This is a genomic window from Streptomyces virginiae (assembly GCF_000720455.1).
Taxonomy (GTDB): domain Bacteria; phylum Actinomycetota; class Actinomycetes; order Streptomycetales; family Streptomycetaceae; genus Streptomyces; species Streptomyces virginiae.
Map to the genome: position 1 here is coordinate 1 of NZ_JOAK01000035.1, position 57,671 is coordinate 57,671.

The window sequence follows — 57,671 nt, forward strand, 5'->3', positions numbered from 1 at the left end:
GGGTGGGGGTACAGGCGAGGAGCGGAAGGGCGGGTCGGGAGATGGACGACGGCAAGGGCGGGCGTGGCGGTGCCGGGGCGGTGCTGTGGGCCCCGGTGGCGGGGCGGACCTGGCGGGAGTTCGCGTACCTGTTGGTCGGGCTGCCGCTGAGCACGCTGTACTTCTCGCTCGCCATCACGGGCGTGAGCCTCGGCGCCGGGCTGCTCGTCACCTTCCTCGGCGTGCCGGTCCTGGCGGGCGTCCTCGCGATGTGCCGTGGGTTCGGGCGGCTGGAGCGGGCCCGGGTGCGCGCGCTGCTGGGGGCGGACATCGCCGAGCCCGCGCCGATCCGGGCGAAGAAGAGCGGGCCGCTGGCCGCCATGGGCGCGGTGCTCAAGAGCGGGAGCGCCTGGCGGCACCTGCTGTACTCGGTGATCCATTTCCCGTGGGCGGTGTTCGGTTTCTGCCTGGCACTGACGTTCTGGGCGGCCGGCTGGGCGTACCTGCTGTACCCGCTGTGGTTCTGGGTCTTCCCGACCTACACCGACCAGCCCGGGCTCCAGCTCTTCCAGAACGACGACTACTCCTTCTACCTCGACTCCCCCGCCGAGATCGCCCTCACGAGCCTGGTGGGGCTGGCCTTCACCCTCGCCACCCCGTGGGTGATCCGGGCGCTGACCACCGTCGAGCGGGTCATGGTCGGCGGGCTGCTCGGGGCGTCCCGGCTGGACAGCAGGGTCACCGAGCTGGAGTCCGACCGGGGGGTCGTCGTGGACACCGCCGCCGCCGACCTGCGGCGCATCGAACGGGATCTGCACGACGGGGCACAGGCCCGGCTGGTCTCGCTGGCCATGGACCTGGGGATGGCCCGGGAGAAGCTGGCCGGGGACCCGCAGGCGGCCGCCCGCCTGGTGGACGAGGCGCACGGCGAGGTGAAGGTGGCCCTCCAGGAGCTGCGGGACCTGGCCCGCGGGATCCACCCCGCGGTGCTGACCGACCGCGGACTGGACGCGGCGCTGTCGGCGGTGGCCTCGCGGTGCGCCGTGCCGGTACGGGTGGCCGTGGATCTCCCGGCCCGGCCGGCCGCTGCGATCGAGGGGATCGCCTACTTCGCGGTCTCTGAGCTGCTGCAGAACATCAGCAAGCACGCCGGGGCCCGGTCCGCCTCGGTGGACGTGTGGAAGTCCGGGGCGCGGCTGCTGCTGCAGGTCGCCGACGACGGCCGGGGCGGTGCGGCCGTGTCCGGCGGGAGCGGGCTGGCCGGCCTGGCCGAGCGGCTGGACGCCGTGGACGGCGTGCTGGTCGTCGACTCCCCCGAGGGCGCAGGGACGACGGTGACCGCCGAGCTGCCGTGGCGGGCGTAGGCCCGCGGCGGCCCGGGTCGCCGGGACCCCCGTCCGGGTGGGCGGGGGTCCCGTCGTTGCGTCCGGTGCGGCGCCGCTTGCCCGGGGCGCCGCTCCCGGGGACTCCGGGCCGAGGGTGTCGGCGGGGCCGGAATCGCCGGCGCCGGCCGCGGAAAATCCGGACTCTGGGCTTCCATCCGCTCGGCATGTGAAAACTCCCCCCGTACGCCCACGTGTTGTCCCGGCTCTGCCTTCACCGGGACTTAAGGCTGGGATGCTTGGCTGGTCGGGCAGTACGGGAACGAGTGACGCGGGAGCTGCTGAGTCGTGGAAGACAGGGTGCGGGTGGTCATCGCCGAGGATTCAGTGCTGCTGCGCGAGGGCCTGACCCGGTTGCTGACCGACCGGGGGCATGACGTCGTGGCGGGCGTCGGGGACGCGGAAGCCCTGATCAAGACGGTGGCGGAGCTGGCCGCGGAGGATGCGCTGCCGGACGTGGTGGTGGCGGACGTGCGGATGCCGCCGACGCACACCGACGAGGGCGTCCGGGCGGCCGTGCGGCTGCGGCGCGATCACCCCGGGATAGGCGTGCTCGTGCTGTCGCAGTACGTGGAGGAGCAGTACGCCACCGAGCTGCTGGCCGGTTCCAGTACCGGCGTGGGGTATCTGCTGAAGGACCGGGTGGCCGAGGTGCGGGAGTTCCTGGACGCGGTGGTCCGGGTGGCCCGGGGCGGTACCGCCCTGGACCCCGAGGTCGTCGCCCAGCTGCTCGGGCGCAGCCGGAAGCAGGACGTGCTGGCGGGTCTGACGCCGCGCGAGCGCGAGGTGCTCGGGCTGATGGCCGAGGGCCGTACGAACTCCGCCGTGGCCAAGCAGCTGGTCGTGAGCGACGGAGCGGTGGAGAAGCACGTCAGCAACATCTTCATGAAACTGGGCCTCTCGCCGAGTGACGGGGATCACCGGCGGGTTCTGGCCGTTCTCACCTACCTGAAGTCTTGATCGACTGACACTCTGTCAGATACGGCATACCGGTCGGGCCGTCTCAAGGGGCGGTCCTACGGTCCAGAATGTGGTCGCTCCTGGGGACCTGATCCCTACCGTCGTAGGGTGGGTTATGGGGGTGCTCACGCCTCGAAGGAGGTCCAGTTCAGTGACCAGCCAGGTCAGCAGCCCAGCCGAGCAGGCCGATGGGGCCGGGGGTGCGGTTGTCGGTGGACAGCGCACTCCGGGCAGTCCGGACGGCAAGGAAGTACGGCGTCTCGATCGGGTGATCATCCGGTTCGCGGGTGACTCCGGTGACGGTATGCAGCTCACCGGTGACCGGTTCACCTCGGAGACGGCGTCGTTCGGGAACGACCTGTCGACGCTGCCGAACTTCCCGGCCGAGATCCGCGCCCCCGCCGGCACCCTGCCGGGCGTTTCCTCCTTCCAGCTCCACTTCGCCGACCACGACATCCTGACCCCCGGCGACGCGCCGAACGTGCTGGTGGCGATGAACCCGGCCGCCCTGAAGGCGAACATCGCCGACGTGCCGCGCGGCGCGGAGATCATCGTCAACACGGACGAGTTCACCAAGCGCCCCATGGCCAAGGTCGGGTACGAGACCTCGCCGCTGGAGGACGGCTCGCTGGCCGCCTACAACCTGCACCCGGTGCCGCTGACCACGCTGACGGTGGAGGCGCTGAAGGACTTCGGACTCTCCCGCAAGGAGGCCGAGCGCAGCAAGAACATGTTCGCGCTGGGCCTGCTGTCGTGGATGTACCACCGGCCCACCGAGGCCACGGAGAGCTTCCTGCGGCAGAAGTTCGCGAAGAAGCCCGAGATCGCCGAGGCGAACATCGTTGCCTTCCGGGCCGGTTGGAACTTCGGGGAGACGACGGAGGACTTCGCGGTCTCCTACGAGGTGGCGCCCGCGACCAAGGCCTTCCCCACCGGCACCTACCGCAACATCTCCGGGAACCTGGCCCTCTCCTACGGCCTCATCGCCGCGAGCCAGCAGGCCGATCTGCCCCTCTACCTGGGCTCCTACCCCATCACCCCGGCTTCGGACATCCTGCACGAGCTGTCGAAGCACAAGAACTTCGGCGTGCGGACCTTCCAGGCCGAGGACGAGATCGCCGGCATCGGGGCGGCGCTCGGCGCGGCCTTCGGCGGGGCGCTCGGGGTCACCACCACCTCCGGGCCCGGCGTGGCGCTCAAGTCGGAGACGATCGGTCTCGCGGTGTCGCTGGAACTCCCGCTGCTGATCGTGGACATCCAGCGCGGCGGCCCCTCCACCGGCCTGCCGACGAAGACCGAGCAGGCGGACCTCCTCCAGGCCATGTACGGCCGCAACGGCGAGGCGCCCGTCCCGATCGTGGCGCCGCGGACGCCGGCGGACTGCTTCGACGCCGCCCTCGACGCGGCCCGGATCGCGCTGACCTACCGGACGCCGGTCTTCCTGCTCTCCGACGGCTACCTCGCCAACGGCTCCGAGCCGTGGCGGATCCCGGAGGTCGCGGACCTGCCGGACCTGAAGGTCAAGTTCGCCGCCGCCACGAACCACACGCTCGCCGACGGCACCGAGGTCTTCTGGCCCTACAAGCGGGATCCGGAAACCCTGGCCCGGCCCTGGGCGGTCCCGGGCACGCCCGGCCTGGAACACCGCATCGGCGGCATCGAGAAGCAGGACGGCACGGGCAACATCTCCTACGACCCGGCCAACCACGACTTCATGGTCCGCACCCGCCAGGCCAAGATCGACGGCATCGAGGTGCCCGAACTCGACGTCGACGACCCGGACGGCGCCACCACCCTGGTCCTCGGCTGGGGTTCCACCTACGGTCCCATCACCGCCGCGGTCCGCCGGGTCCGGGGCGCCGGACTCCCCGTCGCGCAGGCCCACCTGCGCCACCTCAACCCCTTCCCCAGGAATCTCGGCGAGGTCCTGGAGCGTTACGAGAAGGTAGTGGTGCCGGAGATGAACCTCGGGCAGCTCGCCACCCTGATCCGGGCGAAATACCTGGTCGACGCCCAGTCGTACAACCAGGTCAACGGAATGCCGTTCAAGGCCGAGCAGCTCGCCAAGGTTCTCAAGGAGGCCATCGATGACTGAGGTGACGGAGGCGACCGACGGGGCGCGGACCCTGCTCTCGCTGGTACCGAAGGCCGAGAGCAAGCAGTCGATGAAGGACTTCAAGTCGGACCAGGAGGTCCGCTGGTGCCCGGGTTGCGGCGACTACGCCGTGCTCGCCGCGGTCCAGGGCTTCATGCCCGAGCTGGGGCTGGCGAAGGAGAACATCGTCTTCGTCTCCGGCATCGGATGCTCCTCCCGCTTCCCGTACTACATGAACACCTACGGGATGCACTCGATCCACGGCCGGGCCCCCGCCATCGCGACGGGCCTCGCGACCTCCCGCCGCGACCTGTCGGTGTGGGTGGTCACGGGTGACGGCGACGCGCTCTCCATCGGCGGCAACCACCTCATCCACGCCCTGCGCCGCAACGTCAACCTGAAGATCCTGCTCTTCAACAACCGGATCTACGGGCTGACCAAGGGCCAGTACTCCCCCACCTCCGAGGTCGGCAAGATCACGAAGTCGACGCCGATGGGCTCGCTCGACGCGCCCTTCAACCCGGTGTCACTGGCGATCGGCGCCGAGGCCTCCTTCGTCGCCCGCACCGTCGACTCCGACCGCAAGCACCTCACCGAGGTGCTGCGCCAGGCGGCGGACCACCAGGGCACGGCGCTCGTCGAGATCTACCAGAACTGCAACATCTTCAACGACGGCGCCTTCGAGGTCCTCAAGGACAAGGACCAGGCGCGCGAGGCGGTGATCAGGCTGGAGCAGGGCCGGCCGATCCGGTTCGGCGCCGACGACGAGAAGGGCGTCGTGCGCAATCAGGCCACCGGTGACCTGGAGGTCGTCGACGTGACCCCCGCCAACGAAGACCAGGTGCTGGTCCACGACGCGCGGACCGCCAGCCCCACCACGGCGTTCGCGCTCTCCCGCCTCGCCGACCCGGACACCCTGCACCGGACCCCGATCGGGGTCTTCCGCAGCGTCGAACGGCCCGTCTACGACACGCTCATGGCCGACCAGCTCGACGCGGCCATCGACCGCAGCGGCAAGGGCGACCTCGGCGCACTGCTGAACGGCAACGACACCTGGACCGTCGTCGGCTGACCCGCCCCCGCGACACGGCAGCCGGAAGCCCGGACCCCCTGGGGGCCCGGGCTTCGGCATGCGTGGCCCGACGTCTCCACCACCCCCCTCCACGCAGCGCTTTCTAAAAGTTAGCGCTTCCCGTAGGCTGGCACTGTCGCCCAACGAGGAGAACAGTCATGAGCATCGTCGTCACCGCCGCCACCGGGGCCCTCGGCCGTCTCGTCGTCGAGGAACTGCTGGAGCGGGTTCCCGCCGACAGCGTCGCCGTCGTCGTCCGCAACGAGGAGAAGGCCGCCGACCTGGCCGCCCGCGGGATCGAGGTGCGCGTCGCCGACTACGACGACCCGGCGGCCCTGGCCCGCGCCTTCGAGCCCGGTGACCGGGTGCTGCTGATCTCCGGCAACGAGATCGGGCGGCGCGTCGCCCAGCACACCGCCGTGATCGACGCCGCCAGGGCGGCGGGCGTGGCACAGCTGGCCTACACCGGCGTCCTCGGCGGCCCCGAGGCCGACTTCGAGCTGGCCGCCGAGCACACCGCCACCGAGCGGGCCGTCCTCGGCTCCGGGCTCCCGTACACCTTCCTGCGCAATGGCTGGTACCACGAGAACTACACCCGCGAGCTGCCCGCCGTCCTCGGGCACGGAGCGGTCGTGGGCAGTTCGGGCGAGGGCCGGGTCGCCTCTGCGGCACGCGCCGACTACGCGGCCGCCGCAGCCGTGGTGCTCACCGGCGAGGGGCACCTGAACCGGATCTACGAGCTCTCCGGCGACACCGCGTGGAGCCTGGGGGAGTACGCGGCCGAGGTGTCGGCGCTCAGCGGCAAGGAGATCGCCCACGCCGAGGTCCCGGCGGACGAGCACCTGCGGATCCTGACGGGCGCCGGGGTGCCCGAGGACTTCGCGGCGATCATCGTCGACGTGGACGCGGCGATCGCGCGCGGCCGGCTGGCGGGCACCAGCGGGGACCTGGCCCGGCTGATCGGGCGCCCGACGACCCCCGTCACCGAGGCGATCGGCGCCGCGCTGGCCTGATCCGGGCGGGTGCCCGGCGACTCCCGGCGACTCAAGGCGGCCTCCCGAGCGGCCCTCCGCATCCGCAGGGGCACCCGAGCCCCGAAAGATGTCATGAGTATCTCGCAATTACGGGCATGACATCTGGGCCGTGCGGCGATACCGTCGTGAAGTTGGCTGGAAGTCGCACAGGAGGCCCCCGTGAAGGCAGAGAACGAGCAGCGCGCGGGTTTGCTCTACGGATTCGGCGCTTACGGGATGTGGGGGCTGGTGCCCCTCTTCTGGCCGCTCCTGATGCCCGCCGGGGCCGTCGAGATCCTCGCCCACCGCATGACCTGGTCCCTGGCCGTGGTCGGGCTGGCACTGCTCGCGGTGCGCCGCTGGGGCTGGATACGGGAGCTGATGCGCCAGCCGCGCAAGCTCGGCCTGACCGCGCTGGCCGCGTCGGTGATCAGCGTGAACTGGGGCCTGTACATCTGGTCGGTCAACAACGGCCACGTCGTCGAGTCGAGCCTCGGCTACTTCATCAACCCGCTGGTCAGCATCGCCATGGGCGTGCTGGTGCTGGGCGAGCGGCTGCGCCGCGCGCAGTGGGTGGCCGTCGGCATCAGCTTCGTCGCCGTGCTCGTGCTCGCCATCGGCTACGGGCGGCCGCCGTGGATCTCGCTGGTCCTGGCGTGCTCCTTCGCCACGTACGGGCTGATCAAGAAGAAGCTCAACATGGGCGGGCTGGAGTCGCTGGCCGCCGAGACGGCCATGCTGTTCCTCCCGGCCCTGGGTTACCTGCTGTGGCTGGGCGCGCAGGGCCGGTCCACCTTCGCCTCGCAGGGCGTCGGCCACGCGCTGCTGCTGGCCGCGACCGGCCTGGTCACGGCGGTCCCCCTGGTGTTCTTCGGGGCCGCCGCCATCCGGGTCCCGCTGTCCACCCTGGGGCTGCTGCAGTACATGGCCCCGGTGTTCCAGTTCGGGCTCGGCGTCCTGTACTTCCACGAGGCCATGCCGCCCGAGCGCTGGGCCGGCTTCTCCCTGGTGTGGGCCGCGCTGGCCCTCCTGACCTGGGACGCACTGCGGACGGCGCGGCGCTCCCGCGCCCGGCTGGAGGCGGTCCCCGTGGTCGTCCCGGCCCCGGCCCGCGAACCCGCGTAGGACCGCCCGGCAGGGCGCACACCGGCAAACGCCACCGGCCCCACGATCCCCGGTACGGAACCCCCGTACCGGGGATCGTCCGTTTTCCGAACTGCCCTGACCGAATTGTGGTCTTGACGGACAGTCATACTCTCGCTGACCATCAGGCTCGCACTGACGCACTAACGCTCACCAGCTCTATCTCGCTCGTTCCGTCATATCCCCAGCGGAATCCCGGAGCCCCCACATGAGCCTGTCCGTCTCCCGGCGCCTCGCTGCCGTGACCGCCCTCGCGGTCGCCGGCCTGTTCGCCTCCGCCGCACCCGCCGCCCTCGCCGCCCCCACGGCGGTCGCCGCGGCGCCGACCCCGCCCGACATACCGCTGGCCAACGTCAAGGCCCACCTGTCGCAGCTCTCGACCATCGCCGCCAACAACGGCGGCAACCGCGCCCACGGCCGGGCCGGCTACAAGGCCTCGGTCGACTACGTGAAGGCCAAGCTCGACGCCGCGGGCTTCACCACGACGCTGCAGACCTTCACCTCCAGCGGCGCCACCGGCTACAACCTGATCGCCGACTGGCCGGGCGGCGACCCGAACTCGGTCCTGATGGCCGGTTCGCACCTGGACTCGGTGACCTCGGGTGCGGGCATCAACGACAACGGCTCCGGCAGCGCGGCCGTCCTGGAAACGGCCCTCGCCGTCTCCCGGGCCGGCCTGCAGCCCACCAAGCACCTGCGCTTCGGCTGGTGGGGCGCGGAGGAGCTGGGCCTGATCGGCTCGAAGTACTACGTCAACAACCTGCCGGCGGCCGAGAAGGCGAAGATCTCCGGCTACCTGAACTTCGACATGATCGGCTCGCCGAACCCGGGCTACTTCGTCTACGACGACGACCCGACGATCGAGCAGACCTTCAAGAACTACTACGCCGGCCTCGGCATCCCGACCGAGATCGAGACCGAGGGCGACGGCCGCTCCGACCACGCCCCCTTCAAGAGCGCGGGCATCCCCGTCGGCGGCCTGTTCTCCGGCGCCGACTACACCAAGACGGCCGCGCAGGCGCAGAAGTGGGGCGGCACCTCCGGCCAGTCCTTCGACCGCTGCTACCACTCCTCCTGCGACAACACCGCGAACATCAACGACACCGCCCTGGACCGCAACGCGGACGCCGTCGCCTACGCGATCTGGAACCTGGGCGCGGCCACCCCGGTCCCGCCGGGCCCGTCCTTCGAGAACACGACGGACGTGACCATCCCGGACTCCCCCGCCGCGGCGGTCACCTCGCCGATCACGGTCTCGGGCGTCACGGGCAACGCGCCGGCCACCACCAAGGTGGACGTGAACATCGTCCACACCTACCGCGGTGACCTGGTGGTCGACCTGCTCGCCCCGGACGGCACGGTCTACAACCTGCACAACCGCTCCGGCGGCAGCGCCGACAACCTCGTGCAGTCCTACACCGTCAACGCCTCCAGCGAGGTCGCGAACGGCGTCTGGAAGCTGCGGGTCAAGGACTCGGCCGCGCAGGACGTCGGCTACATCAACAGCTGGAAGATCACCTTCTAGCCGCCGCGGGGCCCCGGCCCCCGGCCTTTCCCCAGGGCTCCGGCGCGGTCCTCCCGGATCGTGCCGGAGCTCAGGCGTCCTCGGTGCCGACGGCCCGGGACGAGGCCTCCAGCGGCTCCCTGATCCGGGCCCGCAGCTCCTCGGCCACGGCCGCGATGTCCGCGCGGCCCAGCTTCGCCGCCTCGACCAGGTCGCCGAGCTCCTCCGGCGAGGGCAGCTTCGCGGCCCCGGCCACGCGCAGGTACGAGCGGGTCGCCGCGGCCGCGTAGAACTCGTTCATCGGTGATTCCAGCGCCGGGCAGACCGCGAGGGTGTGCAAAAACGCGGCGGCCCGCCACGCGGTGTCCGGGGCGGGCTGTTCGGGCACCAGGACCAGGTCGTTCTGGTGCCGGGCGACCGCGGCGGCCACCCCGGAGGGATCCCACACCGCGGGATCTGACGGGAGATGGTGGGCCAGAGCGGTCCAGGCCCACTCCATGGTGATCTTCAATTGCCGAACCGCTCCTGGAAGTAGCCCCAGTGATCGGCGAACTCCTCTATGCCGGAGAGGAAGTTCTTCCGGTCCTCGTCGAGTTCGCGCTCCGTGACCTCTGTGATCAGAGCGGTGACCGTCGTCCCCAGTGCCGCCGCGCGCGCCTTGAGGCGCTCGTGGAACTCTTCGTCCAGGCGGATGGTGACGTGTCTCGACATGCCCAACACCGTACAGCGGACGCGCTGTACGGGCAGCGGTAACGACGCAAGGGTGGGCAGGGACACAGTCCCCGCCCACCCTCGGCGCTCACCGCACGCGGCGGCTACTTGTTGGCGTCGGCCGCCTTCACCAGCGAGTCCTTGGTGACCGCACCGGCGTAGACCTTGCCGTCGTCGGTGACCAGGACGTTGAACAGGCGGGTCGACAGGACCCGGCCCTCACCGAACGTGCCGTTGACCTTGTCCCCGAGGGAGTCGAGGAACTGCTTGGCCTCCTTGGGCGCGTTCTTGTCGTTCTCCAGGTCCTTGAGGCTCTTGCCCGCGCCGGAGTCGATGCGCGCGATGGTCGCCCAGCCCTCGCCGAGCACCTTCACGTCGCCCTTGCCGCCCGGACCGCCGGCCAGGCCTTCCAGGCCGGGGAAGGACTCCAGCGCCTTGAACGCGCCGTCCTTGTCGCCCTTGCCGTGCCCGTCCGCGCCCTCGGTCACCTTGGCGCCCTTGGGCGGGGTGAAGGTGAAGGTGTCGGCGGCCGGCTTGGCGAAGTCCACCTTGGTGAAGCCCGCGTCCACGATCGGCTTGCCGCCCTGCGCCGAGAGCAGCTGCACGCGCAGCGGCACGCCGTTCTTGGCGTCCACCGCGATCTGCACCGATCCGACCGTCGAACCGGCCTGCTTGGGCTTGAGCACCAGCTGGTAGGCGTCCCGGCCGGCCACCTGCGCGGTCTCGCCCACGCTGACGTCCGTGGTGGGACCGGCGGCCGCGAGGATCTCCTCGGCGAGCTTCTGGGGGGAGGCGGTCAGCCGGTCACCGGTCTTGTGCTCCTTGCCCGCGCCCTTGCCGGCCTTGTCCGACGGGGACGCCTTCTCGTGGAAGACCTCGTTCGACTTGGAGTCGTAGCCCCACACGTCGTCGCCGTTGTGGATGAGGCTGTACTCGTCCTTGCCGTCCAGGAAGGTGAGCCGCTGGCGGTCCTCGCCGTCGGCCGCCACGCGGAAGGTGTGGGTGCCGTTCGCCAGCTGCGCGACCTTGTCCTCCGGGTTCGCCGAGCCGCCCGCGACGCCACCGCCGCCGAGCAGGCCGGAGGCGATCTTCGGCAGGCCCAGGTCGGTGCTGATCTTCGCCGTCCCCGACAGCTGCTCCACGTCCGAGGCGGCGACCTTCTCGATCAGCTGCTGCGCCGTCACCTTGGGCAGGTCGGGCCCGCCGGCGTTGGCGAAGGCCGGGACCATCGCCACGGTCGCCGCGGCGACACCCGCCACCGCTACCGGTACGGCGTACCGGGCGGCCTTGCGAGAAGTCTTCGTGTTCGCTGCCATGTCAGTGCCCTGCCCTCTGTGTCGACTGCGGCGATCCGCGTGTCGCCGCGCTCACCCGATCTGGTGGGGTTGATGACTCCATCTGACCAAAACGGCGGCGTCGGGGCGTCAGTCCCCGGAAGCAACTGGGCGTACGACCGTGGGATGACACGGAACGGGCCCTCCTCCCCCGACCCGTAGGGGTCGGTGGGCAAAGGGCCCGTCCGGAGTCGTCGGGCGGCCGCCCGCCCGCGGGAATCAGCCGGCGCGGTGCACCACCGCGTCGCACAGCTCCTCCAGAGCCGCCTTCGCGAAGCACTCGGGCAGCGGTGCGAGCGTGGCGCGCGCGTCCTCCGCGTAGCGGATGGTGTCGCGGCGGGCCTGCTCCAGGGCGGGGTGCGCCCGCAGCCGGGTGAGCACCTCGGCGTGGCGGGCGTCGTCCGTCAGGTCGCCGTCCAGCAGCGCCACGAGCTCCAGGTCCTCCGGGCGCCCGTCCCGCGCTGCCATCTCGCGCAGCCGCAGCACGGGCAGCGTCGGGATGCCCTCGCGCAGGTCGGTGCCGGGGGTCTTGCCGGACTCGTGCGCGTCGGAGGCGATGTCGAGGACGTCGTCGGCGAGCTGGAAGGCGGTGCCGAGCCGCTCCCCGTACTGGGTCAGGATGTCGACGACCGACTCGTCGGCGCCGGACATGAGCGCGCCGAAGCGGCCGGAGACCGCGATCAGCGAACCGGTCTTGCCGGCGATGACGTCGAGGTAGTGGGCGACGGGGTCGCGGCCGTCGCGCGGACCGGCCGTCTCCAGGATCTGGCCCGTCACGAGCCGCTCGAAGGCCTCGGCCTGGATGCGGACGGCCTCGGGCCCGAGGTCGGCCAGGATGTGCGACGCACGGGCGAAGAGGAAGTCACCCGTCAGGACGGCCACCGAGTTGCCCCAGCGGGCGTTGGCGCTCTCCACGCCGCGACGCACGTCGGCCTCGTCCATGACGTCGTCGTGGTAGAGCGTCGCCAGGTGGGTGAGCTCCACGACCACGGCGGACGGGACGATCCCGGGCGCGTACGGGTCACCGAACCGGGACGCGAGCATCACCAGCAGCGGCCGGAACCGCTTGCCTCCGGCCCGGACCAGGTGCTGTGCGGCCTCGGTGATGAAGGGGACTTCGCTCTTGGTGGCTTCCAGCAGACCCGCCTCGACGGCGGCCAGTCCGGCCTGGACATCGGTCTCAAGAGCCTGGTCCCGCACGCTCAGTCCGAACGGCCCGACGACGGTCACGAGGGGTACTCCTGTCTGCTGACGATCACGCTGACGATCACATGGATTGTCGATGTGTCGCTGCCATCACTCAAGCCAGCGTATCGGGTCTGTTTTCGATCACCGAGAGGGCCTTCCCGGCCACCCTCCCCACACTGCCCGATGAGCACCGGTATGTTCGGGAGGAGCCGAAACAACCGGAGAGTACGTTTTGCCCAGAACTACGACCGAGATGGACGAGCCCTCGGATCCGGCGGCCCAGCAGCCGCCGCCCCAGGACGACCACGCCTTCCTCGGCCACCCGCGGGGCCTCGCCACCCTCTCGGGGCTGGAGGTCTGGGAGCGCTTCTCCTTCCTCGGCATGCAGGCCATCCTCGTCCTCTACTTCGCGGACACGACGGCGGACGGCGGCCTGGGCATGGCCCCGGGCACCGCGGCCTCCGTCGCGGCGGCCTACGGGACCATGGTCTACCTCGTCTCCGTCGCCGGCGGATGGCTCGCCGACCGGATCCTGGGCTCCTACCGGGCCGTGCTCGGGGGCGGCATCCTCATCGCCTGCGGCCACTACGCCATGGCCGTGCCCGCCACCGCCACGACCTGGACCGGTCTCGGCCTGATCAGCGCCGGCACCGGCCTGCTCAAGCCGAACGTCGCCACCATGGTCGGCAAGCTGTACCGCACGGACGACGACCGGCGCGACGCGGGCTTCGCCCTCTACTACATGGCCATCAACATCGGCGCCTTCGCCGGACCGCTGGTCACCGGCTGGCTCGGCGAGCACAAGGGCTGGCACTGGGGCTTCTCCGCCGCCGCGATCGGCATGACCGCCGGCCTGGTCCAGTACGTACTGGGCCGCCGTCACCTGGCCGGGCGGGGGCACCGCGCCGCGTACGCCCTCGCGCCCGACGCGATGCGCCGCGCCGTGTGGCGGATCACCGGCGGGTGCCTCGCCGCCGCCGCGCTCGCCACCCTTCTGGCGGTCGCCGGGTGGCTGACGATGGACCGCTTCGTCGACCTGCTCACCCTCGTCTCGGTCGTCGCCCCGGCCGTCTACTTCGCGGTGATGTTCCGCAGCCCCCGGGTGACGCCCGAGGAGCGCGGACGTCTTCGCCCGTACGTGGTGCTCTTCCTGGCCTCGGTGGCCTTCAACTTCATCCTCTTCCAGGCCTACTCGACGATGATGCTGCTGGCCTCCACCAACGCCGAGACCACGATCCTGGGCTTCGACTTCCCCGCGAGCTGGTACGCCTCGGCGCTCGGCGCCTTCGAGGTCGCGCTGGCCCCGGTCGTCGCCGCGCTCTGGGCCAGGATGGGCCACCGCCAGCCGCACGCCTCCAACAAGATCGCCATCGGGGTGGTCCTGGGCGGCCTGTCCTTCCTGCTGATGGTGATCCCGACGTCGGGCCACGACGGGGACGCGTACAAGATGGCCGCCTGGTGGATCGTCGGCTCCTACCTGCTGCTCGGCCTCGGCGACGTCCTCCTGGAGACCTCCGGCATGTCGGCCACCTCCAAACTCGCGCCGAGAGCCTTCGGCAGCCAGACGATGGCGCTGTGGTTCCTCTCCCTCGCCCTGGCCAACGGCATCCAGGCCCAGGTGGTCAAGGTCTACGGCCACGTGTCGAACCCCGTGTACTTCGGCGTCAACGGCGCCGTCGCCGTGGCGGCGGGCCTGACCGTGATCGCACTGGCGCCGTGGCTGCGGCGCACGATGCACCCCGTCCACTGAGGCTGCGGCCGAGGCGATTGGTGGCAGAACCGATGATCATCCGCACCGACTTCCCGTACCGCACCACCCACGAGGATGTCCGGATCCCGCTCCCCGACGGAGTGGAGCTGTACGCCAGGATCTGGCGCCCCGTGACCGACGAGCCCGTCCCGGCCCTGCTGGAGTACCTCCCGTACCGGCTCACCGACTGGACCGCGCCGCGCGACTGGCAGCGCCACCCCTGGTACGCGGGCCACGGCTACGCCTCCGTACGCGTCGACGTGCGCGGGCACGGGTGCAGCGGAGGCCTGCCCGGCGACGAGTACGACGCCCGCGAGCTCGCCGACGGGGTCGCGGTGGTGGAGTGGCTGGCGACGCAGGAGTGGTGCACGGGGGCAGTGGGGATGTTCGGCATCTCGTGGGGCGGGTTCAACTCCCTGCAGATCGCCGCCCTCGCCCCCGAACCCCTCAAGGCGGTCGTCACCGTCTGCTCGACGGACGACCGCTACGACAACGACGTGCACTACATGGGCGGCTCGGTGCTCGCCGTGGACATGCACGCGTGGGCGGCGACCATGCTGGCCTTCGCCTCCCGGCCGCCGGACCCCCTGTACGCCGGGGACGGCTGGCGCGCGCAGTGGCTGGACCGGCTGGAGGCGGTGGAACCGCTGATCCACACCTGGCTCTCGCACCAGACCCGCGACGCCTACTGGCGCCACGGCAGCGTCTGCGAGGACTACGGGGCGATCGGCGCGGCCGTGCTCGCGGTCGGCGGCTGGCACGACCCGTACCGGGACACCGTGCTGCGGCTGGTCGAGAACCTGCCGTCCGCGCGCGTACGGGGCCTGATCGGCCCCTGGTCGCACCAGTACCCGGACCGCGGGCTGCCGCCGGGACCCGCGATCGGCTTCCTCCAGGAGACCCTGCGCTGGTGGGACCACTGGCTGAAGGGGGCCGACAACGGGGTGATGGACGAGCCGCCGCTCCGTGCCTGGATCAGCGACGCGCACCCGCCGGCGACCGTGTACGAGGAGCTGCCGGGGCGCTGGGTCGGCGAGAAGGCCTGGCCCTCGCCGACCGTGATCCCCGTCCCGTACGTGTTCCAGGGCGCGCCGGTGGCCGTCGCCTCCCCGCAGCACACCGGGCTGGACGCGGGCCGCTTCTTCCCCTTCGGCAACGACGCCGACCTGCCGCCGGACCAGCGGGAGGAGGACGCGAAGTCGGCCTGCTTCGAGTTCCCGGTGGGCGGCGGGGAGCCGGTGGAGATCCTGGGACGGCCGTCGGTGACCCTGCGGCTGCGGCTCGACGTGCCGTACGGGCAGGTCGTGGCCCGGCTGTGCGACGTGGCCCCGGACGGCTCCTCGACGCTGGTCACGCGCGGCGCGCTGAACCTCTCCGCCCGCCGGGGCCGGGACCGGGCCGTGCCGTGGCCGGTGGGCTCGTACGAGGACGTCACCTTCGAGCTGAACGCCATCGGCCACGCCTTCCCGCCGGGGCACCGGATCCGCCTCGCGGTGTCCTCCGCGTACTGGCCGTGGATCTGGCCGCGGGCCGGGTCCGAGGCCGGCTGGACGCTGGACCCGTCGGGCAGCTCGGTGACCCTGCCGGTGCGGGCGGCCTCCCCGGCCGGGGAGGGCGGGATCGTCTTCGAGCCGCCGGAGCAGGCGCCCCCGCTGGGCGTCTCGTTCCCGGCCACCCTGGACGAACCGCGTCCGGAGCGGCTGGTCGTACGGGACGTCGCGCGCGGGACCTGGCGGCTGGAGGTGGACCCGCGCTACGGGGGCACCCGGGTCTACCCGGACGGCCTGGAGTACGCGGAGGAGGCGAGCGAGGTGTACGAGATCCAGGACGGGGACCCGCTGTCGGCCCGGACCCGCTCGCAGTGGCGGATCCGGCTCCACCGGCCGGACTCGGGCTGGGAAGCACGGGTGGAGACCAGCTCGGAGATCCGTTGCGACGAGGGCGGCTTCCTGACGTCGAACGAGGTGGTGTGCCGGGAGGGCGACGAGGTGGTCTTCCACCGCACGTGGGAACGCCGGCTCCCGCGTGCGGCGGGCTGAGCGCCCCGGACCGCCCGGACGCCCGGACCGCCCCGGCGGGCGGTCCGGGGGCTCGGCCCCGGGACTCCGCCCCGTCGGCGGTCAGCCGAACAACCGCTCCAGCACCACCGCGACGCCGTCCGCCTCGTTCGACAGCGTCAGCTCGTCGGCCACCGCCACCAGCTCGGGGTGGGAATTGGCCATGGCCACCCCGTGCGCGGCCCACGCGAACATCGGCACGTCGTTCGGCATGTCCCCGAAGGCGATCGTCCCGGCCGGGGACGCCCCCAGGACGTCCGCCGCCCGAGCGAGCCCACTGGCCTTGTCGATGCCCGGCGGCTGGAGTTCCACCGTGTGCTCCCCCGCCATCGTGACGTTCACCAGGTCCCCGACCACCGACCGCGCCACCCGCGTCAGCTCGTCGTCGTCCAGCTCCGGATGCTGGAGCAGCACCTTGTTGATCGGCGCCGACCACAGGCCCGACCGCCGGGCCACCCGCACCGTCGGCAGGTGCGGGTGCCACATCCGGTAGCCGGGGCCCATCAGCATCTCCGCGTCCAGGCCCTCCTGGTTGACCGCCGCGTAGACCTCGCCGACCTCCGCCTCGATCTTGCCGAGGGCCACCTCCGCCAGCTCCCGGTCCATGGACACGGAGTGCAGCAGCCGGCCGCGCGCCGCGTCGTACACCTGCGCGCCCTGCGCGCACACCGCGAGCCCCGTGTAGCCGAGTCCGTCGAAAACGTGTCGGACCTGTGGGACGGGGCGGCCGGTGACGATGATGTGCCGGGCGCCGACCGCCCGGGCGGCGTCGAGAGCCGCATGGGACCGGGCTGAAACGGTGTCCCCGGCACGCAGCAGAGTCCCGTCCAGGTCAGTGGCGATCAAGGCATAGGGGAGGGCCGGAAGCGGCGCGGAAGTCACGGCGCCAAGGATACGGACCCCTTTGGACAAGTCCTACAAATAGAGCGCGAATCCGGCCTCCCACGCGCCCCCCTAGCCACGTAACGTGTCAACCAGCCCCCGGGACACCCCCGGACCGCGTCGAAAGCGAGGCAGTACCCCATGCCCCAGCAGAGCCCCCTCGATGTTCCCGAGGGCGACCCGTTCGGGCCGCACAACCTCCCCTACGGCGTCTTCTCGACCGCCGGCGAGGAGCGCCGGCGGATCGGTGTGCGCATCGGCGGGCACGTGCTCGACGCGGGAGCGGCCGCGGTGGCGCTCGGCTCCCCGTACGCCGGGCTGCTCGGCCACTCCTGCCTCAACCCGCTGCTGGCCGCCGGGCGCACCGCCTGGCGCGACGTGCGGCGCGCGCTGACCGCCTGGGTGACCGACCCCGGCCACCGCCCCACGGTCGAGCCGCACCTGCTGCCGCTGGACGAGGTCACGCTCCACCTGCCGTACGAGGTCGCCGACTACGTCGACTTCTACGCCAGCGAGCACCACGCCACCAACGTCGGGAGGATGTTCCGCCCGGACGGCGACGCGCTGACGCCCAACTGGAAGCACCTGCCGATCGGTTACCACGGCCGCTCCGGCACCGTCGTGGTCTCCGGGACCGACGTCGTACGGCCCTCCGGGCAGCGCAAGGCGCCCACCGACCCGGCGCCCGTCTTCGGCCCGTCCGTCAAGCTCGACATCGAGGCCGAGGTCGGCTTCGTCGTCGGCGCCCCGTCCGAGCTGGGCCGCCCGGTGCCGCTGGGCGCGTTCGAGGACCACGTCTTCGGACTCTTCCTGCTCAACGACTGGTCGGCGCGGGACATCCAGGCCTGGGAGTACGTGCCGCTGGGCCCCTTCCTCGGCAAGTCCTTCGCCACCTCCGTCTCCGCCTGGGTGACCCCGCTGGAGGCCCTGGACGCCGCACGCGTGGCCCCGCCCGCCCGGGACTTCCCGCTCCTGCCCTACCTGGACGACGCGGCCGTCGACCGCCCCGGCGGCTTCGACCTGCACATCACCGTCTCCATCAACGGGCAGGAGGTGGCGCAGCCGCCGTTCGCGACGATGTACTGGACCGCCGCCCAGCAGCTCGCGCACATGACCGTCAACGGCGCCTCCCTGCGCACCGGCGACGTCTTCGGTTCGGGCACCGTCAGCGGTCCCGAGGTCGGCCAGCGCGGCTCGCTGCTGGAGCTGACGTGGAACGGCCGCGACGCCATCGAGCTCGCCGACGGCAAGCGCACCTTCCTGGAGGACGGGGACACCGTCACCCTCACCGCCTGGGCCCCCGGCCCGGACGGCACGCGCGTCGGCCTCGGTGAGGTCGTCGGCCGCATCGTGGGCACCGCGTAGTCCACCCCTTGGTCGGCGGGGTGGCGGATCTTTCCACCACCCCGCCGGAACCGCAGGTCACAGGGGGTACGCAGGATCCCCCCGGTGGCGCAATACTGCCGCAACACCACCGTCCGCGGGCCGTCGGTATGTTCCGTGCCATGCCAGCCGAACGCAGCCTCGACCACGCCGCGCGGCGGCGGAGACTGCGCGCGGACCAGGCGCGGCAGCTCGCCGACCTGCTGCGCCACCAGATCCTCTCGGGCGCCTTCCCCACCGGGGTCCTCCCGCTGGAGAACGCCCTCGCCGCCGACTACCGGGCCAGCCGCAACACCGTCCGCCAGGCCCTCGACCTGCTGCGCGGCGAACGGCTCGTGGAACGGCAGCCCGGCGTCGGCACCGTCGTCGTCTGCGAGAAGTACCCGCACGGCCTCGACCGTCTGCAGGGCCTCGCCGAGACCCTGCACGAGCACGGCACCGTCACCAACGAGGTCCGCACCGCCGGCCCGGTGCCGGCGCCCGCACCGGTCGCCCACCGCCTGGGCCTGCCCGAGCACACGGACGTGCTCTACATCGAACGGCTGCGGCGCCTGAACGGGCTGCCGCTCTCCCTCGACCTCACCTACATCCCCCTGGACATCGGCTCCGCGCTGCTCGGCTGCGACCTGGAGAACACCGACGTCTTCCGGCTGCTGGAGCAGCAGACCGGGCAGCCACTCGGCCACGCCGAGATCACCCTCGAAGCCGTCAACGCCGACGCGCACTCCGCCGCCGTGCTCCAGGCCCCGCGCGGGGCCGCCGTCCTGATGCTGGAGCGGCTCACCCACCTGGCCGACGGCCGGCCCGTGGACCTGGAGTTCATCCGCTTCCGCGGCGACCGGATCACCATGAGCGGCCTGCTGCGCCGCTCGCTCTGAACCTCTGCGTACCCACCTTCCTGGAGACAGCCATGCCTCTGGTCCCCCAGCGCGGCGACGTGCCCGTGACCATCGACGAGTCCCTGTGCATCGACGGCTGCACCCTGTGCGTCGACATGTGTCCGCTCGACTCGCTCGCGATCCGCGAGGACGACGGCAAGGCCTACATGCACGTGGACGAGTGCTGGTACTGCGGCCCCTGCGCCGCCCGCTGCCCCACCGGCGCGGTCACCGTCAACATGCCCTACCTGCTCCGGTGAAAGGTCCCACACCCATGCGTACGAAGGCAGTCGCGCCGCTCGCGCTCGCCCTGCTGCTGGCTCCCCTGGCCACGGCCTGCTCGGGCTCCGCCGGAGCCGCCGGCCCCAAGACGGTCACCGTGACCGTCGGCTACCAGTCCAAGACCATCAACACCGTCACCGCCGGCACCCTGCTGCGCTCCCTCGGCCACTTCGAGCAGGAGCTCGCGGCGCGCGGCAAGGAGGACGGCGTCACGTACAAGGTGGACTGGCAGGACTACGCCACCGGCGCCCCGATCACCGCGCAGATGACCGCGGGGAAGATCGACATCGGGTCGATGGGTGATTTCCCGCTCCTCATCAACGCCGCCCGCGGCAAGGAGCTGAAGCAGCCCACCCGGCTCGTCTCCGTGACCGGCTACAACCTGCGCGGCGGCCTCAACACCGTGGTCACCGCCCCCGGTTCGAAGCTGGAGTCGCTGGCCGACCTGCGCGGGAAGAAGGTGTCGACCAGCGTCGGCTCCGCCGCCGACGGGACGCTCCAACGGGCCCTGCGGCGCGCCGGGATCGATCCGTCCAACGGCATCGAGAAGCTCAACCAGCAGCCCAGCGTGGGCGCTTCGGCGCTCCAGGCGGGCAGCGTGGACGCCCTCTCGCAGTTCGTGGCGTGGCCGGGGCAGCTGGCCTACGAGGGCCGGGCGAAGGCCCTGTACGACGGCGCCGAGCTGAACCTGCCGACCTTCCACGGGGTCACGGTCCGCGAGAAGTTCGCCGAGGAACGGCCCGGTGTGCTGGAAGCCTTCCTGCGGGCGCAGCGCAAGGCCACCGACCACCTGCGCACGGAACCCGTGGCGGCGGCCGAGTCGGTGGCGAAGGAGACGGGGCTGCCCGCGGAGGTGGTGTACCTCTACAACGGGGCGAACGGCATCGCGACCTTCGACCCGGCGCTGCGCCCGGAGCTGATCGACGCGCTGAAGCAGGACGTTCCGGTGCTGAAGGACGCGGGGCTGGTCCCCGGCGTCGACGTGGACGCCTTCGTGGACCCGGAGCCCCTGAAGCGGGCTGCGGAGGGCACGCAGCCGTACCCGGTGGCGGCGGCCGCCCGCTCCGAGCTGTGGCTGAAGGGCCAGGCCCGTACGCAGAGCTTCGACTCGCCGCGCGAGCTGCTGAAGGCGGCCCGGGGCGCGGACGTCAGGGCGGCGTACGTGCCGGACGCGGTGACCGGGACCCTGTGGTTCGCGGACAAGGCAGTGTGGGTGGCCGAGGGGCCGGAGCTGCGGGCCTTCGTCACCCCGGCGGGCGCGAAGGCGTACGTCGACGCGCACCAGGGGTCGGGGGCGCGGATCGTGGGCTTCGCCGAGGCCGGGGCCCTGGCGTCATGACGGCCGGCCGGTGGGCGCTGCGGGCGGCTTCGCTGGGCGCGGCCCTGCTGCTGTGGCAGGGGCTGACCGCGCTGGACGTGAACCTGTGGCTGCGCTTCGAGCAGTTCCCGACCGTGGGCGAGGTGGCCTCGACCTTCGGGCAGCGGGCGCGGGAGGCGGCGTACTGGCAGGACCTGGGTTCCAGCCTGCGCCGGATCGTGTCGGGCTTCGCGCTCGCCGCGGCCTCGGGGGTCGCGGTGGGCACGGCGGTGGCGCGGTCCCGGATCGCGGAGGACCTGCTGGGCCCGCTGCTGGAGGTGCTGCGGCCGGTTCCCGCCATCGCGCTGGTCCCGGTGGCGATCCTGCTGTTCCCCTCCAACGAGCAGGGGATCGTCTTCATCACCTTCACCGCCGCCTTCTTCCCCGTCGTGGTCTCGACGCGGCACGCGGTGCGGGCGCTGAGCCCGGTGTGGGAGGAGGCGGTCCTGACGATGGGCGGCGGCCGGGGGCGGGTGCTGTTCTCGGTGGTCCTGCCCGGTGCCCTGCCCGGCGTCTTCGGCGGCCTGTCGGTCGGCATCGGCGTCTCGTGGATCTGTGTGATCTCGGCGGAGATGATCTCCGGCGAGTACGGGGTCGGCTACCGGACCTGGCAGGACTACACGGTGGTCGACTACCCCGGCGTCTTCGTCGGCATGGTCACCATCGGCGCGCTGGGCTGGCTGACGTCCACGGCCGTGGAGCGGGCGGGCCGCCGTCTGACGCGGTGGCTGCCCTCGCGCGACTCCTCCGGCCCCGTGCCGTCCTCCGCCGCCCGGGGCCGGGCGGGCCTGCTCTCGTGGCGCCCGTCCCGCGAGCCGGCCGCGGCCGCCGTGCCTGCCCTTCGCGCCGCATCGGCCGGTGCGGGCCCGGCCGGTACGGCCGGCCCGCGTTCCGGAGCGGAGACCTTCGCCGAGCAGACCCGAGAGGTGACCCCATGAGCCTGACCCAGGCAGACGCCCGGACCGGTCCCGGCGCCGCGTCGCACGCGGGCCCGCCCGGGGCGCGGCTCGCGCTGCGCGGCGTACGGCTCGGGCACCGCGGGAACACGGTCCTCGACGGGGTCGACCTGACGGTCGAGCCCGGGGAGGTGCTCGCCGTCGTGGGACCGTCCGGCTGCGGCAAGTCCACGCTGCTGCGCACCCTCGCGGGGCTGCTGGCGCCGCTCGACGGCGTGGTGGAACAGGACGGCGTGCCGGTCCGCGGCCCGGACGCCGACCGGGCGCTGGTCTTCCAGGACGACGCCCTGCTCCCCTGGCGCACGGTCCGGGCCAACGTCGAACTCCCCCTCGCCATCCGCGGGAACGCCCGGGCCGAACGGCGCCGTACCGCCGGGCAGTGGCTGGAGCGCGTGGGTCTGGCCGGGCACGCCCGCAAACTGCCGCACCAGCTCTCGGGCGGGCAGCGCCAGCGCGTCCAGCTGGCCCGGGCGCTCGCCGCGCGCCCCCGGGCGGTCCTCATGGACGAGCCCTTCGGGGCGTTGGACGCCCAGACCCGCGCCGAGATGCAGGACCTCCTCGTGGACGTCCTCGCGGGCACCGGCGCGACCGTCGTCTTCGTCACGCACGACGTGGACGAGGCGCTCTTCCTCGGTGACCGGGTCGCCCTGCTCGGCACCGGCGCGGTGGTGCCGGTACCGGCCCCGCGGGACCGGGGCGCCACGCACGCCGGACTCCGCCGGCAGATCATCAACTCACTCTGAAGGGCCGCACCATGGACATCCCCGCGCTCGGCGACGCCGAGGAAATCTCCTGCGACGTCCTCGTCATCGGTGGCGGCACCGCCGGCACGATGGCGGCGCTGACCGCCGCCGAGCGCGGGGCGCGCGTACTGCTGCTGGAGAAGGCGCACGTCCGCCACTCCGGCGCCCTCGCCATGGGCATGGACGGGGTCAACAACGCGGTCGTCCCCGGCCGCGCCGAGCCCGACGACTACGTCGCCGAGATCACCCGCGCCAACGACGGCGTCGTCGACCAGTCCACGGTCCGCCAGACGGCCACCCGCGGCTTCGCGATGGTGCAGCGCCTGGAGTCGTACGGGGTGAAGTTCGAGAAGGACGAGCACGGCGAGTACGCGGTGCGCCAGGTCCACCGCTCGGGCTCGTACGTGCTGCCCATGCCGGAGGGCAAGGACGTCAAGAAGGTCCTCTACCGGCAGCTGCGGCGGCGGGAGATGCGCGAGCTGATCCGGATCGAGAACCGGGTGATGCCGGTGCGGGTCCTGACCGCGCCCGACGACGGCCGGGCGATCGGCGCGGCCGCGTTCAACACCCGTACCGGCGCGTTCGTGACCGTGCGCGCCGGGGCGGTGATCCTGGCGACCGGCCCGTGCGGGCGGCTCGGGCTGCCGGCCTCCGGATACCTGTACGGCACGTACGAGAACCCGACGAACGCCGGTGACGGCTACGCCATGGCCTACCACGCGGGCGCCGCGCTGACCGGCATCGAGTGCTTCCAGATCAACCCGCTGATCAAGGACTACAACGGGCCGGCGTGCGCGTACGTCGCGAACCCCTTCGGCGGCTACCAGGTCAACCGGCACGGCGAGCGGTTCGTGGACTCCGACTACTGGTCGGGGCAGATGATGGCCGAGTTCGCCGCCGAACTGGCCTCGGACCGGGGCCCGGTGTTCCTGAAGCTCAGCCACCTGCCGGAGGAGTCGGTGGCGTCCCTCGAATCGATCCTGCACACCACGGAGCGGCCGACCCGCGGCACCTTCCACGCGAACCGCGGCCACGACTACCGCACCCACGACATCGAGATGCACATCTCGGAGATCGGCCTGTGCGGCGGCCACTCGGCCTCGGGGGTCCGCGTGGACGACCACGCCCGTACGACGGTCCCGCGCCTGTACGCGGCCGGTGACCTGGCCTCCGTACCGCACAACTACATGATCGGGGCGTTCGTCTTCGGCGACCTGGCGGGTGCGGACGCCGCCCGGTACAGGACCTACGAGGGCACCCTGCCCGCCGACCAGCTGACGGCGGCGCACGAGCTGGTCTACCGGCCGCTGCGGCATCCGGACGGGCCGCCGCAGCCGCAGGTGGAGTACAAGCTGCGCAGGTTCGTGAACGACTACGTGGCACCGCCGAAGACGGGCGCGAAGCTGTCCCTCGCGGTGGAGGCCTTCGAACGGATGAGCGGGGAGATCGCGGAGATGGGGGCCACCACCGCGCACGAGCTGATGCGGTGCGCGGAGGTGTCCTTCATCCGGGACTGCGCGGAGATGGCCGCGCGGGCCTCGCTGGCCCGTACGGAGTCCCGCTGGGGGCTGTACCACGAGCGGACCGACCATCCGGAGCGGGACGACTCAGGCTGGCTGCACCATCTGGACCTGCGCAAGTCCGCTTCGGGGGCGATGGAGTTCACGGCGCGGCCGGTGGAGCCGTACCTGGTGCCGGTGGACGAGTTCACCCCGGTGGGCGGCCGCGAGCGGCACCTGGGCGAGGTCGAACTGGTCCCGGTGGCGACGGCCGGACCCCGGCGGACGCCGCCGGCGGCGCGGCGGGGCTCCCCCGGAGCGGCGGCCCCCGGCCATGCGCCCGGCGCCCCCGTCGACGGGTCCGCCTCCTCGCCGCGGATCCTCGAACTCCTCGCGCTCGCCGAGGAGTCCCCGGACCTCGGCGCCCTGCGCCCCTACCTGACCGACGCCGATCCGGCCGTCCGCACGACGGCCGTGGCAGCGCTCGGCGAGACCGTGCCGGCCGGGGCCGGGCCGGCGCTGGCCGACCGGCTCGGGGACTCCGACCCCGCCGTACGGGCCGCGGCCGCGGCCGCGTTGCGCGAGCTGCTGGAGGTCCTGCCGGGCGATCCCGGCCTGGCGGCCGGGCTGCGGGCGGCCCTCGCCGTGCCCGACCCGGCAGTGCGTTCGGCCGCGCTCGAAGCGCTGCGGGCGCTGCGGCTGGGGGACGCCGGGCTGTACGCGGCCGCGCTCGCGGACGCCGAGGTGGACGTACGGATCCACGCGGTACGGGGTCTGGTGTCGGTGGACGCGGCGGCGGAACTGGCCGCGGCCGCCGGGGACCCGGCCCGTGAGGTGCGGGTGGCCGTCGCCAAGGGCCTGGCCGCGGTGCGCGATCCGGCGCCGGCGCCGCTGGACCCGCTGCTCGCGGACGCCGATCCGCTGGTGCGGGGTGCGGCGCTGGGCGCGCTGGCCGCGGTGGGCTGCCCGGGCGGGTACGCCCGTACGGCGGTGGCGGCGCTGGCCGACCCGGCCTGGCAGGTGCGTGCGGGTGCGGCGGCCGGGCTGTCGGCGGCCGCCGCGGAGGTGGCGGTGCCGGCCCTGGCGGAGGCCCTGGCCGACGCCGACGCGGACGTCCGCAAGGCGGCGGTGCTGGCGCTGCTGGCCCACCGGGACTCGGCGGGGGCCCGGGCGGCCCTGGCCACGGCGGTCGGTGACCCCGACGCGGACGTCCGGGCGTACGCGGCCCGCGCCTGACCGCCTCGGCGGCCCGGCCCCCGTTCGGAGGCCCGCCGCGTGCGACGCGCGCGGCGGGCCGGGATGGTGGACGGACGACCGGGAGCGGGAACCCGTACCCGGTACCCCCACCGCGAGGAGCCGCCGCCATGCCCGTACGCAGCCTGAGGACCCTCGTCACCTGCGCGGCCGCCGTGACGCTCGGCCTGACCGCCGTGGCTCCGGCCCACGGGGTCGAGGGGCCCGCACCGGACCCGCGCAACGAGAAGGCCATGCGGGACATGGCGACGGCGATCGCCGCGACGGCGAAGTACGCGGACGAGCGCGAGGCCATCAAGGACGGGTACGTCCCGAAGGGCCAGGAGTGCATGACCAACCCGTTCGGGGTGGGCGCCATGAACTACCACTACGTCAAGCAGGCCAACTGGGGTTCGAAGGACCCCGCGAGGCCCACCGCGCTCCTCTACAGCCGGGAGAAGGACAAGAACGGCCGCCGCAGGCTGGAGACCGTGGAGTGGATGTCCACCGACCGGGACCAGGACCTGAAGACCGCCGACGACCGGCCGAGCATGTTCGGCCTGCCCTTCGACGGCCCCATGCCGGGCCACTGGGCGGGCATGCCCAAGCACTACGACCTGCACATGTGGGCGTACAAGAAGAACCCGGCCGGCCGCTTCCACAACTGGAACACGGCCCTGACCTGCCCGATCAAGGCCCCCACCCCGGGCAAGCCGGCCGCCGCCCACGCGCACGGCCACTAGTCCGGGCCCGCCGATGCCGTCAGGACGACTTCTCCGGGAATCCCGGGTGATACGCCGATCGGACTCGCGAGACTCCGTGGCATGGGAGCACTACCGATGAGCGTCGATCCCGAGACCCCTGAGCAGGAGCCCGCCCCGCGCTGGCCCGTCCCGCCTGCGGGCGGGTGGACGGCCGACGACCTTGACCGGCTTCCCGACCTGCCTCCGCACACGGAGCTGATCGACGGGAGCCTGATCTTCGCGAGTCCGCAAACCCGTTTCCATATGCGAGCGCTGCGATTCTTCGAATGGCAACTCGAATCACTGGTTCCGGACGGACTCGAAGTGATGAGAGAGTTCACCATCGACATCGACCGACTGAACCGGCCCGAGCCGGACGTCCTCGTCGTCGACGAGGAACTGGCCCGGGGCCCCGAACAGCAGACGCGGATCCCCGTCGCGTCCGTCCGGCTGGCTATCGAGGTCGTCTCTCCCGATTCGATCGGCCGGGACCGCGAGACCAAGCCGGTCAAGTACGCGCGGGCGGGAATCCCTCACTACTGGCGGGTCGAGAACAAGAACACCACCATCAAGCCGAAGGGGCTACCGGAGTAGACCCGCACACGGCCGAGGGCCCGGCTCCCCCGAGGGGGGCCGGGCCCTGTGACGTGCGGCGGAACCGGTCAGCGGACGAAGGTGCTCGCCTGACCGGCCAGGTCCAGGAAGTACTGCGGGGCCAGGCCCAGGACCAGGGTGACCGCGACGCCCACCGCGATGGTCGTCATCGTCAGCGGCGACGGGACGGCCACCGTCGGGCCGTCGGCCTTCGGCTCGCTGAAGAACATCAGGACGATCACCCGGATGTAGAAGAACGCGGCGATCGCGGACGACAGGACACCGATCACGACCAGCGCTCCCGCGCCGCCCTCGGCCGCCGCGCTGAACACGGCGAACTTGCCCGTGAAGCCCGACGTCAGCGGGATGCCGGCGAAGGCCAGCAGGAACACCGCGAACACGGCCGCCGTCAGCGGCGAACGCCGGCCCAGACCGGCCCACTTGGACAGGTGCGTCGCCTCGCCGCCCGCGTCGCGCACCAGAGTGACCACCGCGAACGCGCCGATCGTCACGAAGGAGTAGGCGAGCAGGTAGAAGAGGACGGACTGGACGCCCTCCGCCGACGTCGCGATCACACCGGCCAGGATGAAGCCGGCGTGCGCGACGGAGGAGTACGCCAGGAGCCGCTTGACGTCGGTCTGGGTCACGGCGATCACCGCGCCCGCCAGCATCGTGACGATGGCCACCGCCCACATCACCGGCCGCCAGTCCCAGCGCAGCCCCGGCAGGACCACGTACAGCAGCCGCAACAGGGCGCCGAACGCGGCCACCTTCGTCGCCGCCGCCATGAAGCCGGTGACCGGGGTCGGGGCGCCCTGGTAGACGTCCGGGGTCCACATGTGGAAGGGGACCGCACCGACCTTGAAGAGCAGGCCCGTCAGGATCAGCGCACCGCCCATGAGCAGCAGCGCGTCGTTGCCCATGGTGCCGGCCAGTGCCGGGTCGATCTTCGTGATCGTGCCGTCGACGACGTCGGCGATCACCGCGTACGACACGGAGCCCGCGTAGCCGTAGAGCAGCGCGATGCCGAAGAGGAGGAAGGCGGAGGAGAAGGCCCCCAGCAGGAAGTACTTCACCGCGGCCTCCTGCGACATCAGCCGCTGGCGGCGGGCGACGGCGCAGAGCAGGTACAGCGGGAGGGAGAAGACCTCCAGGGCGACGAACAGCGTCAGCAGGTCGTTCGCCGCCGGGAAGATCAGCATGCCGGCGATCGCGAACAGGGCCAGCGGGAAGACCTCGGTGGTGGTGAAGCCCGCCTTGACGGCGGCCTTCTCGCTGTCGCTGCCCGGTACCGAAGCCGCCTGGGCGGCGAAGGAGTCCACCCGGTTGCCGTGCGCGGCCGGGTCCAGGCGCCGCTCGGCGAAGGTGAAGACGGCGACGACCGAGGCCAGCAGGATGGTGCCCTGCAGGAAGAGCGCGGGACCGTCCACGGCGATGGCGCCCATCGCGGCGATGTGGGCCTTGGACGAGCCGTACCCGCCGGCCGCGAGGCCGACGACCGCGGCGAAGGCCGAGGCCAGCGCGGCGAGGGCGAGGAACACCTGGACGTAGTAGCGGGACCGGCGGGGCACGAAGGCCTCCACCAGGATCCCGACGACGGCCGCGCCCACCACGATCAGCGTGGGCGCGAGCTGCGCGTACTCGATGGTCGGCGCCGGGATCCGGTCGGCCGGCGTGTCGGCCGCCAGTGTCCACAGGCTGTGGGCGGAAGTCAGTGTGCTCACTTCGCCTCCTCCCCGTTCTTGGCTTCGACGGCGACCTCGGGCTTCGGGTCCGTCTGCTTCACGTCCGACATGGTGTGCTCCACCGCCGGGTTGACGATGTCGGTGAGGACCTTCGGGTAGACGCCCAGCCCGATCAGCAGCGCGATCAGCGGGGCGACCACCAGCACCTCCCGCAGGCGCAGGTCCGGCATGGTGCGGACCTCCTCCTTCACGGGCCCGGTCATCGTGCGCTGGTAGAGCACGAGCGTGTAGAGCGCGGCCAGCACGATGCCGACGGTGGCGACGATCCCGACGACCGGGTAGCGGGCGAACGTCCCGACCAGGACCAGGAACTCGCTGACGAAGGGCGCGAGGCCCGGCAGCGAGAGGGTGGCGAGGCCGCCGATGAGGAAGGTCCCGGCGAGGACCGGGGCGACCTTCTGGACGCCGCCGTAGTCGGCGATGAGCCGCGAGCCGCGCCGCGAGATCAGGAAGCCGGCCACCAGCATCAGCGCCGCCGTCGACAGGCCGTGGTTGACCATGTAGAGGGTGGCGCCCGACTGGCCCTGGGAGGTCATCGCGAAGATGCCCAGGATGATGAAGCCGAAGTGCGAGATGGAGGCGTAGGCCACCAGCCGCTTGATGTCCCGCTGCCCGACCGCGACCAGGGCCCCGTAGACGATGCTGATCAGGGCCAGTACGAGGATCACCGGCGTGGCCCACTTGCTGGCGTCGGGGAAGAGCCCGAGGCAGAAGCGGAGCATCGCGAAGGTGCCGACCTTGTCGACGACCGCGGTGATCAGTACGGCGACCGGGGCGGTGGACTCGCCCATCGCGTTCGGCAGCCAGGTGTGCAGCGGCCACAGCGGGGCCTTCACCGCGAAGGCGAAGAAGAAGCCGAGGAACAGCAGCCGCTCGGTGTTGGTCGCCATGTCCAGGGTGCCCGCGGCGCGGGCGGCGGTGATCTCCTGGAGGGAGAAGTTCCCGGCGACCACGTACAGGCCGATCACCGCGGCCAGCATGATCAGGCCGCCGACCAGGTTGTAGAGCAGGAACTTGACCGCCGCGTAACTGCGCTGCGCGGCCGCGTTCTCGTCGCTGCCCAAGTGGGCCCGGTCCCCGAAGCCGCCGATGAGGAAGTACATCGGGATGAGCATGGCTTCGAAGAAGATGTAGAAGAGGAAGACGTCGGTGGCCTCGAAGGAGATGATCACCATCGCCTCGACCATCAGGATCAGGGCGAAGAAGCCCTGGGTCGGACGCCAGCGCTTCGAGCTGGTCTCCAGCGGGTCGGCGTCGTGCCAGCCGGCCGCGATCACGAAGGGGATCAGGAGCGCGGTGAGTCCGATGAGGACCACCCCGATGCCGTCCACGCCCAGTTCGTAGCGGACGCCGAAGTCGGGGATCCAGGCGCGGGATTCGGTGAGCTGGTAGCGGTCGCCACCGGGTTCGAAGCGGACCGCGACGAGCACGGCCAGGGCCAGTGTCGCCAGCGAGAAGAACAGCGCGAGCCACTTGGCGGCGGTCCGGCGGGCGGCCGGGACGGCCGCCGTGAGGATCGCGCCGACCGCGGGCACCGCGGCCGTGACCGTCAGAAGCGGGAAGTTCATGTCACACCGCCCTCATCAGCAGGGTCGCGGCGATCAGGATCGCCGTGCCCCCGAACATCGAGACCGCGTAGCTGCGGGCGTAGCCGTTCTGCAGCTTGCGCAGCCGGCCCGAGAGGCCGCCGACCGAGGCGGCCGTCCCGTTGACCACCCCGTCGACCAGGCTGTGGTCGACGTACACGAGGGAGCGGGTCAGGTGCTCCCCGCCGCGCACCAGCACGACGTGGTTGAAGTCGTCCTGGTACAGGTCGCGGCGGGCCGCCCGGGTGAGGAAGGAGCCGCGCGGGGCGACGACCGGGACGGGCCGCTTGCCGTACATCGCCCAGGCGATGCCGACGCCGACGAGGAGCATCACCATGGTGGCCGCGGTGACCGTCATGGCGCTGACCGGCGGGTTGCCGTGGGAATAGCCGGTGACGGGCTCCAGCCACTTCAGGAAGCGCTCGCCGATCTCGAAGAAGGCGCCGGCGAAGACCGACCCGAAGGCCAGGATGACCATGGGGACGGTCATCGACTTCGGGGACTCGTGCGGGTGCGGCTCGTGGCCGGACCCCGCGGCGGAGCCGCTGTCGGATGCCGTGGGCTGCCAGCGCTTCTCGCCGAAGAAGGTGAGGAGCATGACGCGGGTCATGTAGAAGGCGGTGATGCCGGCGCCCAGCAGGGTGACCCCGCCGAGGATCCAGCCCTCGGTGCCGCCCTTCGCGAAGGCCGCCTCGATGATCATGTCCTTGGAGAAGAAGCCGGACAGGCCCGGGAAGCCGATGATCGCCAGGTAGCCGAGGCCGAAGGTGACGAAGGTGACCGGCATGTACTTTCGCAGGCCGCCGTACTTGCGCATGTCGACCTCGTCGTTCATCCCGTGCATCACGGAACCCGCGCCGAGGAAGAGGCCGGCCTTGAAGAAGCCGTGCGTCACCAGGTGCATGATCGCGAAGACGTAGCCGATCGGGCCGAGGCCCGCGGCGAGGATCATGTAGCCGATCTGCGACATCGTCGAGCCCGCCAGGGCCTTCTTGATGTCGTCCTTCGCGCAACCGACGATCGCACCGAACAGGAGCGTGACCGCGCCGACGACGGTGACGACCAGCTGGGCGTCGGGCGCCCCGTTGAAGACCGCGGCGGACCGGACGATCAGGTAGACGCCCGCGGTCACCATCGTCGCCGCGTGGATGAGGGCCGAGACCGGGGTCGGGCCCTCCATCGCGTCCCCGAGCCAGGACTGCAGCGGGACCTGCGCCGACTTGCCGCAGGCCGCCAGGAGCAGCATCAGGCCGATGGCCGTGAGCTTGCCCTCCGAGGCCTCCCCCACCGCGCCGAACACCGGCCCGAAGGCGAAGGTCCCGAACGTGGTGAACATCAGCATGATCGCGATCGACAGGCCCATGTCGCCGACCCGGTTGACCAGGAAGGCCTTCTTGGCGGCCGTGGCCGCGCTGGGCTTGTGCTGCCAGAAGCCGATCAGCAGGTACGAGGCGAGGCCCACGCCCTCCCAGCCGAAGTACAGCAGCAGGTAGTTGTCGGCGAGGACCAGCAGCAGCATGGCCGCGACGAACAGGTTGAGGTAGCCGAAGAAGCGTCGGCGGCGCTCGTCGTGCTCCATGTACCCGATCGAGTACACGTGGATGAGCGTGCCGACGCCCGAGATCAGCAGGACGAACGTCATCGACAGCTGGTCCAGCTGGAACGCCATGTCCGCCTGGAAGCCCTCGACGGGGATCCAGGTGTACAGGTTCTGCGTCAGCGTCCGGTCGTCGGCGCCGCGCCCCAGCATGTCGGCGAAGAGCACGACGCCGATCCCGAAGGAGACGGCCGCGAGCAGGGTGCCGAGCCAGTGGCCGGTCTTGTCGAGGCGCCGGCCGCCGCAGAGCAGCACCACCGCTCCGAGCAGGGGCGCCGCGATCAGCAGCGCAATCAGGTTCTCCACAGCGACCCCTTACAGCTTCATCAGGCTGGCGTCGTCGACCGAGGCCGAGTGGCGGGTACGGAACAGCGACACGATGATCGCCAGGCCGACCACGACCTCCGCGGCGGCTACGACCATCGTGAAGAAGGCGATGATCTGGCCGTCGAGGTTGCCGTGCATCCGGGAGAACGCGACGAAGGCGAGGTTGCAGGCGTTGAGCATCAGCTCGACGCACATGAACAGCACGATCGCGTTCTTGCGGATCAGCACTCCGGTGGCGCCGATGGTGAACAGCAGGGCCGCCAGGTACAGGTAGTTGACCGGATTCACTGCGAGGCCTCCTCACGGCCCAGGCGCTCCGCGGAACGCTGCTCCAGCGCCTTGAGGTCGTCGAGCGCCTCGCTGGACACGTCGCGGATCTGGCCGCGGGCGCGCAGCGTCTTGCTGACGGTCAGCTCGGACGGGGTGCCGTCCGGCAGCAGGCCGGCGACGTCCACCGCGTTGTGCCGGGCGTAGACGCCGGGCGCGGGCAGCGGCGGGAGCTGCACGCCCGCGCGTACGCGGCGCTCGGCCAGCTCGCGCTGGGTCGCGGCCCGTTCGGTGCGCTCTCGGTGGGTGAGCACCATCGCGCCGACGGCCGCGGTGATCAGCAGTGCGCCGGTGATCTCGAAGGCGAAGACGTACTTGGTGAAGATCAGCTGCGCCAGACCTTCGACGTGCCCGGCGGAGTTGATCCGGCCGAGTCCGTTGAACTGGCCCAGCCCGGCGTGGCCGATGCCCGCGAACAGCAGGATGCCGAAGCCGAGGCCGCACAGGACGGCCAGCCAGCGCTGTCCCTTGATGGTCTCCTTCAGGGAGTCGGCGGCGGTGACGCCGACGAGCATGACCACGAAGAGGAAGAGCATCATGATCGCGCCGGTGTAGACGATGACCTGGACGACGCCCAGGAAGTACGCCCCGTTGGCGAGGTAGAAGACGGCCAGGATGATCATCGTCCCGGCGAGGCTGAGTGCGCTGTGCACGGCCTTCTTCATCAGGATCGTGGCCAGCGCGCCGATGACGGCGACCGTGCCGAGGATCCAGAACTGCACGGCCTCGCCACTGGAGGTGGCGGTCGCGGCGACGGCGCTCATGCCCCCACCTCCGCCGCGGCGCCGCCGGCGGAGTCGGCGGAGTCGGCCGGCTCCTCGCCCTTGGAGACCGCCACCTGCCGGACCGTGCCCGGGGCCGCGCCCGTCACCAGTCCGCGGTAGTAGTCCTGCTCGTCGGTGCCGGGGAAGATCGAGTGCGGGGCCTCGACCATGCCCTCGCTCAGGCCGGCGAGCAGCTGCTCCTTGGTGTAGATGAGCGATTCGCGGCTGGCGTCGGCCAGTTCGAACTCGTTGGTCATGGTCAGCGCCCGGGTCGGGCACGCCTCGACGCACAGCCCGCACAGGATGCAGCGGGCGTAGTTGATCTGGTAGACCCGGCCGTACCGCTCGCCCGGGGAGTAGCGCTCCTCCTCGGTGTTGTCCGCGCCCTCCACGTAGATGGCGTCGGCGGGACAGGCCCAGGCGCACAGCTCGCACCCGATGCACTTCTCCAGACCGTCGGGGTGCCGGTTGAGCTGGTGCCGTCCGTGGAAGCGCGGGGCGGTCGTCTTCTGCTGCTCCGGGTACTGCTCGGTGAGGCGCTTCTTGAACATGGCCTTGAAGGTCACGCCGAAGCCGGCCACCGGGTTCTGCCACTTCTCGTCAGACATTCTCAGCACCCTCCTCTCGGTCACTGTCGGGGTTCGCGCCGCCACTGACGATCAGCTCCCGCTCGCTGCGGGGCCGCCTGCGCGGTACGGGTGCCAGGTGCTGGCCGGGCTTGGGCGGTACGGGGAACCCGCCCGCCAGCGGGTCGAAGGGCCGGGCGTCCTCGGCCGCGTCCGCGGCCGCGGCCTTCTCGCGCTTGTCGCGGAAGACGTCCGCGACGAGGGAGAGCAGCAGGATCGCCACGACGGCGCCGCCGACGTAGAGGGCGATGTCGCCGATCTCGTACGCCTCGTTGCGCAGTGCCCGGACGGTGGCGACCATCATCAGCCAGACCACGGAGACCGGGATCAGGACCTTCCAGCCCAGCTTCATCAGCTGGTCGTAGCGCACGCGCGGCAGCGTGCCGCGCAGCCAGATGAAGAAGAACAGGAGCAGCTGCACCTTCAGGACGAACCAGAGCAACGGCCACCAGCCGTGGTTGGCGCCCTCCCAGAACGTGCTGATCGGGTACGGGGCCCGCCAGCCGCCCAGGAACAGGGTGACCGAGACCGCCGAGACGGTGACCATGTTGACGTACTCGGCGAGCATGAACAGCGCGAACTTGATCGAGGAGTACTCGGTGTTGAAGCCGCCGACCAGGTCGCCTTCGGACTCCGGCATGTCGAAGGGGGCGCGGTTCGTCTCGCCGACCATCGTGACGACGTAGATGATGAAGGACACCGGCAGCAGCACGATGAACCAGCGGTCCTGCTGGGCATCCACGATCGCCGAGGTCGACATCGACCCGGAGTAGAGGAAGACCGAGGCGAAGGCCGCGCCCATCGCGATCTCGTAGGAGATCATCTGCGCGCAGGAGCGCAGGCCGCCGAGGAGCGGGTACGTGGAGCCGGAGGACCAGCCCGCGAGGACGATGCCGTAGATGCCGACCGAGGCCACCGCGAGGATGTAGAGCATCGCGATGGGCAGGTCGGTCAGCTGCATCGAGGTGCGCTGGCCGAAGATGGAGACCTCGTCGCCGGCCGGGCCGAAGGGGATCACCGCGATGGCCATGAAGGCCGGGATCGCCGCGATGATCGGAGCCAGGACGTAGACGACCTTGTCGGCCCGCTTGACGATGATGTCTTCCTTGAGCATCAGCTTCACGCCGTCGGCGAGCGACTGGAGCATGCCCCAGGGGCCGTGCCGGTTGGGGCCGATGCGCAGCTGCATCCAGGCGACGACCTTGCGCTCCCACACGATGGAGAAGAGCACCGTCACCATCAGGAAGGCGAAGCAGAACACCGCCTTGACGACGACGAGCCACCAGACGTCCCGTCCGAAGAGGGACAGGTCCTCGGCAGCGAGTTGAACGGTGTTCACGCGCCCACCTCCGCAGTGGTGTCGCCTGCGCCGGCCGGGGTCGCCGGACCGATGCGTACGAGGGTGCCCGGGCGGGCTCCGGCGTCGGCGAGGACGCCGGAGCCGGTGGAGTTCAGCGGGAGCCAGACCACGCGGTCGGGCATCTCGGTGATCCGGAGCGGGAGTTCCACGGTGCCGACGGGGCCGGTGACCGCGAGGACGTCGCCGTCCTTGACGCCCGTCTCGGCGGCCGTGGCGGCCGACAGCCGGGCGCTCGCCTCGTGGCGGGTGCCGGCCAGGGCCTCGTCGCCCTCCTGGAGCCGGCCCTGGTCGAGGAGGAGCCGGTGGCCCGCGAGGACCGCCTCGCCGGCGCCCGGACGGGGCAGCGGCACCGGGTCGGTGGACTGCTCCGCGGCGAGCCCGCCCTCCCAGGGGCCGAGCCGCTCCAGCTCGCGGCGTACGGCGTGCACGTCGGGCAGCGCGATCGGCCGGTCGGCGGCGTCGGCCAGCATGTGCAGGACGCGGGCGTCGGCCGGGGCGAGCCTGCGGGTCATCTGGTCGGGCTTGAGCGCGGCCTCGAACGGCCGGACCCGGCCCTCCCAGTTGATGAACGCGCCCGCCTTCTCGGCGACCGCGGCGACCGGCAGGACCACGTCCGCGTGGTCGGTGACCTCGCTGGGCCGCAGCTCCAGGGAGACCACGAAGGCCTCCTTCAGGGCGGTCCGCGCGCGGGCGGGGTCGGGCAGGTCGGTGACCTCGACGCCCGCGACCAGCAGCGCGGACAGTTCCCGGGTGGCCGCCGCCTCGACGATCTGACCGGTGTCGCGGCCGTAGCGGTGCGGGAGTTCGTCCAGGCCCCAGGCGGTGGCGACCTCGTCGCGGGCCCGCGGGTCGGTCGCCGGTCGGCCGCCCGGCAGCAGGGACGGCAGCGCGCCGGCCTCGACGGCCGCCCGCTCCCCGGCCCGGCGCGGGATCCACACCAGCTTCGCGCCGGTCGCGGCGGCCGCCCGTACGGCGGCGGTCAGCGCGCCGGGCACGCCGGCGAGGCGCTCCCCGACGACGATGACGGCGCCGGGCCTGCGCAGCGCCTCGGCGGCTTCGCCGCCGCCCGCCTCCAGGCCGGTCCGCGAGGACAGCGCGTCGAGCCAGTCGGGCTCGGTGCCGGGAGCGGCGGCGAGCAGGGTGCCGCCGGCCTTCTGAAGCCCGCGGGTGGCGAAGGGGGCGAGGGCGAAGGTCCGCTGCTTGTGCCTGCGGTGGGCCTTGCGCAGCCGCAGGAAGACCCCGGGGGCCTCCTCCTCGGCCTCGATGCCGGCGAGGAGCACCGTGGGCGCCGCCTCCAGCGAGGTGTGGGTGACGCCGTCGCCGTCGAGGTCCTTGCCGGTGCCGGCGACGGTGGCGGCCAGGAAGTCGGCCTCCTCCGCGCTGTGCACGCGGGCCCGGAAGTCGATGTCGTTGGTGTCGAGCACCACCCGGGCGAACTTGGCGTAGGCGTAGGCGTCCTCGACGGTGAGCCGGCCGCCGGTGAGCACGCCGGCCCGGCCGCGCGCGGCGGCGAGGCCGTTCGCGGCGGCCTCCAGGGCCTCGGGCCAGCTGGCCGGCTCCAGGACTCCGGCGGCGCTGCGCACCAGCGGGGTGGTCAGCCGGTCCGGGCGCTGCGCGTAGCGGAACCCGAAGCGGCCCTTGTCGCAGACCCACTCCTCGTTGACCTCGGGGTCCTCCGCGGCGAGGCGCCGCAGCACCTTGCCGCGGCGGTGGTCGGTACGGGTCGCGCAGCCGCCCGCGCAGTGCTCGCACACGCTCGGGGAGGAGACGAGGTCGAAGGGGCGGGAGCGGAACCGGTACGCGGCCGAGGTGAGGGCGCCGACCGGGCAGATCTGGATGGTGTTGCCGGAGAAGTACGACTCGAAGGGGTCGTCCTCGCCGGTGCCGACCTGCTGGAGCGCGCCGCGTTCCAGGAGCTCGATCATCGGGTCGCCGGCGATCTCGTTGGAGAAGCGGGTGCAGCGGGCGCACAGCACGCACCGCTCGCGGTCCAGCAGCACCTGGGTGGAGATCGGGACGGGCTTCTCGTAGGTCCGCTTCTTGCCCTCGAAGCGGGATTCGGCGTTGCCGTGCGACATGGCCTGGTTCTGCAGCGGGCACTCGCCGCCCTTGTCGCAGACGGGGCAGTCCAGCGGGTGGTTGATGAGCAGCAGCTCCATCACCCCGCGCTGGGCCTTGTCGGCGACCTCGGAGGTCAGCTGGGTCTTGACGACCATGCCGTCGGTGCAGGTGATGGTGCAGGAGGCCATCGGCTTGCGCTGGCCCTCGACCTCGACGATGCACTGGCGGCAGGCGCCGGCCGGGGGCAGGAGGGGGTGGTCGCAGAACCGGGGGATCTCGATGCCGAGCTGTTCGGCGGCGCGGATGACGAGGGTGCCCTTGGGCACCGAGAGTTCGACGCCGTCGATCGTCAGCGAGACCAGGTCCTGCGGCGGGACGGCTGGTTCTCCCCCGGAGGCGGCCGTAGTGGTGACGGTCATGCGTTCACCTCCGTGTCGGCCCAGAGGGTCGACTTCCTGGGGTCGAAGGGGCAGCCCTTGCCCGTGATGTGCTGCTCGTACTCCTCGCGGAAGTACTTGAGCGAGGAGAAGATCGGGCTGGCCGCGCCGTCGCCGAGGGCGCAGAAGGACTTGCCGTTGATGTTGTCGGCGATGTCGTTCAGCTTGTCGAGGTCGGACATGACGCCCTTGCCGGCCTCGATGTCGCGGAGCAGCTGGACCAGCCAGTAGGTGCCTTCGCGGCAGGGCGTGCACTTGCCGCAGGACTCGTGCGCGTAGAACTCGGTCCACCGGGTGACGGCCCGCACCACGCAGGTGGTCTCGTCGAAGCACTGCAGGGCCTTGGTGCCGAGCATGGAGCCGGCGGCGCCGACGCCCTCGTAGTCCAGGGGGACGTCGAGGTGCTCGTCGGTGAACATCGGGGTGGAGGATCCGCCCGGGGTCCAGAACTTCAGCCGGTGCCCGGGCCGCATGCCGCCGCTCATGTCGAGGAGCTGGCGCAGGGTGATGCCGAGCGGGGCCTCGTACTGGCCGGGTCCGGCGACGTGCCCGGAGAGCGAGTACAGCGTGAAGCCGGGGGACTTCTCGGTCCCCATCGCCTTGAACCAGTCCTTGCCCTTGTTCAGGATCGCGGGAACCGAGGCGATGGACTCGACGTTGTTGACGACAGTGGGGCACGCGTAGAGCCCCTCGACGGCAGGGAAGGGGGGACGCAGCCGGGGCTGGCCGCGCCGGCCTTCGAGGGAGTCGAGCAGCGCCGTCTCCTCGCCGCAGATGTACGCGCCCGCGCCCGCGTGCACCGTGATGTCGAGGTCGAGCCCGCTGCCGAGGATGTCCTTGCCGAGGTATCCGGCCTCGTACGCCTCGCGCACCGCCTCGTGCAGGCGCCGCAGGACCGGTACGACCTCGCCGCGCAGGTAGATGAAGGCGTGCTGCGAGCGGATCGCGTAGCAGGCGATGATCATTCCCTCGATGAGGGAGTGCGGGTTGGCGAAGAGGAGCGGGATGTCCTTGCAGGTGCCCGGTTCCGACTCGTCGGCGTTCACGACGAGGTAGTGCGGCTTTCCGTCGCCCTGCGGGATGAACTGCCACTTCATTCCGGTGGGGAAGCCGGCCCCGCCGCGTCCGCGCAGACCGGAGTCCTTCACGTAGGCGATGAGGTCGTCCGGGGTCATTGCGAGCGCCTTGCGCAGGCCTTCGTACCCCTCGTGGCGCCGGTAGGTCTCCAGCGTCCACGATTCGGGTTCGTCCCAGAAGGCCGACAGGACGGGTGCGAGGAGCTTTTCCGGGCTGGTGCCGTTCTTGCTCAGTTCGGTCGACACGGTCATCACTCCCCTCCCTCGGTACGGGTCTCGCCGCGCGGGTGGACGATCGGGGTGTGCGGGGGTTCGCCGCGGGCGATGCGCAGGCCGATCAGGGAGGCGGGGCCGGCGCCGCCGGTGGCCTCGACCGCGCCCGCGCGCTCGTCGGGGAAACCGGCCAGGATCCGGGCGGTCTCCTTGTACGTGCACAGCGGCGCGCCCCGGGTCGGGGAGACCTCGCGGCCGGCGAGCAGGTCGTCGACCATGGCCTTGGCGGACTCGGGGGTCTGGTTGTCGAAGAACTCCCAGTTGACCATCACCACGGGGGCGTAGTCGCAGGCCGCGTTGCACTCGATGTGTTCGAGGGTGACCTTGCCGTCGGGGGTGGTCTCGTTGTTGCCGACCCCGAGGTGCTCCTTGAGCTCCTCGAAGATGGCGTCGCCGCCCATGACCGCGCACAGGGTGTTGGTGCAGACGCCGACCTGGTAGTCGCCCGACGGCTTGCGCCGGTACATGGTGTAGAAGGTGGCGACTGCGGTGACCTCGGCCGTGGTCAGGCCGAGCACCTCGGCGCAGAAGCGGACGCCGGTCTTGGAGACGTACCCCTCGTGCGACTGGCACAGGTGCAGCAGCGGGAGCAGCGCGGAGCGGCTGTCGGGGTAGCGGGCGATGACTTCCTTCGCGTCCGCTTCGAGGCGTGTCCGTACCTCCGCCGGGAAGTCGGGGGCGGGCAGCTGGGGCATGCCCAGCGAGACCCCTCGGTTCTGAGGACTGGCGGTCATCGGTCGACGCCTCCCATCACGGGGTCGATGGAGGCGACGGCGACGATGACGTCGGCGACCTGGCCGCCCTCGCACATCGCGGCCATGGCCTGCAGGTTGGTGAAGGACGGATCGCGGAAGTGGACCCGGTAGGGGCGGGTCCCGCCGTCGGAGACGACGTGGACGCCGAGCTCGCCCTTGGGCGACTCGACGGCGGCGTACGCCTGCCCGGCCGGTACCCGGAAGCCCTCGGTCACCAGCTTGAAGTGGTGGATGAGGGCCTCCATGGAGGTGCCCATGATGTTCCTGATGTGGTCGAGCGAGTTGCCGAGGCCGTCGGGGCCCATGGCCAGCTGCGCCGGCCAGGCGATCTTCTTGTCGGCGACCATCACGGGACCGGGCTCCAGCCGCTCCAGGCACTGCTCGACGATCCGCAAGCTCTGGCGCATCTCCTCCAGGCGGATCAGGAACCGCCCGTAGGAGTCGCAGGTCTCGGTGGTCGGCACGTCGAACTCGTAGGTCTCGTAGCCGCAGTACGGGTCCGACTTGCGCAGGTCGTGCGGCAGGCCGGCGGAGCGCAGGATCGGGCCGGTGGCGCCGAGCGCCATGCAGCCGGAGAGGTCGAGGTAGCCGACGTCCTGCATGCGGGCCTTGAAGATGGGGTTGCCGGTGGCGAGCTTGTCGTATTCCGGCAGGTTCTTCTTCATGGTCTTCACGAACTCGCGCAGCTGGTCGACGGCGCCCGGGGGCAGGTCCTGCGCGAGGCCGCCGGGGCGGATGAACGCGTGGTTCATGCGCAGCCCGGTGATCAGCTCGAAGACGTCAAGGATCAGCTCCCGGTCGCGGAAGCCGTAGATCATGATCGTGGTCGCGCCCAGCTCCATGCCGCCGGTGGCGATGCACACCAGGTGGGAGGAGAGCCGGTTGAGCTCCATCAGCAGGACGCGGATGACGGTGGCGCGGTCCGGGATCTGGTCGGTGATGCCGAGGAGCTTCTCGACGCCGAGGCAGTACGCCGTCTCGTTGAAGAACGGCGTCAGGTAGTCCATGCGCGTGACGAAGGTGGTGCCCTGCGTCCAGTTGCGGAATTCGAGGTTCTTCTCGATTCCGGTGTGGAGGTAGCCGATGCCGCAGCGGGCCTCGGTGACCGTCTCGCCGTCGATCTCCAGGATCAGGCGCAGCACTCCGTGGGTGGACGGGTGCTGCGGACCCATGTTGACGACGATCCGCTCGTCGTCGGCCTTGGCCGCGGACTGGACGATCTCGTCCCAGTCGCCGCCGGTGACGGTGTAGACGGTGCCCTCGGTCGTCTCGCGAGCGGAGGAGTGGTCTGCGTCATTCGAGATGGGGGACATCAGCTGTACGACCTCCGCTGGTCGGGAGCCGGGATCTGGGCGCCCTTGTACTCGACGGGGATGCCGCCGAGCGGGTAGTCCTTGCGCTGCGGGAAGCCCTGCCAGTCGTCCGGCATCATGATCCGGGTGAGGGCCGGGTGCCCGTCGAAGACCAGGCCGAAGAAGTCGTACGTCTCGCGCTCGTGCCAGTCGTTGGTCGGGTAGACGGAGACGAGCGAGGGGACGTGCGGGTCGGCGTCCGGCACGGACACCTCCAGCCGCAGGATCCGGCCGTGCGTGAGCGAGCGCAGGTGGTAGACGGCGTGCAGCTCGCGGCCCTTGTCCCCGGGGAAGTGGACTCCGGAGACCCCGGTGCACAGCTCGAAGCGCAGGGCGGGGTCGTCGCGCAGGGTGCGCGCGACCCGCAGGAGGTGCTCGCGGGCGATGTGGAAGGTGAGCTCGCCCCGGTCGACGACCGTCTTCTCGATGGCGTTCTCCGGGACCAGGTCCTGCTCCTCCAGGGCGCCTTCGAGCTCGTCGGCCACCTCGTCGAAGTAGGAGCCGTACGGCCGGGCGCTCGCGCCGGGCAGGGCGACGGTGCGGACGAGGCCGCCGTAGCCACTGGTGTCGCCGCCGTTCCCGGCGCCGAACATGCCCTTGCGGACGCCGATGACCTCGGGGCCCTGGGCGCGCGGGGCGGGCAGGCCGCCGCCGTCGGAGCCGGGGGCGTCGGTGCCGTCGCCGTTGCGCGGCTCTTGGGTCTCGCTCACCGGAGCAGCCCCTTCATCTCGATGGTGGGGAGCGCCTTGAGGGCCGCCGCCTCCGCCTCGCGGGCCGCTTCCTCCCGGTTCACGCCGAGCTTTCCGCCCTGGATCTTCTGGTGGAGCTTGAGGATCGCGTCCATCAGCATCTCGGGGCGGGGCGGGCAGCCGGGGAGGTAGATGTCCACCGGGACGATGTGGTCGACGCCCTGGACGATCGCGTAGTTGTTGAACATTCCGCCTGAAGATGCACAAACCCCCATGGAGATGACCCATTTGGGAGCGGGCATCTGGTCGTACACCTGGCGCAGCACCGGCGCCATCTTCTGGCTGACCCGCCCGGCGACGATCATCAGGTCGGCCTGGCGCGGGGATCCGCGGAAGACCTCCATGCCGAAGCGGGCCAGGTCGTACCGGCCCGCTCCGGTCGTCATCATCTCGATGGCGCAGCAGGCGAGGCCGAAGGTCGCCGGGAAGACGGACGACTTGCGCACCCACCCCGCGGCCTGTTCGACGGTGGTCAGCAAAAAGCCACTCGGCAGCTTCTCTTCCAGTCCCATGGGAAATTCAGCCCCTCAGTCCCATTCCAGGCCGCCGCGGCGCCATACGTAGGCGTAGGCGACGAAGACGGTGAGCACGAAGAGCAGCATCTCGACGAGCCCGAAGATCCCCAGGGAGTCGAAGGTGACGGCCCAGGGGTAGAGGAAGACAACCTCGATGTCGAAGACGATGAAGAGCATCGCCGTCAGGTAGTACTTGATGGGGAAGCGGCCGCCGCCGGCCGGCATCGGCGTCGGCTCGATGCCGCACTCGTAGGCTTCGAGCTTCGCCCGGTTGTACCGTTTTGGACCGATCAGCGTGGCCATGACCACGGAGAAGATCGCAAACCCTGCGCCGAGGGCGCCGAGCACGAGGATGGGCGCGTACGCATTCACGCTCCTCGCTCCTTCCAGTCGTCCTTGACCGTTGGACCGCCGCCGGCGCCGCGCCCCGCCTCGCGAAGATCACGCTCTTGATCAAAGCGCTGCATGTGAGGCAGTTCACAAGCCGGACTGGTGCGCATCTTATGCCTGCTCGTCTGTGATCTGCGACACGGGTAACAACACCGAGTTTGTGATCTCCACCACCTGACGAACGATCATGAAGTCCGATGAGTGGTGATCTTCATACGCGAAGCAGCCGCATGATCACCAAAGGTGACATTCGAGCCCGTTCCCGCAGCTGGAAGGCGCACCGCTCTATCAAACGGTGGCGGGTGCAGGCAAATTGGCCTGGAAGCGCCCCTGATGGTAAGGGGATCCGCGTCGCCCGGTCGGGGGAGGCCGTGTGTACGGAGGTGGACGCGGGGCAGACGGGGGCGCGGCGGGCCGCCGAGTGCGTGCATCCGTTCACGAGCCGCCCCGGCCGCTTCACAGGAAGGTCACGGCCCGGCCACAGGGTCCACATGGCGTGACCCTCCTGTGACCTGCGCCACTCTGAATCAGGCGTTCCGAAAGCGGGCTTGGCCATCTGTGCGGAGGGATGGTAGTCCGAGGATCAATTCGGACTTAATTCTGAAACCCCATGATCACAGGCCTGTGAAGGCGTGTCCGTTTCGCCCGTTACGGCGTCAATAAGATGCGAGACGCGCCCGGTTCGCGCGCTTCGCGCGCAACTGTGGCGCACCCCACGTTTCTTGAAGGGACCCCTGACGCCCTGATAGCGGTTGTCCTCATGTCCCACACCGCTCACATACCCAGCCACCGGAAGCCCCGCCGCAGCGCCTCGAAGCTCGCGGTCCGCGCCGGAGTTGCCGGTGGCGTCCTCAGCACCCTGGCCATGGCCGGCACCGCGAGCGCGTCCCCGTCCGAGCCCGTGGCCGAGACGACGCTCGAAATGCCGGTCCTGAACCTGGACCTGGCGGCCGAGGTCTCCTCCGCCGTCACCACGGCCGCCGAGAACACCCGTCTGGCCGCCGTGGAAGGCGAACTGACCGCCCAGGAGGAGAGCGCCCGTACCGGCGCCGCCGCCGAGGCGAAGCAGGCCAAGGAGACGGCCCAGAAGGCCGCCGAGAAGAAGGCGAAGGAGGAGGCGGACCGCAAGGCCGAGGCCGAGCGCGCCACCCGCGACTCCGACCGCACCTCGCTCAAGAGCACCTCGGCCTCCGCCACGGCCCCGCAGGGCACCGGCACCGTGTCGGCCCCGGCGACCGGCTCCGCCGCCGCCATCGTCAACTTCGCCCGCGCGCAGGTCGGCAAGGCCTACGTCATGGGTGGCACCGGCCCGTCCTCCTTCGACTGCTCCGGCCTCGTCCAGGCCGCCTACCGCCAGGCCGGCATCTCCCTGCCGCGCATGTCCCAGGCGCAGTCCTCGGCCGGCACGTCGGTCTCCCTGAACGCCCTTCAGCCGGGTGACATCCTGTACTGGGGCTCCAAGGGCAGCGCGTACCACGTCGCCATCTACGTGGGCGGCGGCAAGTTCGTCGGCGCGCAGAACCCCAGCACGGGCATCGTCGAGCGCAACCTGAGCTACGACAAGCCGACGGGCGCCGTCCGCGTCCTCTGAGCCCGCCCCCGGGCCCCGGCTCGGGCCACGGCACCGCGCACGGCCGCAGGGCCGGTACTCCCCCGCTCGGGGGTGGAGTACCGGCCCTACGGCCGTTGCCCGGACCTGACGGGCCTTCCGGCGTACGGCGCGCGGTACTCCTCCCGCACGCACCCGCCGGCACCTCCTGCCCGGCGGGCGGCCCGTGTGGAACGGGCCGAGGCCCTGCGAAGATAGCGGCACGAGCCCTGAGCGTCAGACCCTGGAGGTGGTCCCGTGGGCGCACAGCCGTACGAGCACCACGAGGCCGGTGACCCGACCGCGGTCCGGGCCGCACTCGGCCTGGGGCTCCTCGCCGTCGGGGGCTGGCTGCTGACCACCACGCGCCCCTGGCAGAAGCCGGGGCACGCCTTCCTCCTGGCGACGGGCTGGACCGTTTCGGGCGCACTGCTGGTGTGCGGCCTGGTCCTGGTGGCCCGGTGCGTGCGCACGGTGCACGGATCCCCCGACCCGGAGGGTCGGGGGATCCGGGACCGCCGTCGATAGCAGCCTTCGTGAGCCGGCCCGTCAGGCCTTCGGGGCCACCTTCGAGAGGCCGTTGATGATGCGGTCCATCGCGTCGCCGCCCGCCGGGTCGGTCAGGTTGGCCAGCATCTTCAGCGTGAACTTCATCAGCAGCGGGTGGGTCAGGCCGCGCTGCGTGGCGACCTTCATGACCTTCGGGTTGCCGATCAGCTTCACGAAGGCGCGGCCCAGCGTGTAGTAGCCGCCGTAGGTCTCCTTGAGCACCTTCGGGTAGTTGTGCAGCGCCAGCTCGCGCTGGGCCGGGGTGGACCGGGCCTGCGCCTGCACGATGACGTCGGCCGCGATCTGGCCGGACTCCATGGCGTAGGCGATGCCCTCGCCGTTGAACGGGTTGACGAGACCGCCCGCGTCACCGACCAGCAGCAGGCCCTTGGTGTAGTGCGGCTGCCGGTTGAAGGCCATCGGCAGGGCCGCGCCGCGGATCGGCTGCGTCATGTTCTCCGGGGTGTAGCCCCAGTCCTCCGGCATCGAGGCGCACCAGGCCTTGAGGACCTCGCGCCAGTCCAGCTCCTTGAAGGCGGAGGAGGAGTTGAGGATGCCGAGACCGACGTTGGAGGTGCCGTCGCCCATGCCGAAGATCCAGCCGTAGCCGGGCAGCAGCCGGTCCTGCGGACCGCGCCGGTCCCACAGCTCCAGCCAGGACTCCAGGTAGTCGTCGTCGTGCCGGGGCGAGGTGAAGTACGTGCGCACCGCGACGCCCATCGGGCGGTCCTCGCGCCGGTGCAGGCCCATCGCCAGGGACAGCCGGGAGGAGTTGCCGTCGGCGGCGACGACCAGCGGTGCGTGGAAGGTGACCGGGGTCTTCTCCTCGCCCAGCTTCGCCTGCACGCCCGTGATGCGGCCGGTGCGGGCGTCGCGGACGGGCTCGCCGACGTTGCAGCGCTCGTACAGCCGGGCGCCGGCCTTCTGCGCCTGGCGGGCCAGGATCTCGTCGAAGTCGTCGCGCTTGCGGACGAGTCCGTACTCCGGGTAGGAGGCGAGTTCCGGCCAGTCCAGCTGGAGCCGCTGTCCGCCTCCGATGATCCGCAGGCCCTTGTTGCGGAGCCAGCCGGCCTCTTCGGAGATGTCGATGCCCATCGCCACCAGCTGCTTGGTGGCGCGCGGGGTCAGTCCGTCGCCGCAGACCTTCTCGCGGGGGAACGCCGTCTTCTCCAGCAGCAGGACGTCCAATCCGGCCTTGGCGAGGTAGTAGGCGGTGGTCGAGCCGGCGGGCCCGGCCCCGACGACGATCACGTCCGCGGAGTGTTCGGAGAGGAGCTCGGTCACTGCGGGGTCTCCCGAAGGCTCGATAAAGGGTGCCCAACGGCACCGGACATGTGCAGTCTATGCAGCGAGAGAGATCGCGATCAGAAGGGCCACCCACGTTGACAAGCTCGCCGACCTCGCAGACCTCGCCGGCCTCACCGCCCCGGCAGCCGCTCGCCGCGGTGCAGCTCCGCGTGCCCACCGACGAGGACGCCCACGCCTGGCACGAGGTCTTCGCCGATCCCGACGTCATGGAGTTCCTCGGCGGTCCCGCGGAGCTGTCCGAGTACGAGGAGTTCACCGCGCGCCAGCGCATGCACGACGCACAGCTCGGCTACTGCCTGTGGACGCTGCTGGACGAGGACGGCGCGGTGATCGGCTTCACCGGCGCCCAGCCGTGGCCCCGGCAGGAGTGGGGCCCGGTCGGGGAGGTGGAGATCGGCTGGCGGCTGGGCCGGGAGCACTGGGGCAAGGGCTACGCCACGGCCGCCGCGGAGGCGACCGTGGCACGCGTGCGGGCGGCCGGCCTGGAGCGGGTCTGCGCGATGATCCACGCCCGCAACGCCCGTTCCGTGGCGGTGGCGGAGCGGCTGGGCATGACCCTGGCCGAGGAGTTCACCACGCCGGGCGGGAATCCGGCCCGCCGCTACGTACTGGACCTGCGGGACCTGCCGCAGCCCCGCTGATCGTCCGGGCCCTCGCACGCGGTCTGCGGCGGCAGCGGGGGCCGCGGGGCGGCCCGGATCAGAAGACGGACAGGCCCGTGAGCGTCGTGAAGCGGTCCAGGGCCGCGACGCCCGCCACCGAGTTGCCCCGGGAGTCCAGCCCCGGGCTCCACACGGCGAGGGTGCAGCGGCCCGGGACGACGGCGACGATCCCGCCGCCCACCCCGCTCTTGCCGGGCAGACCCACCCGGTAGGCGAACTCGCCGGCCGCGTCGTAGGTCCCGCAGGTCATCATCACGGCGTTGACCTGCTTGGCCTCGCTGCGCGTCAGCAGTCGCGAGCCGTCCGCGCGCAGCCCGTGCCGGGCCAGGAAGCTCCCGGCGCGGGCCAGGTCGGCGCAGCTCATCTCGATGGAGCACTGCCAGAAGTAGTGGTCCAGCAGCGCGGGCACGGGGTTGTCGATGTTCCCGTACGAGGCCATGAAGTGGGCGACGGCCGCGTTGCGGTCCCCGTGCTCCTGCTCGGAGGCGGCGACCTCGGCGTCGAACGCCATGTCCGGGTTCTGGCTCTCCTGCCGCAGGAACTCCAGCACTTCGCTGCTCGCGTCGCCCGTCAGGGTCTGGAGCCGGTCGGTGACCACGAGGGCGCCCGCGTTGATGAACGGATTGCGCGGAATGCCGTTTTCGTACTCCAGCTGCACGAGCGAGTTGAACGGGTTGCCCGAGGGCTCCCGGCCGACCCGCTCCCACAGGCTGTCGCCGCCCCCGGCCAGTGCCAGGGCGAGCGCGAAGACCTTGGTGATCGACTGGGCGGAGAAGGGCACCTGCCAGTCCCCCACCCCGAAGACGTTGCCGTCGAGATCGGCGACGGCCATCCCGAACTGCCGCGGGTCCACGGCCGCGAGCGCCGGGATGTACTCGGCGGGCGTTCCGCTGCCCAGCAGCGGGGCGACGTCGGCGGCGATCCGCTCCAGCAGGGGCCCGTAGTCCGTGGGCGCAGCGTCGGGCACGGCGGTCAGTCCTTGGTGCCTCTGTGCAGCGCGACGATGCCGCCGCTGAGGTTGCGCCAGGCGACCTTGGACCAGCCGGCCTTCTGCAGCAGGCCGGCCAGCGCCGGCTGGTCGGGCCATTCGCGGATGGACTCGGCGAGGTACACGTACGCGTCGGGGTTGGACGACACGGCGCGGGCGACGGGCGGCAGCGCGCGCATCAGGTACTCGGTGTACACGGTCCGGAAGGGCGCCCAGGTGGGCTGCGAGAACTCGCAGATCACGACCTGCCCGCCGGGCTTGGTGACCCGGTACAGCTCGCGCAGCGCCGCGTCGGTGTCCTGGACGTTGCGCAGCCCGAAGGAGATCGTCACGGTGTCGAAGACGTCGTCCTTGAACGGCAGCCTCGTCGCGTCGCCGGCGGTCAGCGGAAGCCAGGAGTTCCGCTTCTTGCCCTCCATGAGCATGCCGAGGGAGAAGTCGCACGGGACGACGTACGCCCCGGTCGCGGCGAAGGGCAGCGAGGAGGTCGCCGTACCGGCGGCCAGGTCGAGGACCTTCTGCCCGGGGCGCGCGCCGACCGCCTTGGCGACCTCCTTGCGCCACACGCGGTCCTGGCCGAGGGAGAGGACGTCGTTGGTCAGGTCGTAGTTCGCCGCGACCCTGTCGAACATGGAGGCGACTTCGTGCGGCTGCTTGTCCAGGGAGGCCCTTGTCACTGGCGTTCGCCCCTCGTGTTGCGATGCGGATCGGCGGGTACGGCCCCATCCTCTCAGGCCGCGCGGGCCCGGAGGGCGCGGGCTCCGCCGTACCGCGCCGTACCGGTTCCGTACCCGAGCGTAGAACTGTTCCGAAGGACAGTTACGCTGCGACGCCGCATGCACGTTGACTGCCAGGGTGCGGCCCGGTGAGGGTCACCCACCGGATCAGGACCGCAAACCGTGGGCGGGTCCGGCAGTGGCCGCCGCGAACAGGAAGCTTCACGATGCCGGCAGGCCATTCCACCGGTCGTTCCCGCCGAGACGGCCCGCGCGCCAGGCGCCGGGCCGAACGGCGCAGGCGGCTGCGGCGCACGATCCTCCTCGGTTCGGCGGCGCTGGTCGCCGTCTCGGCGACCGCCTACGCGCTGCTGCCCGAGGACGACACCACCACGGCCGCCAAGGGCCGCACGGCCGCCCGGCCCGACGCCCCGGACGGGGAGGGCACCGACGCCGCGGGGAATCCGCTCCCGCAGGGCGGCGCGAAGTCCCCCGAGGCCGCGCCGTCCCCCGCCGCCCCCTCGCAGCAGCCCGCGGGCTCGCCCTCGGCGTCCACGGGCGCCCCGTCGACGCCCGCCAAGCCCGGCACCTTCTCCGGGTCGTCCGCTTCCGGCACCGCGCAGGGCAAGGGGACGACACGGCGCTGGCGGCTGGAGGTCGAGGAGGGCAGCGGGATCGACCCGGAGGCCGCCGCCCGCTCCGTCGAGGCGATCCTCGGGGACCCGCGCGGCTGGACCAGGGACCCGCGGTACGGCTTCCAGCTCGTCGGAGCGGGCCAGCCCGTGGACTTCACCGTCAAGATCGCGACGCCCAAGACCACCGACCTGCTGTGCGACGTGGTCACCCCGGAGCTCATCGGCGAGACCAACTGCCGGGTCGGCCACGTCGTGGTGGTGAACCTCAAGCGCTGGAAGGAGGGTTCGCCCCAGTTCAGCGGCTCCGTGGAGGAGTACCGGGCGCTGATCGTCAACCACGAGGTCGGGCACGAGATCGGCCGCGGCCACGAGGGCTGCCCGGGCGCCGGAAAGCCCGCACCGGCGATGATGCAGCAGATCAAGGGCCTGGAGGGATGCAAGTCCAACGCCTGGCCGTTCGACGCGAATGGAACCTACCTGTCCGGTCCATCCGTCCTCTAGGACGGAGGGCGGCCCCCGGAAGGGCCGCCCGGGGGCCATCGAGGAGTGGGAACCGTGCGCGTCGTCAGCTTCAGCGTCCCCACGTGGTTCCCCTCGTACGAGGAGCCGGGCGGGCCGCCGGCGCCGCACGAGGGCCTGCCGGCCGAGGCGCTGCTGACCGAGCAGGAGTCCGCCGTGTTCCTGTGCCTGGCCACCGGGGCCTCCAACCGGGAACTCGCCGTGGAGCTCCAACTGTCCGTCAGCACCGTCAAGTTCCACGTCGTGAACATACGGGCCAAGCTCGGCGGGATCAGCCGACTCCAGGCCTGCCTGCTGGCCGCCCTCGCCCGGCAGGGCGGCCGCCCCGCAGACATCCGCCCCGCCGACGACAGACCCGCCGACGACAGACCCGCCGGGGACGCGCCCGCCGCCGAGAGAGACGCCGGACCCGGCGCCGGCGCAGTCAGCGACGGCGGTGAAGCAGCCGTCCCCCGATGACCGTGGCCACGCACGTGGTCGCGCCCAGCGCCAGCAGCTCGGCCTCGTCCGCCACCGCGAACACCGCGAAACGCGCCGCGGCACCCGGCTCCAGCACCCCGTGGAAGGCCTCCGCCGCCGACTCCCGGCCCGCGAGGGGGTCCAGGGCCGGCCGTCCCTCGTAGGGCGCCGGCGGCAGGATCGTCAGCCCCGAGCGGGACACCGCCGTGCGCACCGCCGGAACCGTGAAGCGCCCGCACACCGCCACCACCCCGCGGGCCAGCAGCCGCTGCGTGCCGCGCCGGGCGCTGTTGCCCCACCGCGGCTCGGTCATCTTCAGGGCGTCCAGCGCTTCCTCGCCGCTGATCGGGTCGGCGCCGAGCTCCGTGACCTCGTACGGGTCGTCCGGGTAGTACGTCCGCTCCAGCAGCTCGTCCGCCCCGCGCACCAGCAGACCCGGAGTGAGCACCCCCGGCCAGCGGCGGACCCGGGCGTGCGAGTGGGCCGCGCCGAGGTCCTCGTACCGGCCGACGCGGGCGATCCGGTCCCCTTCGACGAGGACCGCACCGCCCGCCAGCGGCGCGGACCCCGGTCCGGTCACGAGGAGTTCGGCGGCGTGCAGCGTCAGCATCGTGTCGGACGCGTCAGTTCGCGGTGATGAGCTTCAGCTCGGGGTGCGCGGTGCCGCCCTCGATGGCGGTGGAGGAGATGTGCGAGACGACGCGGTCGTCGACCGGGTCGTTCGCCGGGTCGTCGTGCACCAGCAGGTGCTCGTACGTCGTCGCGCGCTGCGCCGGCGTGCGGCCCGCCTTGCGGATCAGGTCGATGATCTCCTGGCGGTTGGAGCGGTGCTTGGCGCCGGCCGAGGAGACGACGTTCTCCTCCAGCATGATCGAGCCGAGGTCGTCCGCGCCGTAGTGCAGCGAGAGCTGGCCCGCCTCTTTGCCGACGGTCAGCCAGGAGCCCTGGATGTGGGCGATGTTGTCGAGGAACAGGCGCGCGATCGCGATCATGCGCAGGTACTCGAAGATCGTCGCCTGGGTGCGGCCCTTGAGGTGGTTGTTCTCGGGCTGGTACGTGTACGGGATGAAGGCGCGGAAGCCGCCCGTGCGGTCCTGCGTGTCCCGGATCATCGCGATGTGCTCGATGCGCTCGGCGTTGGTCTCGCCGGTGCCCATCAGCATGGTGGAGGTCGACTCCACGCCCAGCTTGTGGGCGATCTCCATGATCTCCAGCCAGCGCTCGCCGGACTCCTTCAGCGGGGCGATCGCCTTGCGCGGGCGGGCCGGCAGCAGCTCGGCGCCGGCGCCCGCGAAGGAGTCCAGACCGGCCGCGTGGATGCGCTGGATGGCCTCCTCCGCCGAGACGCCCGAGATGCGGGCCATGTGCTCGACCTCGGACGCGCCGAGGGAGTGGATGACCAGCTGCGGGAAGTCCTTCTTGATGGCGGAGAAGTGGTGCTCGTAGTACTCGACGCCGTAGTCCGGGTGGTGCCCGCCCTGGAACATGATCTGCGTGCCGCCGAGCTCGACGGTCTCCGCGCAGCGGCGCAGGATGTCGTCGAGGTCGCGGGACCAGCCCTTCTTCGTGTCCTTGGGGGCCGCGTAGAAGGCGCAGAACTTGCACGCCGTGACGCACACGTTCGTGTAGTTGATGTTCCGCTCGATGATGTACGTCGCGATGTGCTCGGTGCCGGCGTAGCGGCGGCGGCGCACCGCGTCGGCCGCCTGGCCGAGCGCGTGCAGCGGCGCGTGGCGGTAGAGGTCGAGCGCCTCTTCCTGGGTGATCCGGCCCCCCGCTGCGGCGCGGTCGAGGACAGACTGGAGAACGGCCTGGTCGGTCACCGGGAGTCACCTTTCGGCGGTGTGTCTGTGTCAAGGTCCGGACCGATCCAGCCTACGCCAGCACCTGGCGGCGGTTTTCAGGGGCTGCGGGTGAGGTCTCCTTCGGGGTTCCCGGCCGGGGTGTCGCCCGACTTGTAGTGGAGCGTTCCGTTGGAGTTGAGGGTGAAGCGCTCGTCTGCGGATCCGTTGGAGCACACGCCGGGGGCGGGGTTGGGGCCGGCCGAGGTGTCCAGGACGAGGGAACGGTCGGTGGCGGAGGCCAGCCTCCAGTCGCCGCTGCAGTCGGTACCGAAGAGCGGCAGGATCGACTTGTCCCGGCCCACGACCTCACCCACCTTGCCGGCCTTGATCGTGATCTCGAACTCGGTGGAGAGCCGGGCGCGGGCGGTGGTGACCGTGCCCTTCCACGTGCCGATGAGCTCCTTGGGGACGTCGGGACGGCTCCCGGACGGCGGCGCGGAGCTCCCGCCGGTGGCCGCGGCCGAGGGGGCCGAGGCGCCCGGCGCGGGCGAGGAGGCCGAGGGGCGCCCGCCGGAGTCGGCCAGGTCCCGCTGCTCGCCGCCCCGGCCCGGCAGCAGGTCCAGGAAGTAGATCCCGCCGGACAGCACCGCGAGGACGGCCGCCGCGGCCAGTACGACGGTGCAGCTGAACCGGCGCCCCGCGGCGCTGACGGTGACCTGCCGCCCGTCGGCCGCGCTCCGCGGCTGCGGCACCGCCCCACCGGCTCCGGCTCCGGGGAGCCCGCCCGCGGTCTCGGTGGGGCTGCCGTACGGGCCCGCGGCCGGGGATGCGTACGGGGAGCCCGCGCCCTGGCTCCCGTACGGGCCCGTGCTCCCGTACGGGACCTGGCTCCCGTACGAGGGGTCCGGGGCCCCGAAGCCGCCGGCGGGGCCGTACGACCCGGCGGTGAACGGCACCGGGCCCGAAGCGGCCTCCGGGGTGGCGGCCACGACCGCGGCCGGAGCCGCGCCCGTTCCCGCAGCGCCCTCGGAGGGCTCGGCGTCCAGGTCCAGCAGTGCCACCGCTGCCCGGCTCGCCTCCTCGACGAGGGGTGCCGGGAGCCAGCCGGGGGCGCCGAGCGCCCCGGCGAGGGCGGCGGCGACCGCTTCGGGGGCGGGCCGGTCGGCGGCCGTCTTGGCCAGGCAGGCCGCGATCAGGTCGCGCAGGTCCCCGGCCGGGAGCTCACCGAGCTCGGGCGGCTCGTGGACCACCTTGTAGAGGAGGGTGGCGGAGTTGTCCCCGGTGAAGGGCGGCCGGCCGGTTGCCGCGAAGGCCATGACCGCGCCGAGCGAGAACACGTCGGCCGCCCCGGTGATCCCCTTGCCGAGGATCTGCTCGGGCGACATGTAGCCGGGCGAGCCGATGGAGACGCCGGTGGAGGTGAGCGAGGCGGTGCCGTCCGTGGCCCGCGCGATCCCGAAGTCGATCAGCCGCGGCCCGTCGAGGGTGAGCATCACGTTGGACGGCTTCACGTCGCGGTGGACGAGGCCCAGCCCGTGCACGGCCACCAGGGCCCGCGCCAGTCCCGCGCCCACGGCCCGTACCGATGCCTCCGGGAGCGGCCCGTGCGCGGCGAGCGCGCGGTCCAGGGAGGGGCCCGCCACGTAGCCGGTGGCCACCCACGGGACCGCGGCCTCCGGATCGGCGTCCAGGACCGGCGCGGTCCACTCGCCGCCGACCCGCCGGGCCGCCTCGACCTCGCGGCGGAACCGGGCCCGGAACTCCTCGTCGGAGGCGAAGTGCGGGTGCACGATCTTGACGGCGACGGTCCGTCCGCCCGCGCTGCGTCCCAGGTAGACCCGGCCCATGCCCCCCGCGCCGAGCCGGCCGAGCAACCGGTACGCGCCGATGGTCCGCGGCTCACCGGCTTCCAGCGGATGCATCGCGTCCCCCCAATTCCCCGTGATCCCGGGCGCCTTGTGGCACCCGGCCGAGCAGCAGCCTAGGCGGTGCGGGGCGGGGGGAGGGCGCGGCCGTCACCCTTTTGCATTTCCCGCTCCCCGCGGAGAAATGCGGAAAGGGCGGGAATTCCCGGGAAACCGGGCATTCACCTGCCGGGCACTTTGGATCTACCCGGCGGTAAACCCGGTCAGCACTCCTGGACCACCGCGCTCAGCAGCTCCACGGACACATCCGCGGGATACCCCGTCGTCGGTCCGGTCCGGCGGGCGAATTCCCGTACGCCGGCCAGCTGGTCGGGTCCGAAGCGGAAGTCGAGCGTCGTGAAGTACCGCTCCAGCAGGTCCGCGTCGAAGGCCTCCCAGCGGGCCGCCTGCTCGGCGACCTTGGTGACCTCTTCGAGGGAGAGGTCACGGGAGGCGAGGAAGGCCTCGTGGACCTTCTGCACGACGGCGGGCTCCCGGGCGAGGTAGTCCTTCCGGGCGGCCCAGACGGCGAAGACGAACGGCAGTCCGGTCCACTCCTTCCACATGTGCCCCAGGTCGTGGACGGTCAGTCCGAGCCGGGGCGCATCGTGGAGCGAGGCCCGCAGCGCGGCGTCGCCGATCAGTACGGCGGCGTCGGCCTCCTGCATCATCAGGCCCAGGTCGGGCGGGCAGGTGTAGTAGTCGGGCCGTACCCCGTACTGCTCGGAGAGCAGTAGCTGGGCCAGGCGTACGGACGTACGGGAGGTCGAGCCGAGGGCGACGCGGGCCCCGTCGAGCTGCTCCAGCGGGACCTGCGAGACGATCACGCACGACATCACGGGGCCGTCGCAGCCGACCGCGAGATCGGGGAAGGCGACGAGCCGGTCGGCGTTGCGGAGGAATTCGACGAGGGTGATCGGGGCGATGTCCAGCTCCCCGTCGACCAGCCTCTGGCTGAGCTTCTCGGGGGTGTCCTTGGTCAGCTCCAGGTCCAGCAGCGTGCCGGTTCTGGCGAGCCCCCAGTAGAGGGGCAGGCAGTTCAGGAACTGAATGTGGCCGACGCGGGGCCGGCTGCGGTAGACGTCCACATCGCGAGACTAGTCCCACGGTCTGCGTCAGCCTTGAGGCGGGTCTCAAACGTCCGGGTGACGTGATCTTTCCCTCTGGTCTCGGCCGCATGGTGCGTGCTAGGCTCGCCGCAAGTTGCAGTTTGGTTTCCCTTGCAGTACGAGGCCTGCGGAGAATGTGACCCGCAGGCTTTTGTAGTTTTCAGACTTCTTAGCAGGTTCTGGAGCAGGGCGACCCTTTGGCCCATAGGAGGGCTCATGGCTACCGGAACCGTGAAGTGGTTCAACGCTGAAAAGGGCTTCGGCTTCATCGCCCAGGACGGCGGCGGCCCGGATGTCTTCGTCCACTACTCCGCGATCAACGCCTCTGGCTTCCGCTCCCTCGAGGAGAACCAGCAGGTCAACTTCGACGTCACGCAGGGTCCGAAGGGCCCGCAGGCGGAGAACGTCACCCCGGCCTAGTCGCCAGGGCCAACCTCATCGCGGGTTGGAATAGCAGTACCCAAGGAGCCCTGTCCCCTCTGCGCGAGCAGAGCGGCAGGGCTCCTGCCTTTTCCCTGCCGGGTGGGGGCGGACGGGCCGTGCGGCCCGGAAGAGACGTCTCGGGCCCGCATGGCTCGGGCCCGCACCGTGTGGACGGTGCGGGCCCAGGAGCGTGGAGCGGGTTACTTCGGGGTGGCTGCCGGGGTGGCTGCCGGGGTCGGGGCCGTGATCTCGATGTCGAGGATCAGGGTCACGTCCTCCGGGGTGACCAGGCGGAGCTGGTAGGTGCCCGGGGCGAGGTCCGCGTCCGTGAAGAGCTCCGGCAGGACGATCCGTCCGTCGGCCGCCGTCTCCGGCAGGGTGAGGCTGAAGACCTTCTTGCCGGTCTCGTCCTTGAAGTACGGGCCCTTGGCGGTCGCCGGGTCGGCCGGCACCCACTTGCCGTCCTTCTCCTGGCCGAAGCCCGCGACGACACCGGACACCGCGACGGCCTTGCCCTTGGCCGTGGCCCGGACCTCGACGCCCTTGACGCTCTTGCCGGCGACCGCAGCGATCGGCTTCGAGCCGTCCGGGCGGGCGAGCAGGTCGGCGGCCGGAGCCGTGACCTTGCCCGCGAAGTTCACGGTGAGCCGGCTCGTGGTGCCGTAGGCCGAGGCGCGCAGCGTGAAGGTGCCCGCCGTGGCGCCGGCCTTCAGGCCGGGCGCGGCGGCGATGCCGTCGGCGCCCGTCTTGACCACCAGGGACTTCGCCGTCCCGAAGAGGGTGCCGGTGGCGTCCTCCTCGACCGCGAAGATCACCTCCCGGTCGGCGGCGGGCTTGCCGTCGCTGAGGAGCAGCTTGACCCGCGGGACCACGGTGAAGGCCGTGCCCGTCTCGGCGGTGAGGCCGGGACCGTCGAGCACCGTCAGGTCCTGCAGGTGCGGAGCCGGCTTCTCCGGAGTCGGGGTGGGGGTCGGCGTCGGGGTGGGGGTCGGCTTGGGGGTCGGCGTCGGCGTCGGCTTGGGGGTCGGCGTCGGCGTGACCGGGTTCTGCGGGCGGGGCGTGGGCAGGGTGCCCGGCTGCGCCGGCGGGTAGTTCCCGACCGGCGGGTTGGCCACCTCGGTGGCGCCCTGCTGGTACTGGTGCATGTAGCCGAGCACGGTGTTCACGTACTCGCGGGAGTTGTTGTAGCTGAGGATCGCCTTGTCCAGCTCGGCGGCCACGGACAGGTTCCGGTCGCCCGCGCACAGGTAGAGGCCGGCGCCCAGGGCGGCGTCGTAGATGTTGTTGGGGTCCCGCTTGGCGTCGCCGTTGCCGTCGGCGCCCCAGGTCCTCCAGGTCGACGGGATGAACTGCATCGGGCCGACGGCGCGGTCGTAGACCACGTCCGCGTCCCACTCGCCCCGGTCGGTGTCGCGGATCTCGGCGAAGCCGTTGCCGTCGAGGCGCGGGCCGCGGATCGGCTTTTCGGTGTAGCCGTCGGCCTTGAGGCCGTAGCCGGAGGCGTGGACGGACTCGACCCGGCCGATGCCGGCGAGCAGCTGCCAGGGCAGCTTGCAGCCGGGGAGCGCGGCCGCCACGGAGACCTCGGCGCGGTTGTAGGCGTCGAGTGCGGTCGCGGGTATCCCGCTGGCGCCCTCCTGTGTGCCCGCGCCCGCGGCGGGCGGCGGGTCGGCGACGATGTCCGGCAGGTCCAGCCGGGCGTCACCGCGATCGGCGGCCTGCGGACTGTCCGGGGTCGGTTCGGACTCTCCCGCATCGGCGGTCGACGGAGTGGACACGACCGCGGCAGTGGTCAGGCTGGCCGCGAGCGCGGCCGTACACAGGACCTTGCGCGAGGTGTTGACGAGGTGGCGGTGAAGCGGCTTCACAGTGCGGCAATCCCCCCAAGGAGCCGTTCAGAGGTATACGGCCGGAGTGACCGTGAATATCCACTGTCTATCAGGTATTCCGACCCGACTCGCCGTGCGCCCGGCAGATGTGACGCACCATTCGTCTCGCCTTTACCGGGTCTGACGACAGAACGGACAACGGTGTCAACTCTCCGCCCGAAATGGCCTGATGACAACCTATTTCCAGCCACATCCCGTCCGTTCGGATGGCCGAACACACCTACGACCCCACAACTGCCGCCCACCCGGCGGCTGCCGCGCACGGACCCCCGGAACGCTCCATGCGCTCCACACGGACCGCACACGCGGATGTGACCCGGATCACTCAAGAAGAATCGGCGAGACCGATGCATTCCGCAGGGCCCGGCGGTCTCAGTTGCGTACACACCGACCCGGACGGAAGAGGAACGAATCCATGCGCATCGTCATCACCGAATTCATCAGCCTCGACGGCGTCGTG

General features: G+C 71.5%; 51 protein-coding genes and 1 pseudogene (1 of these 52 running past the window's edge). 25 read left to right on the forward strand and 27 right to left on the reverse strand.

The window, feature by feature from the left end:
• Positions 1 to 41: 41 nt before the first annotated feature.
• The 7 genes from IG86_RS0133300 to IG86_RS0133330 all read left to right on the forward strand — a co-directional run bounded on the left by IG86_RS0133300 (position 42) and on the right by IG86_RS0133330 (position 9,169).
• A complete protein-coding gene (locus IG86_RS0133300; RefSeq protein ID WP_045936823.1) occupies positions 42 to 1,343 on the forward strand; it encodes a sensor histidine kinase in 1,302 nt (433 codons plus the stop codon).
• 318 nt (positions 1,344 to 1,661) lie between these two features.
• A complete protein-coding gene (locus tag IG86_RS0133305; protein ID WP_030026962.1) occupies positions 1,662 to 2,321 on the forward strand; it encodes a response regulator transcription factor in 660 nt (219 codons plus the stop codon).
• 151 nt (positions 2,322 to 2,472) lie between these two features.
• Positions 2,473 to 4,416 (forward strand): 2-oxoacid:acceptor oxidoreductase subunit alpha, encoded by a 1,944-nt coding sequence (locus tag IG86_RS0133310; RefSeq protein ID WP_030653503.1) that lies wholly within the window; start codon positions 2,473 to 2,475, stop codon positions 4,414 to 4,416.
• Entirely contained in the window at positions 4,409 to 5,488 is a 1,080-nt protein-coding gene (locus IG86_RS0133315) for a 2-oxoacid:ferredoxin oxidoreductase subunit beta (RefSeq protein WP_030831664.1), read from the forward strand. Before IG86_RS0133310 ends, IG86_RS0133315 begins: the two co-directional genes overlap by 8 nt.
• Before the next feature lie 158 nt (positions 5,489 to 5,646).
• Positions 5,647 to 6,501 carry an SDR family oxidoreductase gene (locus IG86_RS0133320; protein ID WP_030901994.1) on the forward strand — a complete coding sequence of 285 codons (855 nt, stop codon included), beginning with the start codon at positions 5,647 to 5,649 and terminating at the stop codon, positions 6,499 to 6,501.
• A gap of 180 nt (positions 6,502 to 6,681) precedes the next feature.
• Entirely contained in the window at positions 6,682 to 7,626 is a 945-nt protein-coding gene (rarD, locus tag IG86_RS0133325) for an EamA family transporter RarD (RefSeq protein ID WP_030902000.1), read from the forward strand.
• 226 nt (positions 7,627 to 7,852) lie between these two features.
• Complete coding sequence (locus tag IG86_RS0133330) at positions 7,853 to 9,169, forward strand: M28 family metallopeptidase (protein WP_030831657.1); 1,317 nt, start codon at positions 7,853 to 7,855, stop codon at positions 9,167 to 9,169.
• A 70-nt stretch (positions 9,170 to 9,239) separates the two neighbouring features.
• Here the strand turns inward: IG86_RS0133330 and IG86_RS0133335 are convergent, their stop codons facing one another.
• The 4 genes from IG86_RS0133335 to IG86_RS0133350 form a co-directional block, all read right to left on the reverse strand.
• Positions 9,240 to 9,659: a hypothetical protein gene (locus IG86_RS0133335; protein ID WP_030831654.1), complete on the reverse strand. Its 420-nt coding sequence runs from the start codon at positions 9,657 to 9,659 to the stop codon at positions 9,240 to 9,242.
• Positions 9,656 to 9,859, reverse strand: a complete 204-nt coding sequence (locus IG86_RS0133340) for a ribbon-helix-helix domain-containing protein (protein WP_225884906.1) — start codon at positions 9,857 to 9,859, stop codon at positions 9,656 to 9,658. Before IG86_RS0133340 ends, IG86_RS0133335 begins: the two co-directional genes overlap by 4 nt.
• Positions 9,860 to 9,963: 104 nt before the next feature.
• Positions 9,964 to 11,175, reverse strand: a complete 1,212-nt coding sequence (locus IG86_RS0133345; protein ID WP_030831651.1) for a LolA family protein — start codon at positions 11,173 to 11,175, stop codon at positions 9,964 to 9,966.
• 237 nt (positions 11,176 to 11,412) lie between these two features.
• Positions 11,413 to 12,423, reverse strand: coding sequence for a polyprenyl synthetase family protein (locus tag IG86_RS0133350; RefSeq protein WP_030831648.1), 1,011 nt, complete (start codon positions 12,421 to 12,423; stop codon positions 11,413 to 11,415).
• A gap of 211 nt (positions 12,424 to 12,634) precedes the next feature.
• On the opposite strand from IG86_RS0133350, the gene IG86_RS0133355 reads away from it, so the two are divergent.
• Both IG86_RS0133355 and IG86_RS0133360 read left to right on the forward strand, forming a co-directional pair.
• On the forward strand, positions 12,635 to 14,131 hold the full coding sequence (locus IG86_RS0133355; protein ID WP_030902005.1) for a peptide MFS transporter: 1,497 nt from the start codon (positions 12,635 to 12,637) through the stop codon (positions 14,129 to 14,131).
• 32 nt (positions 14,132 to 14,163) lie between these two features.
• Complete coding sequence (locus IG86_RS0133360; protein WP_030831642.1) at positions 14,164 to 16,170, forward strand: CocE/NonD family hydrolase; 2,007 nt, start codon at positions 14,164 to 14,166, stop codon at positions 16,168 to 16,170.
• 81 nt (positions 16,171 to 16,251) lie between these two features.
• Here the strand turns inward: IG86_RS0133360 and IG86_RS0133365 are convergent, their stop codons facing one another.
• Entirely contained in the window at positions 16,252 to 17,070 is an 819-nt protein-coding gene (locus tag IG86_RS0133365) for an HAD family hydrolase (protein WP_030831640.1), read from the reverse strand.
• Between the two features lie 141 nt (positions 17,071 to 17,211).
• On the opposite strand from IG86_RS0133365, the gene fahA reads away from it, so the two are divergent.
• From fahA to IG86_RS0133410, 9 genes and pseudogenes are all read left to right on the forward strand, one after another.
• Positions 17,212 to 18,435: a fumarylacetoacetase gene (fahA, locus tag IG86_RS0133370; protein ID WP_030831637.1), complete on the forward strand. Its 1,224-nt coding sequence runs from the start codon at positions 17,212 to 17,214 to the stop codon at positions 18,433 to 18,435.
• A gap of 140 nt (positions 18,436 to 18,575) precedes the next feature.
• Positions 18,576 to 19,331: a GntR family transcriptional regulator gene (locus IG86_RS0133375; protein WP_030831633.1), complete on the forward strand. Its 756-nt coding sequence runs from the start codon at positions 18,576 to 18,578 to the stop codon at positions 19,329 to 19,331.
• Between the two features lie 32 nt (positions 19,332 to 19,363).
• A complete protein-coding gene (locus IG86_RS0133380) occupies positions 19,364 to 19,591 on the forward strand; it encodes a 4Fe-4S dicluster domain-containing protein (protein ID WP_030831630.1) in 228 nt (75 codons plus the stop codon).
• A 14-nt stretch (positions 19,592 to 19,605) separates the two neighbouring features.
• Entirely contained in the window at positions 19,606 to 20,952 is a 1,347-nt protein-coding gene (locus IG86_RS0133385) for an ABC transporter substrate-binding protein (protein ID WP_030831627.1), read from the forward strand.
• Entirely contained in the window at positions 20,949 to 21,908 is a 960-nt protein-coding gene (locus tag IG86_RS0133390; RefSeq protein ID WP_078906121.1) for an ABC transporter permease, read from the forward strand. The genes IG86_RS0133385 and IG86_RS0133390 overlap by 4 nt, the downstream gene beginning before the upstream one ends.
• Positions 21,905 to 22,669: an ABC transporter ATP-binding protein gene (locus IG86_RS0133395; protein WP_030831621.1), complete on the forward strand. Its 765-nt coding sequence runs from the start codon at positions 21,905 to 21,907 to the stop codon at positions 22,667 to 22,669. The genes IG86_RS0133390 and IG86_RS0133395 overlap by 4 nt, the downstream gene beginning before the upstream one ends.
• A gap of 11 nt (positions 22,670 to 22,680) precedes the next feature.
• Complete coding sequence (locus IG86_RS0133400; protein WP_030902010.1) at positions 22,681 to 25,404, forward strand: fumarate reductase/succinate dehydrogenase flavoprotein subunit; 2,724 nt, start codon at positions 22,681 to 22,683, stop codon at positions 25,402 to 25,404.
• Between the two features lie 128 nt (positions 25,405 to 25,532).
• A complete protein-coding gene (locus IG86_RS0133405; RefSeq protein ID WP_030831618.1) occupies positions 25,533 to 26,144 on the forward strand; it encodes a hypothetical protein in 612 nt (203 codons plus the stop codon).
• Positions 26,145 to 26,240: 96 nt separating this feature from the next.
• Positions 26,241 to 26,702: pseudogene (locus IG86_RS0133410) on the forward strand (Uma2 family endonuclease); the annotation flags it as partial.
• Between the two features lie 104 nt (positions 26,703 to 26,806).
• On the opposite strand, the gene nuoN reads toward IG86_RS0133410, so the two are convergent.
• The 14 genes from nuoN to IG86_RS0133480 all read right to left on the reverse strand — a co-directional run bounded on the left by nuoN (position 26,807) and on the right by IG86_RS0133480 (position 42,660).
• Positions 26,807 to 28,453 carry an NADH-quinone oxidoreductase subunit NuoN gene (gene nuoN, locus IG86_RS0133415; RefSeq protein WP_385872833.1) on the reverse strand — a complete coding sequence of 549 codons (1,647 nt, stop codon included), beginning with the start codon at positions 28,451 to 28,453 and terminating at the stop codon, positions 26,807 to 26,809.
• A 5-nt stretch (positions 28,454 to 28,458) separates the two neighbouring features.
• Positions 28,459 to 30,051: an NADH-quinone oxidoreductase subunit M gene (locus IG86_RS0133420; protein ID WP_030831610.1), complete on the reverse strand. Its 1,593-nt coding sequence runs from the start codon at positions 30,049 to 30,051 to the stop codon at positions 28,459 to 28,461.
• Position 30,052: 1 nt separating this feature from the next.
• Entirely contained in the window at positions 30,053 to 31,972 is a 1,920-nt protein-coding gene (nuoL, locus tag IG86_RS0133425; protein WP_030831607.1) for an NADH-quinone oxidoreductase subunit L, read from the reverse strand.
• Positions 31,973 to 31,981: 9 nt separating this feature from the next.
• Entirely contained in the window at positions 31,982 to 32,281 is a 300-nt protein-coding gene (gene nuoK / locus IG86_RS0133430) for an NADH-quinone oxidoreductase subunit NuoK (RefSeq protein WP_030653455.1), read from the reverse strand.
• Entirely contained in the window at positions 32,278 to 33,084 is an 807-nt protein-coding gene (locus tag IG86_RS0133435; protein ID WP_030902014.1) for an NADH-quinone oxidoreductase subunit J, read from the reverse strand. The genes nuoK and IG86_RS0133435 overlap by 4 nt, the downstream gene beginning before the upstream one ends.
• Entirely contained in the window at positions 33,081 to 33,692 is a 612-nt protein-coding gene (nuoI, locus tag IG86_RS0133440; RefSeq protein ID WP_030831602.1) for an NADH-quinone oxidoreductase subunit NuoI, read from the reverse strand. The genes IG86_RS0133435 and nuoI overlap by 4 nt, the downstream gene beginning before the upstream one ends.
• A complete protein-coding gene (nuoH, locus tag IG86_RS0133445) occupies positions 33,685 to 35,049 on the reverse strand; it encodes an NADH-quinone oxidoreductase subunit NuoH (protein ID WP_030831599.1) in 1,365 nt (454 codons plus the stop codon). The genes nuoI and nuoH overlap by 8 nt, the downstream gene beginning before the upstream one ends.
• Positions 35,046 to 37,550: an NADH-quinone oxidoreductase subunit G gene (locus IG86_RS0133450; RefSeq protein ID WP_030902015.1), complete on the reverse strand. Its 2,505-nt coding sequence runs from the start codon at positions 37,548 to 37,550 to the stop codon at positions 35,046 to 35,048. Before IG86_RS0133450 ends, nuoH begins: the two co-directional genes overlap by 4 nt.
• Positions 37,547 to 38,896: an NADH-quinone oxidoreductase subunit NuoF gene (nuoF, locus tag IG86_RS0133455; RefSeq protein ID WP_030831593.1), complete on the reverse strand. Its 1,350-nt coding sequence runs from the start codon at positions 38,894 to 38,896 to the stop codon at positions 37,547 to 37,549. The genes IG86_RS0133450 and nuoF overlap by 4 nt, the downstream gene beginning before the upstream one ends.
• Positions 38,896 to 39,651, reverse strand: coding sequence for an NADH-quinone oxidoreductase subunit NuoE (nuoE, locus tag IG86_RS0133460; RefSeq protein ID WP_078848352.1), 756 nt, complete (start codon positions 39,649 to 39,651; stop codon positions 38,896 to 38,898). Before nuoE ends, nuoF begins: the two co-directional genes overlap by 1 nt.
• The gene (locus IG86_RS0133465; protein WP_030902016.1) at positions 39,648 to 40,985 is read right to left on the reverse strand and encodes an NADH-quinone oxidoreductase subunit D; all 1,338 of its coding nucleotides are present in this window, start codon (positions 40,983 to 40,985) and stop codon (positions 39,648 to 39,650) included. The genes nuoE and IG86_RS0133465 overlap by 4 nt, the downstream gene beginning before the upstream one ends.
• On the reverse strand, positions 40,985 to 41,668 hold the full coding sequence (locus IG86_RS0133470; RefSeq protein ID WP_030653434.1) for an NADH-quinone oxidoreductase subunit C: 684 nt from the start codon (positions 41,666 to 41,668) through the stop codon (positions 40,985 to 40,987). Before IG86_RS0133470 ends, IG86_RS0133465 begins: the two co-directional genes overlap by 1 nt.
• A gap of 62 nt (positions 41,669 to 41,730) precedes the next feature.
• On the reverse strand, positions 41,731 to 42,285 hold the full coding sequence (locus tag IG86_RS0133475; protein ID WP_030028258.1) for a NuoB/complex I 20 kDa subunit family protein: 555 nt from the start codon (positions 42,283 to 42,285) through the stop codon (positions 41,731 to 41,733).
• A gap of 15 nt (positions 42,286 to 42,300) precedes the next feature.
• Positions 42,301 to 42,660: an NADH-quinone oxidoreductase subunit A gene (locus IG86_RS0133480; protein WP_030010013.1), complete on the reverse strand. Its 360-nt coding sequence runs from the start codon at positions 42,658 to 42,660 to the stop codon at positions 42,301 to 42,303.
• A gap of 778 nt (positions 42,661 to 43,438) precedes the next feature.
• On the opposite strand from IG86_RS0133480, the gene IG86_RS0133485 reads away from it, so the two are divergent.
• Both IG86_RS0133485 and IG86_RS42630 read left to right on the forward strand, forming a co-directional pair.
• Entirely contained in the window at positions 43,439 to 44,269 is an 831-nt protein-coding gene (locus IG86_RS0133485) for a C40 family peptidase (protein WP_030831581.1), read from the forward strand.
• Between the two features lie 255 nt (positions 44,270 to 44,524).
• Positions 44,525 to 44,794 carry a hypothetical protein gene (locus IG86_RS42630; protein ID WP_030902017.1) on the forward strand — a complete coding sequence of 90 codons (270 nt, stop codon included), beginning with the start codon at positions 44,525 to 44,527 and terminating at the stop codon, positions 44,792 to 44,794.
• Positions 44,795 to 44,815: 21 nt separating this feature from the next.
• Here the strand turns inward: IG86_RS42630 and IG86_RS0133495 are convergent, their stop codons facing one another.
• Entirely contained in the window at positions 44,816 to 46,099 is a 1,284-nt protein-coding gene (locus IG86_RS0133495) for a geranylgeranyl reductase family protein (RefSeq protein WP_030653424.1), read from the reverse strand.
• Positions 46,100 to 46,197: 98 nt separating this feature from the next.
• Here IG86_RS0133495 and IG86_RS0133500 point away from each other — a divergent pair, with 98 nt between their 5' ends.
• Positions 46,198 to 46,764 (forward strand): GNAT family N-acetyltransferase, encoded by a 567-nt coding sequence (locus tag IG86_RS0133500; RefSeq protein ID WP_030831575.1) that lies wholly within the window; start codon positions 46,198 to 46,200, stop codon positions 46,762 to 46,764.
• 58 nt (positions 46,765 to 46,822) lie between these two features.
• On the opposite strand, the gene IG86_RS0133505 is transcribed toward IG86_RS0133500, so the two are convergent.
• Both IG86_RS0133505 and IG86_RS0133510 read right to left on the reverse strand, forming a co-directional pair.
• Entirely contained in the window at positions 46,823 to 47,752 is a 930-nt protein-coding gene (locus IG86_RS0133505; RefSeq protein WP_030831572.1) for a glutaminase, read from the reverse strand.
• 5 nt (positions 47,753 to 47,757) lie between these two features.
• A complete protein-coding gene (locus IG86_RS0133510; RefSeq protein ID WP_078848354.1) occupies positions 47,758 to 48,450 on the reverse strand; it encodes a demethylmenaquinone methyltransferase in 693 nt (230 codons plus the stop codon).
• 266 nt (positions 48,451 to 48,716) lie between these two features.
• Between IG86_RS0133510 and IG86_RS0133515 the strand changes: the two genes are divergently transcribed.
• Positions 48,717 to 49,625, forward strand: coding sequence for a DUF3152 domain-containing protein (locus IG86_RS0133515; protein ID WP_030831566.1), 909 nt, complete (start codon positions 48,717 to 48,719; stop codon positions 49,623 to 49,625).
• 54 nt (positions 49,626 to 49,679) lie between these two features.
• Positions 49,680 to 50,102 carry a response regulator transcription factor gene (locus IG86_RS40330; RefSeq protein ID WP_030902020.1) on the forward strand — a complete coding sequence of 141 codons (423 nt, stop codon included), beginning with the start codon at positions 49,680 to 49,682 and terminating at the stop codon, positions 50,100 to 50,102.
• Here the strand turns inward: IG86_RS40330 and IG86_RS0133525 are convergent.
• From IG86_RS0133525 to IG86_RS0133540, 4 genes are all read right to left on the reverse strand, one after another.
• Entirely contained in the window at positions 50,068 to 50,712 is a 645-nt protein-coding gene (locus IG86_RS0133525) for an imidazolonepropionase-like domain-containing protein (RefSeq protein ID WP_030902022.1), read from the reverse strand. The two genes, IG86_RS40330 and IG86_RS0133525, sit on opposite strands and share 35 nt — an antisense overlap.
• Before the next feature lie 13 nt (positions 50,713 to 50,725).
• Positions 50,726 to 51,925: a cyclic dehypoxanthinyl futalosine synthase gene (gene mqnC / locus IG86_RS0133530; RefSeq protein ID WP_030902024.1), complete on the reverse strand. Its 1,200-nt coding sequence runs from the start codon at positions 51,923 to 51,925 to the stop codon at positions 50,726 to 50,728.
• Positions 51,926 to 52,002: 77 nt separating this feature from the next.
• Positions 52,003 to 53,808 carry a serine/threonine-protein kinase gene (locus IG86_RS0133535; protein WP_030902026.1) on the reverse strand — a complete coding sequence of 602 codons (1,806 nt, stop codon included), beginning with the start codon at positions 53,806 to 53,808 and terminating at the stop codon, positions 52,003 to 52,005.
• A 206-nt stretch (positions 53,809 to 54,014) separates the two neighbouring features.
• Positions 54,015 to 54,878, reverse strand: coding sequence for a menaquinone biosynthetic enzyme MqnA/MqnD family protein (locus tag IG86_RS0133540; protein WP_030902028.1), 864 nt, complete (start codon positions 54,876 to 54,878; stop codon positions 54,015 to 54,017).
• 237 nt (positions 54,879 to 55,115) lie between these two features.
• On the opposite strand from IG86_RS0133540, the gene IG86_RS0133545 reads away from it, so the two are divergent.
• Positions 55,116 to 55,319, forward strand: a complete 204-nt coding sequence (locus IG86_RS0133545; protein WP_007265804.1) for a cold-shock protein — start codon at positions 55,116 to 55,118, stop codon at positions 55,317 to 55,319.
• A gap of 203 nt (positions 55,320 to 55,522) precedes the next feature.
• Here the strand turns inward: IG86_RS0133545 and IG86_RS0133550 are convergent, their stop codons facing one another.
• Positions 55,523 to 57,190, reverse strand: coding sequence for a lytic transglycosylase domain-containing protein (locus IG86_RS0133550; RefSeq protein ID WP_078848695.1), 1,668 nt, complete (start codon positions 57,188 to 57,190; stop codon positions 55,523 to 55,525).
• Between the two features lie 436 nt (positions 57,191 to 57,626).
• On the opposite strand from IG86_RS0133550, the gene IG86_RS0133555 reads away from it, so the two are divergent.
• Positions 57,627 to 57,671: the start of a dihydrofolate reductase family protein gene (locus tag IG86_RS0133555; RefSeq protein WP_030831547.1), read on the forward strand. Its footprint extends 552 nt past the window's final position; the window shows 45 of its 597 coding nt (coding positions 1-45); its start codon is at positions 57,627 to 57,629; the stop codon falls past the right edge of the window.

Coding starts and splice junctions, on each gene's coding strand:
- IG86_RS0133300 (WP_045936823.1), top strand. CDS start 42: ATGGACGACGGCAAGGGCGGGCGTGGCGGTGCCGGGGCGGTGCTGTGG.
- IG86_RS0133315 (WP_030831664.1), top strand. CDS start 4,409: ATGACTGAGGTGACGGAGGCGACCGACGGGGCGCGGACCCTGCTCTCG.
- IG86_RS0133320 (WP_030901994.1), top strand. CDS start 5,647: ATGAGCATCGTCGTCACCGCCGCCACCGGGGCCCTCGGCCGTCTCGTC.
- IG86_RS0133330 (WP_030831657.1), top strand. CDS start 7,853: ATGAGCCTGTCCGTCTCCCGGCGCCTCGCTGCCGTGACCGCCCTCGCG.
- IG86_RS0133340 (WP_225884906.1), bottom strand. CDS start 9,859: ATGTCGAGACACGTCACCATCCGCCTGGACGAAGAGTTCCACGAGCGC.
- IG86_RS0133345 (WP_030831651.1), bottom strand. CDS start 11,175: ATGGCAGCGAACACGAAGACTTCTCGCAAGGCCGCCCGGTACGCCGTA.
- IG86_RS0133355 (WP_030902005.1), top strand. CDS start 12,635: ATGGACGAGCCCTCGGATCCGGCGGCCCAGCAGCCGCCGCCCCAGGAC.
- IG86_RS0133360 (WP_030831642.1), top strand. CDS start 14,164: ATGATCATCCGCACCGACTTCCCGTACCGCACCACCCACGAGGATGTC.
- fahA (WP_030831637.1), top strand. CDS start 17,212: ATGCCCCAGCAGAGCCCCCTCGATGTTCCCGAGGGCGACCCGTTCGGG.
- IG86_RS0133375 (WP_030831633.1), top strand. CDS start 18,576: ATGCCAGCCGAACGCAGCCTCGACCACGCCGCGCGGCGGCGGAGACTG.
- IG86_RS0133380 (WP_030831630.1), top strand. CDS start 19,364: ATGCCTCTGGTCCCCCAGCGCGGCGACGTGCCCGTGACCATCGACGAG.
- IG86_RS0133385 (WP_030831627.1), top strand. CDS start 19,606: ATGCGTACGAAGGCAGTCGCGCCGCTCGCGCTCGCCCTGCTGCTGGCT.
- IG86_RS0133390 (WP_078906121.1), top strand. CDS start 20,949: ATGACGGCCGGCCGGTGGGCGCTGCGGGCGGCTTCGCTGGGCGCGGCC.
- IG86_RS0133395 (WP_030831621.1), top strand. CDS start 21,905: ATGAGCCTGACCCAGGCAGACGCCCGGACCGGTCCCGGCGCCGCGTCG.
- IG86_RS0133400 (WP_030902010.1), top strand. CDS start 22,681: ATGGACATCCCCGCGCTCGGCGACGCCGAGGAAATCTCCTGCGACGTC.
- IG86_RS0133405 (WP_030831618.1), top strand. CDS start 25,533: ATGCCCGTACGCAGCCTGAGGACCCTCGTCACCTGCGCGGCCGCCGTG.
- IG86_RS0133420 (WP_030831610.1), bottom strand. CDS start 30,051: ATGAACTTCCCGCTTCTGACGGTCACGGCCGCGGTGCCCGCGGTCGGC.
- IG86_RS0133435 (WP_030902014.1), bottom strand. CDS start 33,084: ATGAGCGCCGTCGCCGCGACCGCCACCTCCAGTGGCGAGGCCGTGCAG.
- nuoI (WP_030831602.1), bottom strand. CDS start 33,692: ATGTCTGACGAGAAGTGGCAGAACCCGGTGGCCGGCTTCGGCGTGACC.
- IG86_RS0133450 (WP_030902015.1), bottom strand. CDS start 37,550: ATGACCGTCACCACTACGGCCGCCTCCGGGGGAGAACCAGCCGTCCCG.
- nuoF (WP_030831593.1), bottom strand. CDS start 38,896: ATGACCGTGTCGACCGAACTGAGCAAGAACGGCACCAGCCCGGAAAAG.
- nuoE (WP_078848352.1), bottom strand. CDS start 39,651: ATGACCGCCAGTCCTCAGAACCGAGGGGTCTCGCTGGGCATGCCCCAG.
- IG86_RS0133465 (WP_030902016.1), bottom strand. CDS start 40,985: ATGTCCCCCATCTCGAATGACGCAGACCACTCCTCCGCTCGCGAGACG.
- IG86_RS0133475 (WP_030028258.1), bottom strand. CDS start 42,285: ATGGGACTGGAAGAGAAGCTGCCGAGTGGCTTTTTGCTGACCACCGTC.
- IG86_RS0133485 (WP_030831581.1), top strand. CDS start 43,439: ATGTCCCACACCGCTCACATACCCAGCCACCGGAAGCCCCGCCGCAGC.
- IG86_RS0133515 (WP_030831566.1), top strand. CDS start 48,717: ATGCCGGCAGGCCATTCCACCGGTCGTTCCCGCCGAGACGGCCCGCGC.
- IG86_RS0133525 (WP_030902022.1), bottom strand. CDS start 50,712: ATGCTGACGCTGCACGCCGCCGAACTCCTCGTGACCGGACCGGGGTCC.
- IG86_RS0133535 (WP_030902026.1), bottom strand. CDS start 53,808: ATGCATCCGCTGGAAGCCGGTGAGCCGCGGACCATCGGCGCGTACCGG.
- IG86_RS0133545 (WP_007265804.1), top strand. CDS start 55,116: ATGGCTACCGGAACCGTGAAGTGGTTCAACGCTGAAAAGGGCTTCGGC.